This window comes from Pseudomonas sp. 05N433 (assembly GCF_056396925.1).
Genome location: NZ_JBFTML010000018.1, coordinates 1 through 57,671, shown reverse-complemented (window position 1 = coordinate 57,671; position 57,671 = coordinate 1). Strand labels below are relative to the sequence as shown.

The following is a 57,671-nucleotide window of genomic DNA, read 5'->3' as shown; positions in this document are numbered from 1 at the left end:
GTGGCTTGCCGGTGCCGCAGAGCTGGGCTGATCTGCTCAAGCCTGAGTACAAAGGCATGGTCGGCTACCTCGATCCATCCAGTGCATTCGTCGGTTACGTGTCCGCGGTCGCCATTAATCAGGCGATGGGCGGGACCCTGGATAACTTCGCGCCGGCCATTGATTACTTCCAGAAACTGGCGAAAAACGCGCCCATCGTGCCGAAACAAACCGCGTATGCGCGGGTGCTTTCCGGTGAGCTGCCGATTCTGGTCGACTACGACTTCAACGCTTACCGTGCGCGCTACAAAGACAAGGCGAACGTCGCTTTCGTGATCCCCAGGGAAGGCAGCATCAGCGTGCCTTACGTGATGAGCGTGGTCGACAATGCACCGCATCGCGCCAACGCCGAAAAGGTCCTGGATTTTGTGCTGTCCGACCAGGGGCAGGCGTTGTGGGCCAAGGCATATCTGCGTCCGGTTCGTGAGATGAAGATGCCGGCCGACGTCGCCGCGCAGTTCCTTCCGGACAGTGACTATGCCCGCGCCGGCGTGGTCGATTACGAAAAAATGGCGGCGGTGCAGGAAGCCTTTGCTGCGCGCTATCTGAGTGAGGTCAAGTAAGTGACGACTGTGCCGCTCAACGTGCAGGACGTCTCGTCCCGCCACGATGTTTTGCAGCGCTTGCGACCAACGGTTGCCTGGGCGCTGGCCCCGGCGGCAGCGGTTCTGCTCGCGTTCTGGCTGTTGCCGCTGGCGCATTTGATTGTGCTGGGTGGGCAGGGGCGCGAGGGCAGCGACAGTGGCTATTGGCAAGTGCTCAGTAGTGCGCAATACCTTGGCAGCCTGGTGCAGACCTGTCTCCTTGCGGCGTTGGTGACACTGGCGGCGTTGTTGGTCGGTGGCATCAGCGGGGTGTTTCTCGCTCGCCAGCAGTTCTTCGGTCGCTCGGCGTTAGTTGCGCTGCTGACGTTTCCGCTGGCGTTTCCCGGGGTGGTGGTCGGCTTTCTGGTGATTCTGCTGGCCGGTCGACAAGGCCTGTTCGCCTCGCTCGGTCTGGGGCTGGCGGGTGAGCGCTGGATTTTCGCTTACTCGCTGATGGGGCTGTTCATCGGTTATCTGTACTTCTCGATTCCGCGGGTGATTCTCACGGTGATGGCCGCGTGTGAAAGCCTGGATCGCAGCCTGGAAGAAGCCGCGCACTCACTCGGCGCCGGACATTGGCGGGTGGTGTGCGACGTGATCGTGCCGGGGTTGGCCCCCGCGCTGGTATCCTGCGGCGCCATTTGTTTCGCGACGTCGATGGGCGCTTTCGGCACTGCGTTCACCTTGGGCACGCGGCTGAACGTGACCCCCGTGGCCATCTATAACGTGTTCACCAACTACGCCAATTTCACCGTGGCCGCTGCGCTGTCGGTCATCCTCGGAGCAGTCACCTGGGCGGTGCTGTTGCTGGCACGGCGCGTGGCCAAACAGTCGGGGACGGTTTTGTGAAACGAACAACGCTGTTTATCGCACAGCTGGTTTTTACCCTGCTGGTCTGTGCCTTCATGTTGGTGCCGGTGCTGATGTCATTGCTGGCGGGGCTGACGCGCAATTACTTCGTCGGGGTGTCCAGTGGCCTGACGTTCGACTGGTTGATTCAGGTCTGGCAAAGCTACTCGCCGACGGTCTGGTTATCACTGCGGTTGGCGGTTGCCTGTGCCGTGAGTGTTTGCGTGATCGGCGTGCCGGCGGCTTATGCCCTGGTGCGGATGAACAACCGCTTCAGCCGTGCATTTGAAGAGCTGATGGTGTTGCCCGTGGCCATGCCGGGCTTGGCCAGTGCCTTGGCGTTGCTGCTGACCTACGGGCAATTCGGCGAGTTTCGCAGCAATTGGCTGTTTATCCTGGTGGGTCATGTGCTGTTTACCTTGCCATTTCTGGTGCGCCCAGTAATGGCGGTGATGCAGCGCCAGCAATTGCCGACGCTCGAAGAGGCGGCGGCGAGCCTCGGTGCCGGGCCGATCAAGCGTTTCTTCAGTGTGGTGGTGCCCAATTGTCGGGCCGGGATACTGGCCGGAGTGTTGATGGTCGTCACCCTGTCGCTGGGTGAGTTCAACCTGACCTGGATGCTCCACACACCGATGACCAAGACCTTGCCGGTGGGCCTGGCCGACAGCTATGCCTCGGCGCGGCTGGAAGTGGCCAGCGCCTACACCCTCATATTTCTGTTGATGATCGTGCCGCTGCTGATTGCGTTGCAAGCCATCAGCGCCCGTCTTTCTCGTGGAGAGCGTCGATGACTGGAACCACTATTCGCCTGCAGGGTTGCCGCAAGGCGTTCTCTGACGGCACCGTTGCTGTAGATGATTTGAACCTGACTATCGAGGCCGGGGAAACCTTGGCGATCCTTGGCCCGTCCGGTTGCGGTAAAACCACCACGTTGCGCATGATCGCCGGCCTTGAACGCCCGGATGTCGGGCAGATTTTCTTTGCCGACAGTGACGTCACACGCCTGCCGATCGAGCGCCGCGACGTGGGCATGGTGTTTCAGAATTACGCGTTGTTTCCGAACCTGGACGTGGCCGGCAATATTGTTTACGGCCTGAAGATAAGAGGCCTGTCGCCCGCCGAACGCAACAAGCGTTGCGCCGAGTTGCTGGAACTGGTCGGCCTGCAGGATCACGGCAAACGCCGCATTCACGAGTTGTCCGGCGGCCAGCGTCAGCGGGTGGCACTCGCCCGTGCGTTGGCCCCCCGGCCTCGGGTGTTGCTGCTTGATGAGCCGTTGGCAGCGCTGGATGCGCAGTTGCGCGAACGGCTGCGCAGCGAGCTGGATCAACTGCTGCGCAGCTTGCGCATTACCTCGGTGTTTGTGACGCACGACCAGGGCGAGGCCATGGCGCTGGGGGACCGGATCCTGGTCATGGAGCGCGGACGCATCGCACAACTGGCCACGCCACGAGACATCTATCAGCAACCCGCCAACGCGTTTGTCGCCAGTTTCGTCGGCAACCTCAATGCGTTCCCGGTGATCGAACCGACCGCCCATGGCTTGAAGGTCAGCGGTGGCGAGTTGCCCTGGAAGGGGATCCCTGTGCCGACGACGGTGTACTGCCGTCCTGAGCATTTGCGGGTGATGGACGGTGCCGGGCATGTGCGCGGTCGTCTGGTCGGGCAGTTTTTCCAGGGGGCGCAAAGTCGCCTGTTGGTGGACGTCGGGGCCGGGCAGCCATTGCTGGTCGACAGCGCTGACGGCGTCATTCATGCCACTGGCGCGCTGATTGCCCTGGCCATCGAGCCACACGTGTTGTTCACCCTGCATTCGTGATGTTTTTTGTTTAAGAGCACTTATTTTGAACAGTCCGTTTCTTATTGCGCAGATCAGCGATTTGCACCTTAAAGCCGATCAAAAGCTGACCTATGGCGTGGTCGATTGTCTGGGCGCGTTGCGGCGCGCGGTGGATCATTTGAATGCCAGCCAACCGCGCCCTGACATCGTGGTCATCAGCGGCGACCTGGTGGATTTCGGCCGTGCCGATGAATACGCGGTGCTCAAGCGCGAACTGGCGCGATTGCACATGCCTGTCTATCTGGTTCCCGGCAATCACGATCATCGCGAGCAGCTACTGGCGGGATTTACCCATCACACTTATTTGCCGACTAACGCCAACGCGCCGCTCGACTGGGTGGTCGAGGAGCATCCGGTACGCCTGATCGGCTTGGACTCGACCCGGCCGGGCGCCCATGGCGGTCAATTGCTGGACAGCCAGTTGCGCTGGCTCGATGAGCAATTGTCCCGTCGCCCCCATGTACCGACGCTGTTGATTCTCCATCATCCGCCCTTTATCACGGGCATCGGCCACATGGACCACGAGCCGTTTATCAATACCGCTGCTTTGGAAGCGCTCGTCGCTCGCCATCCGCAGGTAGAGCGCTTGCTTTGTGGGCATCTGCATCGGCCCATGCAGCGTCGCTTCGGCGGCTCGTTGAGTTGTGTGTGCCCCGGCACTTCCCACCAGATCGTGCTGGATCTGGAGGCATCCGCGCCCGCACATTTCAATCTGGAGCCGGCGGGGTACCTGGTACATCGCTGGCATCCGCAACAAGGTCTGGTGACCCACAACGCCGTGTTCGGTGAATACGCCGGGCCTTATCCGTTTTATGACGATCATGGATTGATCGACTGATAACGCCAGGACGATGACGATGCTGTGCTTATTTAGCTTGGGGAGGTTTTAACGACGGCCACTTAGTACGGTTACATGACGTTTATCTCAATGATGACTTAATGCGCGGGCTTATCCATTGGTGGGCCCGTTGCTTCCTGCTGTCTTTTTACTGCGCACAGAACATGGTTTCTGCGCTGGAGTTCGCCCTGATGAAAGCCTCGTTTCAAGTATTAAGTTTTTTAACCGGCGGTTTGGGCATGGCCCTGAGTCCCTTGGCGTCTGCTGATTTTATTAATGACAGCAAAGCCAACTTGAACTTGCGTAACTTCTATTTCAATAACGATAACCGCGACGGTGCCGCCGCGCCGTCGAAAACTGAAGAATGGGGCCAAGGCTTCATGCTCAACTATCAGTCGGGGTTCACCGACGGTACGGTGGGTTTCGGTCTGGATGCGATCGGTTTGCTTGGGATCAAGCTCGACAGCGGTGAAGGACGGCATGTCGGCAGTTCAATGATTCCCAGTGATGGCGATAAGGCCGCGGATCAATGGGCGCGTGCAGGCGCGACAGCAAAGATGCGGTTCTCCAAGACCGAGTTGCGCTACGGCACCTTGCAGCCAAAGTTGCCGATTCTGGTGGCGAACGATGGTCGACTGCTGCCGCAAACCTTTGAAGGCGGTCAGGTCACCAGCAACGAACTCGATAATCTGACCTTTACCGCCGGCCAACTTGAGCATGCCACTGGCCGCGGTTCCAGCGACAGTGCCGGCCTGGCGGTAGCGGGTGCCAACCAGGAAAGCAACAAGTTCACCTTCGCCGGCGCTGATTACAAACTGACTAAAGACCTGACTGCCCAGTATTACTACGCCAACCTTGAAGACTATTACCAACAGCACTTCGCCGGTGTATTGCATGTACTGCCGTTGGGTGAGTACGGCTCGCTGAAAACCGACTTGCGATATTTCAAGACCACTTCCGATGGCAAGAACAGCAGTGCCGCCGGGCGTGCCAGTGGTTACAAGTTAGGTGGTTATACCAAAGGCGGGACGGGTGAAATCGACAACGATACCTGGAGTGCGGCATTCATTTACTCGTTAGGCGGCCATGCCATTACAGCGGGTTATCAAAGCGTTTCCGATGACAGCAACTTTGCTCAACTCAATCAAGGCGGGCTGGTCGACAAAGGCGAGGGCGGCGCCAGTCTTTATCTGTACACCGACCGCACCATTCAAACCTTCATCCAGGCCGGCGAACGGACCGCATTCGCGCAATATGCCTACGACTTCGCGGCCGTGGGAGTTCCGGGTCTGAAGGCGTCGGTCATGTATCTCAAGGGCAACAACATCCAGACGACAAGCGGCCAGGACGCGAGCGAATGGGAGCGAGATATCTCCCTGGATTATGTGATTCAAAGTGGCGCGTTGAAGAACGTCGGTTTCGGCTGGCGCAACGCAATGTCACGCAGCGATATCGCCCGCAATCAGGATCAGAATCGCCTGATCGTGAGCTATTCCATTCCCCTGATGTAAGCCCGCCTTCAAGCCCATCGGCGAACAGGTTCACGATCATGTGGGTGAACCTGTTCCTGCCGACGATTGACCACTCTATCCCCCCGCCGCCGATCAGCTAAATACAAAGCATCCTAACTATTGCGTTGACATTGGCTGCCTAAGCAGTAATATCTCGACATACATTCACTGCCTAGGCAGCTAATTGGTGGTCCGATGAAACATTTCTCCTCATACGATTTCCATAATTGCCATCTCGGCCTCTTGCTCGGACGCGCCGCGCTGCTCAAGGACCGGATCATCGACACTCACATGGAACCCCACGGCATCACCGCCGCGCAGTTCAAAGTGTTGATCATCATGGCCCAGTTCGGCGTCGATACCCCGGCCGAGCTGTGCCGCCACCTGTCGCTGGACAGTGGTTCGATGACCCGCATGCTCGATCGTCTGGAACAGAAAGGTTTCCTCGCCCGCCAACGCTCCGAAGCAGACCGCCGTCAGGTGCAACTGGTGCTGACCGAACAAGGTCAACAGTTGACTGACCGTCTGCCGGAAATCGGCGCCGATGCCATGAATGAACTGGCCGGGGCCATCACCCCGGAAGAACTGAAAGCCCTGGAACACATCCTGAAGAAAATCCTGGTAGCGGCGGGTGACTCGATCACCTTGCTGCGGGTAGGTGGCAATGAACAGTAAACGCCTGCGTACCGGACTGAGCCTGGTGCTGTTGGCCATGAGCGTCGCCGGTTGCGCCAGTTACAGTGGCCTGAGCACCGAAGGCGTCAGCCTCGATGCGAAGAACCTCAAGGCCGGGCAGTCGCTCAATGGCGTGACCCTGACACCCGCCGCATGGCCGAAAAGCGACTGGTGGAAAAGCCTCGGCGACCCGCAGCTCGACGGCCTGATCCGCGAAGCCCTGCACGACAGCCCCGACATGCAAATCGCCGACGCCCGCGCTCACCAGGCCAGTGCTGCCGCCTACGCCGCCGATGCTGCACGGATGCCCACCCTCGATGCCAACGCCGGTGTCAGCCGTTCGCGTCTGGCCCGCGACAAAGACCCGAGCGGGCAGGGTGGCACTTACTCCACCGTGCGTAATCTCGGCGCCAGCTTCAATTACACCTTCGACCTCTGGGGCGGCCAGCGCGATGCCTGGGAAGCCGCGTTGGGCCAGGCCCGCGCCGCCGAAGTCGATCAGCAGGCCGCGCAACTGACCTTGTCCGCCGACGTCGCCCGTGCCTACAGCGATCTGGGGCAGGCGCACATCATCCATGACCTGGCCAGCGAAGACCTCAAGCGCACCAAACAAATGCTCGACCTCAGCCAGCGTCGCCTGAGCTCGGGGATCGACAGTCAGTACCAGTTCCAGCAAACCGAAAGCCTTGAAGCCAGCGCCGAAGCCAGCCTGATCGACGCCGAGAAACGCCTGCAAAGCGCGAAAATCGCCTTGGCGGTGCTGCTGGGCAAAGGCCCGGATCGCGGCAACGAAATCGCCCGGCCGAAAGTCCTTCAGGCCAGCGCCGTTGCATTGCCGTCGGTATTGCCGGCCGAACTGCTCGGTCGTCGTCCCGACCTCGTGGCCGCGCGCTGGCGGGTCGAGGCCGCGAGCAAGAACATCGCCGCTGGCAAAATACAGTTCTATCCCAACTTGAACTTGAGCGCGGCGGCGGGTGCCGAATCTTTACTGGGCGATGCGATGTTTGGATCGGCGAGCCGTTTCTTCAACATCGCTCCAACGATCTCGGTGCCGATTTTCGACGGCGGCCGCCTGCGTGCCGACCTCGATTCCCGCGACGCCGATTACGACCTCGCGGTGGCGCAGTACAACAAAAGCCTGGTGAAAGCCTTGGGCGATGTCAGCGACACCATCAACCAGTTGCACGATATCGGCCGGCAAATCGGTGCCCAGCAACACGCCACCGACATCGCCCGGGATTCTTACAACACCGTGGTCCAGCGCTACGGTTCCGGCATCGGCAACTACCTCGACGTGCTCAGCATCGAGCAGCAGTTGCTCCAGGCCCAGCGTCAGCTGGCCAACCTGAATGCCGAGCAGATCGACCTGTCGATTCAACTGATGCAAGCGCTGGGTGGCGGATTTCAGGGCGAAACCCTGACCGCCGCCAACGCAACCCCAGCCACGCAGCACAACTAATTCAAGGTACTTGTCATGGCCACTGCCGATACAACTCCAACCCCAACGCCTGACAACGGTCAAGACACGAGCAACCCGCGCAAGCGCAAGGTGATGCTGTTTGTCCTGACCATCATGGTGATCCTCTCCGGAGCCGGCGTCTGGGGTTATCACCAATTCTTCGGCCGCTGGAGCGAAAGCACCGACGACGCCTATGTGAACGGCAACGTGGTGGAAATCACGCCGCTGGTCACCGGCACCGTGGTCAGCATCGGCGCCGACGATGGCGATTTGGTCCATGAAGGCCAGGTGCTGATCAACTTCGATCCGAACGACGCCGAAGTCGGTCTGCAAAGCGCCCAGGCCAACCTGGCCCGCACTGTGCGCCAGGTGCGCGGTTTGTACAGTAACGTCGACGGCATGAAAGCCCAGGTCAATGCGCAGCAGGCCGAAGTGCAAAAGGCTCAGGAGAACTTCAATCGGCGGAAAAACCTCGCTGCCGGCGGGGCGATTTCCCAGGAAGAGCTGTCCCACGCCCGTGATGACCTGACCTCGGCGCAGAACGCCCTGGCCAACGCCCAACAACAGCTCAAGACCACCAGCGCGCTGGTCGATGACACAGTGGTGTCGTCGCACCCGGACGTGATGGCCGCCGCTGCGCAAGTGCGTCAGGCGTACCTGAACAATGCCCGCAGCACCTTGATCGCGCCGGTCACCGGTTATGTCGCCAAACGTACCGTGCAACTCGGTCAGCGTGTCCAGCCGGGCACCGCGCTGATGGCGGTGATTCCGCTGGATCAGCTGTGGATCGACGCGAATTTCAAGGAAACCCAACTGCGTGACATGCGCATCGGTCAGCCGGTGGACATTGAAGCCGATCTCTACGGTAGCAACGTCAAATACAGCGGCACCATCGACAGCCTCGGTGCCGGGACCGGCAGTGCGTTTGCCTTGCTGCCGGCGCAGAACGCCACCGGTAACTGGATCAAGATCGTGCAGCGGGTGCCGGTGCGGATTCACATCAATGCCGAAGAACTGGCCAAGCACCCGTTGCGGGTCGGCCTGTCGACTCAGGTCGAGGTGAACCTGCGTGACCAGAGCGGTCCGGTGTTGGCGCAACAGCCACCGCAAAAGGCTTCGTTCAGTACCAATGTGTATGACCGTCAGTTGGTCGAGGCCGACGCGATGATCACCCAATTGATCCACGATAACAGCGCCGCGGTCAGCAAAACCGCGCACCGCTGATTCGCCATCACACCGACCCTGTGGGAGTGAGCTCCCTCTCCACACTCACTCCCACAAGGTCAGCTGCGTCAGTAACAGGCGCTGTGCCAATCCCGCTCCAAAAAATTCAGCTCCAAAGGATTCGCGATGAGCCATAACGCCTCTTTCTCGCCGCCCAGCCTGGTGCTCAGCACCATCGGCCTGTCGCTGGCGACGTTCATGCAAGTGCTCGACACCACCATCGCCAACGTGGCTTTGCCGACGATTTCCGGCAACCTGGGCGTGAGTTCGGAGCAGGGCACCTGGGTGATCACCTCGTTTGCCGTGAGCAACGCCATCGCGCTGCCGCTGACGGGTTGGCTCAGCCGGCGCTTTGGTGAGGTGAAACTGTTTCTCTGGGCGACGATGCTGTTCGTGCTGGCGTCGTTTCTGTGCGGTATCTCGACTTCGATGCCGGAGCTGATCGGCTTTCGGGTACTGCAAGGCCTGGTGGCCGGGCCGTTGTACCCCATGACCCAGACGCTGTTGATCGCGGTCTATCCGCCCGCGAGGCGCGGCATGGCCCTGGCGTTGCTGGCGATGGTCACGGTGGTGGCGCCGATTGCAGGTCCCATCCTCGGTGGCTGGATCACCGACAGCTACAGCTGGCCGTGGATCTTCTTCATCAACGTGCCGATCGGGGTTTTCGCCGTGATGGTGGTGCGCCAGCAACTCAAGGCGCGCCCGGTGGAGACCAGTTACCAGCCGATGGATTACGTGGGTCTGATCACCTTGATCATTGGCGTTGGCGCGTTGCAGGTGATTCTCGACAAGGGCAATGACCTGGACTGGTTCGAGTCGAACTTCATCATCATCGGCGCGGCTATTTCGGTGATTGCGCTGGCAGTGTTCGTGATCTGGGAAATGACCGACAAACACCCGGTGGTCAACCTGCGGCTGTTCGCCTACCGCAACTTCCGCATCGGCACCATCGTGCTGGTGGGCGGATACGCCGGGTTCTTCGGCATCAACCTGATCCTGCCGCAATGGCTGCAAACCCAGATGGGCTACACCGCCACCTGGGCTGGCCTGGCGGTGGCACCGATCGGCATTCTGCCGGTGGTGTTGTCGCCGTTTGTCGGTAGGTACGCGCACAAATTCGACCTGCGATTGCTGGCCGGTGGCGCGTTCCTGTGCATCGGTTTGAGTTGTTTCATGCGCGCCGGGTTTACCAACGAAGTGGACTTCCAGCACATCGCCCTGGTGCAGCTGTTCATGGGCATTGGCGTGGCGCTGTTCTTCATGCCGACCTTGAGCATTTTGATGTCGGACCTGCCGCCGAGCCAGATTGCCGACGGCGCGGGGCTGGCGACCTTCCTGCGTACCCTGGGCGGTAGTTTTGCGGCGTCGTTGACCACCTGGATCTGGATTCGCCGGGCCGATCAGCACCATGCGTATCTGAGTGAAAGCATCACCACCTATGAGCCGGCAACCCGGGAGGCGTTGAACACGCTGGGCGGGGCGGGCAACCCGGCCTACGCGCAACTAGATCATGTACTGACCAGCCAGGCGTACATGCTCTCCACCGTGGATTACTTCACGTTGCTGGGGTGGGCGTTCATGGGCTTGATTCTGCTGGTATGGCTGGCGAAACCGCCGTTTGCGGCGAAGGCGGGGCCGGCTGCTTCCGGCCACTGAGTGACCTCTTGTAGGAGCGAGGCTTGCCCGCGAAGGCGGCGTGTCAGTCTACGTAAATATCCGCCTTCGCGGGCAAGCCTCGCTCCTACAGGAGGATTGGGTTACCAAAATCAAACGGCGCCAACGCAAACCCTTGCTCATCCACCTGCAACGCCCAGCCTTGACGGTCCCAATCCCCCAGCACAATGCGCTTGGCCGCCTGCTCGCCAATCTGCAACTTGTGGATGGCGGGGCGATGGGTGTGGCCGTGGATCAAGGTTTTCACACCATAGGCCTGCATGACCCGCGGCACTTCTTCCGGCGTGACATCGACAATGTCATTGGCCTTCATCCGCGTTTGCGCACGGCTTTCACTGCGCAGCTTGCGCGCCAGTTTATGCCGGGTGCCCAAAGGCAGATGGCGCAGGATGAACAGGGTGATCGGGTTACGCAGGTAGCGCCGCAGCTTCATATAACCTACGTCGCGGGTGCAGAGGCTGTCGCCGTGCATCAACAGCACCGGCTCGCCGTAAAACTGCACGACACTCGGATCTTTGAGCAAGGTACAGCCGGCCGCTTTGCAGAAGGCCTTGCCGAGCATGAAGTCGCGATTGCCGTGCATCAGGAAAATGGCCGTGCCGCTGTCGCTCAAATTACGCAGGGCCTGGCAGATGGAACGCTGGAAGGCTGTCATGGCATCGTCGCCAATCCACGCCTCGAAAAAGTCGCCCAGAATGTACAACGCACTCGCCGAGCGGGCGCGTCCAGCGAGCAAATCCAGAAACGCCCGGGTAATGTCCGGGCGCTCCTCTTCCAGATGCAAGTCTGAAATCAGCAGTATCACTCAATGATCTCGGCTTTCTCGATGATCACGTCGTCTGCAGGTACGTCCTGGTGACCGGCCTTGGAGGTGGTGGCCACGCCTTTGATCTTGTCGACGACGTCGGTGCCTTCAACCACTTCGCCGAATACCGCGTAGCCCCAGCCCTGAACGGTCTTGGCGCTGTGGTTCAGGAAGCTGTTGTCAGCCACGTTGATGAAGAATTGCGCGGAAGCCGAATGCGGCTCCATGGTGCGGGCCATGGCAACGCTGTACTTCTTGTTCGGCAGGCCGTTGTCGGCTTCGTTCTGGATGCTTGGGCGCTTGTCTTTCTTTTCTTTCATGCCAGGCTCGAAACCGCCGCCCTGGATCATGAAGTTACCGATGACGCGGTGGAAAACAGTGTTTTCGTAGTGACCGGCCTTGACGTATTCGATGAAATTGGCAACGGTCAGCGGTGCCTTTTCAGCGTTCAGTTTCAGGACGATGTCGCCGAAGTTGGTAGACAGTTTGACTTGAGTCATGATCAGTACTCTTTATAGAAATTCGTGGGTTAGGGGCGCTTTGGCCCTCAACCGGTCCGGCCAGTGTCGGCCAAGGTGCGCAGTTTAGCGTGCCGGACGCGAATTTCGAGGCTGTTTTTCATCGCCGGCCGATTAAATGCAACCGATTGCCGGCCTGCTCTGTCAGCCACTTGACAGCATCGGCTATGATAAGCCCCTTTGATTTATAACAGCCGCTTTGATTTGGCCAACTGGCCGCGCACTTGTACGTTCAAGGATCCTATGAGCAAGCCCACTGTCGACCCTACCTCGAATTCCAAGACCGGCCCTGCCGTGCCGGTCAATTTCCTGCGCCCGATCATCCGGGCGGACCTGGACTCGGGTAAGCACACGCAGATCGTTACCCGTTTTCCGCCTGAGCCCAACGGTTACCTGCACATCGGTCACGCCAAGTCGATCTGTGTGAACTTCGGCCTGGCCCAGGAATTCGGCGGCGTCACGCACCTGCGTTTCGACGACACCAACCCGGCCAAGGAAGACCAGGAATACATCGACGCGATCGAAAGCGACGTCAAATGGCTGGGCTTCGAATGGTCCGGTGAAGTGCGCTACGCCTCGCAGTATTTCGACCAGTTGCATGACTGGGCGGTAGAGCTGATCAAGGCCGGCAAGGCCTATGTCGACGACCTGACCCCCGAACAGGCCAAGGAATACCGTGGCACCCTGACCGAGCCGGGCAAGAACAGCCCGTTCCGCGACCGCTCGGTTGAGGAAAACCTCGACCTGTTCGCTCGCATGAAGGCCGGCGAATTCAAGGACGGCGCACGTGTGCTGCGGGCCAAGATCGACATGGCCTCGCCGAACATGAACCTGCGCGACCCGATCATGTATCGCATCCGTCATGCCCATCACCACCAGACCGGCGACAAGTGGTGCATCTACCCGAACTACGACTTCACCCACGGTCAGTCGGACGCCATTGAAGGCATCACCCACTCGATCTGCACCCTGGAGTTCGAAAGCCATCGTCCACTGTATGACTGGTTCCTCGACAACCTGGCAGTACCGGCGCACCCGCGTCAGTACGAATTCAGCCGTCTGAACCTGAACTACACCATCACCAGCAAGCGCAAGCTCAAGCAGCTTGTGGACGAGAAACATGTCAATGGCTGGGACGATCCGCGCATGTCCACGCTGTCGGGCTTCCGCCGCCGTGGCTACACCCCGACGTCGATCCGCAACTTCTGCGACATGATCGGCACCAACCGTTCCGATGGCGTGGTCGACTTCGGCATGCTCGAGTTCAGCATCCGTCAGGACCTGGACGCGAATGCCCCGCGCGCCATGTGCGTGCTGCGTCCGTTGAAAGTCGTGATCACCAACTACCCGGAAGACCAAGTCGAGAATCTCGAACTGCCACGTCATCCGCAGAAAGAAGAACTCGGCGTGCGCAAGCTGCCGTTCGCCCGTGAAATCTACATCGACCGCGATGACTTCATGGAAGAGCCGCCAAAAGGCTACAAGCGCCTGGAGCCGAACGGCGAAGTGCGTCTGCGCGGCAGCTACGTGATCCGTGCCGACGAAGCAATCAAGGATGCCGACGGCAACATCGTCGAACTGCGTTGCTCGTACGATCCGGACACCCTGGGCAAGAACCCCGAAGGCCGCAAGGTCAAAGGCGTGGTGCACTGGGTGCCAGCTGCGGCCAGCGTCGAGTGCGAAGTGCGTCTGTACGATCGTCTGTTCCGTTCTCCGAACCCGGAGAAGGCCGAAGACAGCGCCAGTTTCCTGGACAACATCAACCCTGACTCACTGCAAGTCCTCACCGGTTGTCGTGCTGAACCCTCGTTGGGCAACGCACAGCCGGAAGACCGTTTCCAGTTCGAGCGCGAAGGTTACTTCGTCGCGGATATCAAGGACTCGAAACCGGGCGCTCCGGTATTCAACCGTACCGTGACCCTGCGTGATTCGTGGGGCCAGTGATCAAGTCTTAAGGAACCGTCGTGCTTACGATCTACAACACGCTCACCAAGAGCAAAGAAGTCTTCAAGCCGCTGGATGGCAACAAGGTGCGCATGTACGTCTGCGGGATGACCGTGTACGACTACTGCCACCTGGGCCATGGCCGCAGCATGGTCGCGTTCGACCTGGTGACCCGCTGGTTGCGGTTCAGCGGTTACGACCTGACCTACGTGCGCAACATCACCGATATCGACGACAAGATCATCAATCGGGCCAACGAGAACGGCGAGTCGTTCGAGGCCTTGACCGAGCGCATGATCGCAGCGATGCACGAAGATGAAGCGCGCCTGAACATCAAAAAACCGGACATGGAGCCGCGTGCCACGGATCACATCCCGGGCATGCACGCGATGATCCAGACCCTGATCGACAAGGGTTACGCCTACGCACCGGGCAATGGCGACGTGTACTACCGCGTCGCCAAGTTCATGGGCTACGGCAAGCTGTCGCGCAAGAAGATCGAAGACCTGCGCATCGGCGCACGAATCGAAGTCGACGAGTCGAAACAGGACCCGCTGGACTTCGTGCTGTGGAAAGGCGCCAAGCCAGGCGAGCCGAGCTGGCCATCGCCGTGGGGCGACGGTCGTCCGGGCTGGCACATCGAGTGCTCGGTGATGTCCACCTGCTGCCTGGGCGAGACCTTCGATATTCATGGCGGCGGCAGCGACCTCGAGTTCCCGCACCACGAAAACGAAATCGCCCAGAGCGAAGCGGCCACCGGCAAGACCTACGCCAACGCGTGGATGCATTGCGGCATGATTCGCATCAATGGCGAGAAGATGTCCAAGTCCTTGAACAACTTCTTCACCATTCGCGACGTGCTCGAAAAGTACCACCCGGAAGTCGTGCGTTACCTGCTGGTGTCGAGCCACTACCGCAGCGCGATCAACTATTCGGAAGACAACCTCAAGGACGCCAAGGGCGCCCTCGAGCGTTTCTACCATGCGTTGAAAGGCCTGCCGAAAGTGGCACCTGCTGGCGGCGAAGCCTTCGTCGAGCGTTTCACCCAGGTGATGAACGACGACTTCGGCACGCCGGAAGCCTGTGCGGTGCTGTTCGAGATGGTCCGCGAGATCAACCGTCTGCGCGAGAGCGATCTGGATGCGGCGGCCGGTCTGGCGGCACGCTTGAAGGAACTGGCCAGCGTGCTGGGTGTATTGCAGCTTGAAGCCGATGACTTCCTGCAGGCCGGTGCCGAAGGGCGGGTCGACGCGGCTGAAGTCGATGCACTGATCCAGGCGCGCCTGACTGCCCGTGCCAACAAAGACTGGGCCGAATCCGACCGCATCCGCGACCAGCTCACCGCCATGGGCGTGGTGCTGGAAGACGGCAAGGGCGGCACGACCTGGCGTCTGGCTGACTGATCGCTGCGTTTGCTACAAACAAAACCCGACTTGTGCGGGTTTTTGTTTGTTTGGTTGAAGATCAAAAGATCGCAGCCTTCAATCCCCCAATTGGCGCAACCGCTTGTAAAGGGTATTGCGACTAACCCCTAACCGCCGCGCCAAGTGCGAAATATTTCCCCCAGCCGCCTGCAATTGCCGATTCAATGCCTCGGCATCATTCAAATCAACGGCTATCGGCTCCGGCGTATCCACCGGCTCCATCTCCAGATCGACAAAAAAATCATCCGGCAAATGTTCCGGCCGTACGGGTTGCTCTTCGGCCATGGCCAACGCCACCTGCATCACGCTGCTGACCTGACGCAAATTCCCCGGCCACGGATGGCGGCTGAACAGTTCCAGCACCTCGGGGCTCAACCCGGCCCACTGCGACGGTTCACGGTGTTGCTCCCACAAGCGCTTGAACAACGCCTGCTTGTCGCTGCGCTCCCTGATCGGTGGCAGTTCCAGGGTCAAACCGCCGATGCGGTAATACAAATCCTCACGAAACCGCCCCAACTGCACCTGCTCGCGCAACAAGCGGTTGGTCGCCGAGATGATCCGGATGTCCACCGGGAACAACTCGCTGCTGCCCACCGGTTGTACGCAACGTTCCTGCAATACCCGCAGCAGCCGGGCCTGGGTCGGTAGCGGCATGTCGCCGATTTCATCGAGGAACAGGGTGCCTTTGTCGGCCTTGCGGATCAGCCCGATGCTGCCTTTCTGGTTGGCGCCGGTGAACGCGCCTTTCTCGTAGCCAAACAGCTCGGACTCCACCAGTTCGGCGGGGATCGCTGCACAGTTGACGGCAATGAACGGTTGTTTGCTGCGTGAGCTGGCGTGGTGCAGGGCTTTGACGAAGACTTCCTTGCCGACCCCGGTTTCCCCGTGGATCAACAATGGAATGTCCTTCTCCAGCAAACGTTCGGCCTGGCGCACGGCTTTTTCCACGCGGCTGTCGCCAAAGTGCAGGGTGTTGAGGCTGATCGCGGCGGGCGCTGCCAGGGTGGGCTCAGTGCACTTTATTTCAGGGCTTTTCGTTTCAGTGCTCTTTTTTTCTGCAAACAGCCGCGCCTGAATCGACGCCTGTTTCGGTCGTTTCAGCACGCACTGGAAACGGTTGTTTCCTGAGGCTTGCAGGGAAAACGGCAGGCCGTCCGGCTGATTCAGCAGTTCCATCAACGAGACTTTGAACAGGCTTTCGACGCTGACCCGCGACAGGCTGATGCCCAGCAGATTGTCGGCCCGGCGGTTGGCCGACAGTACCTGACCGGTTTCATCGAAGATCAGCATCCCGGCCCATTGGCTGTCGAGGTTGTTCAACCCGGTGTTGAAGGTCAGTTGGAAATGCTGGCCGTGGAACAGGTTGAGGATCAGCCGGTTCTCCACGGTCTGGCTCATCATCTTGACCATGCCCAGGGTGTGGGAGGGCGGCAGGTAGCTGTCGCTGGACACATCCAGCACCGCGATCACCTTGCGCTCGGCATCGAAAATCGGCGCGGCGGAACCGGTCATGAAGCGGTTGGCCTTGAGGAAATGTTCATCGTGCTCGATGTGCACGGCCTGCTCGCAGGCCAGCGCGGTGCCGATCGCATTGGTCCCGCTGCAATGCTCCATCCAGCTGGCGCCGACGCTGAAACCGCGGGTCAGGCTCGGCTCGATGAAACGCTGGGTACCCCACGACGTCAGCACCTGGCCGTGATTGTCGGCGAGCATGATCAGGCAATTGGAGTTGCTGAGGATGTTTTCGTAATACGGCAGGACTTCCTGATGGGTGGTTTGCACCAGCGAATGCTGACTTTCCAGCAAGTGGGCGATGCCGTCTGCCGGTAGCTGATCGAACGCTGGCGCGCTCTGATGATCGAGCCCGAACGCGCGGCAGCGGGACCAGGAGTCCTGGATGATGGCGTCGTGGGAGCGCTTTGAGACAGGTACGGCCATGGCGGTCGATCTCTGGGCAAGCTTTTATTGTTTTTATGGGTTTTGCATCACGTGAGGGCCACGCAAAAAACATCCGTAGAGTGTTGTTCACATTTGTTCATTGTCAATCGTTGAATTGTTCAGTTGTTCATTCGTGGTTGTTCATTTCTGTTCATCAACGAATCCGATTTTTATCTTGTTTGATGGGATTTCCAGCCAAATCAAACGCTTGAGATTTTTGGCACGGATGTCGCTATGTAGCTCCGGTCGCTTGACTCAAAAAATAAAAAAAGGCCGAGCCATGTCACTAATCCTGGAACATGTCAGCCGCACCATCGAAGGCCAGACCTGGATCGACGATGCGTGCCTTAATTTCGAACCCGGATCGTTCAACGTTTTGCTCGGTCGCACGCTGTCCGGCAAAACCAGCCTCATGCGCCTGATGGCCGGTCTGGACAAGCCCGACAGCGGCCGCATCCTGATGAACGGCGTCGACGTCACCCAGCGCCCGGTGCGTTTGCGCAATGTGTCGATGGTCTATCAGCAGTTCATCAATTACCCGACCATGACGGTGTTCGAGAACATCGCCTCGCCGCTGCGTCAGGGTGGCGTTGCCAATGAGTTGATCCAGAGCAAGGTGCTGGAAACCGCGAAGATGCTGCGCATCGAGAAGTTTCTCCAGCGCCATCCACTGGAGCTCTCCGGCGGCCAGCAACAGCGCACGGCCATGGCCCGGGCGCTGGTCAAGGACGCTGAGCTGATTCTGTTCGACGAGCCGCTGGTCAACCTCGACTACAAGCTGCGCGAAGAGCTGCGCCAGGAAATGCGCGAGCTGTTCAAGGCGCGCAATACCATCGCGATTTACGCCACCACCGAACCCAACGAAGCCCTGGCGCTGGGCGGCACCACGACGATTCTTCACGAAGGCCGGGTGATTCAGAGCGGCAAGTCCTCCGAGGTCTATCACCAGCCGCAAACCGTGCTGGCGGCGGAGTTGTTCTCCGAGCCACCGATCAACCTGATGCCGGGGCGCATTGCCGGCAACGAAGTGAGTTTCGCCAATTTCGTGCACTTCCCGTTGAACGTCGATCTGCGTCCGGTGGGCGAGGGCGAGTTCCGTTTCGGCGTGCGTCCCAGCCATATCTCGCTGGTGCCGAGCAACGACGACGATCTGGAACTGGCGGTGACCGTCGAGGTGGCCGAGATCAGCGGTTCGGAAACCTTCCTGCACGTGCGCAACGAGTATTTCCTGTTGGTGCTGCACTTGCCGGGGGTGCACGAATACGACGTCGATGCGCCGATTCGCATCTATATCCCGACTCATAAACTGTTTGTGTTCGATATGCAGGGGCGGCTGGTCCAGGCGCCCGGTCGCCGTATTGCGAGGGTTGCCTGATGGCCGAAATCCGTTTGCAGAGCCTTGCCCACAGCTACACCCGCACACCAGCCGGCCCTGAGGATTACGCGATCCGCGAGATGGACCACGTCTGGGAGCAGGGCGGCGCCTATGCGCTGCTCGGGCCATCGGGGTGCGGCAAGTCGACCTTGCTCAACATCATTTCCGGGTTGCTCAGCCCGTCCCAGGGCCAGGTGATGTTCGACAGCAAAGTGGTCAACGAACTGACCCCGGAAAAGCGCAACATCGCCCAGGTTTTCCAGTTTCCGGTGGTCTACGACACCATGACGGTGTTCGACAACCTGGCTTTCCCGCTGCGCAATCAGGGCATGGTCGAAGCGAAGATTTTCAGCAAGGTGCATGAAATCGCCGAAGTCCTCGACCTTCAGGCGTTGCTGCACAAGAAGGCGCGTAACCTCACCGCCGATGAAAAGCAGAAAGTCTCCATGGGCCGTGGGCTGGTGCGCGATGACGTGTCGGCGATCCTCTTCGATGAACCGCTGACGGTGATCGACCCGCACCTGAAGTGGAAGCTGCGGCGCAAGCTCAAGCAGATCCACGAGCAGTTCAACATCACCATGGTCTACGTCACCCACGATCAGCTCGAAGCCTCGACCTTCGCCGACAAGATCGCGGTGATGTACGGCGGGCAGATCGTGCAGTTCGGTACGCCACGGGAATTGTTCGAACGGCCGAGCCACACCTTTGTCGGCTATTTCATCGGCAGCCCGGGGATGAACCTGATCGACGTCCAGCCGCAGGCCGGCGGTGTCGGTTTTGCCGGGACTCACTTGCCGTTGTCCCACGCGATGCAGCAACGGATCGCCGACAGCGAATGGAAAACCCTGAAGGTCGGCATCCGTCCGGAGTTCGTCCATGTGTGGGAGGAAGCCTTTGATGACGCGTTGCGGGCTAAGGTCGTACACGTCGAGGACCTGGGCACCTACAAAATCATGACCCTGAACCTCGACGGCGTGCTGCTGAAAGTACGCCTGGCCGAAGACAAACCGGTGCCCGAGGGCACGGCGTACATCAGTTTCCCGGGGCAATGGCTGATGGTCTACGCCGATGATTACTTGCTGGAGGTGCTGCCATGAACAAGGTGCAGAACAACAAGGCCTGGTGGCTGGTGCTGCCGGTGTTCCTGCTGGTGGCGTTCAGTGCGGTGATCCCGATGRTGACCGTGGTCAACTATTCGGTGCAGGACATCTTCGACCAGTCCAGCCGCTATTTCGTCGGCGCCGATTGGTACAAGCAGGTGTTGCTCGACCCAAGGCTGCATGACTCGCTGCTGCGCCAGTTCATCTATTCCGCCTGCGTGTTGTTGATTGAAATTCCGTTGGGCATCGCCATCGCCCTGACCATGCCGATCAAGGGCCGCTGGTCGTCGCTGGTGCTGATTATCCTGGCGATTCCGCTGCTGATCCCGTGGAACGTGGTCGGCACCATCTGGCAGATTTTCGGCCGGGCCGACATCGGCTTGCTTGGGTCCAGCCTCAACGGCATGGGCATCAGCTACAACTATGCGGCCAACACCATGGACGCCTGGGTCACGGTGTTGGTGATGGACGTGTGGCACTGGACGTCGCTGGTGGCGTTGTTGTGTTTCTCCGGTCTGCGGGCGATTCCGGATGTGTATTACCAGGCGGCGCGGATCGATCGGGCGTCGGCCTGGGCGGTGTTCCGGCACATCCAGTTGCCCAAGCTCAAGAGCGTGCTGCTGATCGCGGTGATGCTGCGGTTCATGGACAGTTTCATGATCTACACCGAACCGTTCGTGCTGACCGGTGGTGGTCCGGGCAATGCCACGACCTTCCTGAGTCAGACCTTGACCCAGATGGCCGTAGGGCAATTCGACCTCGGCCCGGCGGCGGCTTTCTCGCTGGTGTACTTCCTGATCATCCTGTTGGTGTCGTGGCTGTTCTACACCGCCATGACTCACTCTGACGCCAATCGGTGAGGCCTGCCATGAGCAAGAGAAAGCTGATTCCGCTGCTGGTCTACATCCTGTTCCTGCTGGTGCCGATCTACTGGCTGCTGAACATGTCCTTCAAGAGCAACACCGAAATCCTCGGCGGCCTGACGCTGTTTCCCCAGGATTTCACTTTCGCCAACTACAAGGTGATCTTCACCGACCCGAGCTGGTACACCGGCTACCTCAACTCGGCGTACTACGTCAGCATGAATACGATTATTTCCCTGACCGTGGCGTTGCCGGCGGCGTATGCGTTTTCGCGTTATCGCTTCCTCGGTGACAAGCACCTGTTCTTCTGGCTGCTGACCAACCGCATGGCACCGCCGGCGGTGTTCCTGTTGCCGTTCTTCCAGCTGTATTCCTCGATCGGCTTGTTCGACACGCACATCGCGGTGGCGTTGGCTCACTGTCTGTTTAACGTGCCGCTGGCGGTGTGGATTCTTGAGGGCTTCATGTCTGGCGTTCCCAAGGAAATCGACGAAACCGCCTACATCGATGGCTACAGCTTTCCCAAGTTCTTCGTGAAGATTTTCGTTCCGCTGATCGGCTCCGGGATCGGTGTCACGGCGTTTTTCTGCTTCATGTTTTCCTGGGTCGAATTGTTGCTGGCGCGAACCCTGACGTCGGTGAACGCCAAACCCATCGCCGCGGTGATGACCCGCACGGTCTCGGCGTCCGGCATCGACTGGGGCGTGCTGGCAGCGGCGGGGGTGTTGACCATCCTGCCGGGCATGCTGGTGATCTGGTTTGTTCGCAACCACGTGGCCAAGGGCTTTGCCCTGGGCCGGGTATGAGGAACTGATGATGGAATGGATGAGTTGGACCAGCCCGACGGCGGCGTTCTTCGGCGTCATAGCCTTGATCCTGGTGGGCATGACGACTTGGGAGTTGCGTTCGCCAAGCATTCTTCGAAAAGGTTTTCTGCCGATTACCACCACCCGTGGCGATCGGCTGTTTATCGGTCTTCTCGGCAGCGCCTACCTGCATTTGCTGGTAATCGGCGTCACCGACTGGAGCATCTGGATAGCGTTCGCGTTGTCCCTGGTGTGGCTGTTGGCTGTGATGCGTTGGGGCTAGTCGAATCGCTCGGCAATGTTGCTCCGAAACCCATAAAGGAGGTCTCTATGTTCGACAAAAACAATAAGCTGCGACATAGCATTTCACTGGCAGCCATGCTGGCACTCAGCGGATTGAGCGCATCGGCCTGGGCTGATGCCTACGAAGACGCTGCGAAAAAGTGGATCGGCGGCGAATTCAAACCGTCCACCTTGACGGCCGATCAGCAACTCGCGGAATTGAAGTGGTTCATCAAGGCGGCCGAGCCGTTTCGCGGGATGGACATCAAGGTTGTCTCGGAAACCCTGACCACCCATGAATACGAGTCCAAGGTGCTGGCCAAGGCCTTCACCGAGATCACCGGGATCAAAGTCACCCACGACTTGCTGCAAGAAGGCGATGTGGTGGAAAAGCTGCAGACCGTGATGCAGTCGGACAAGAGCATCTATGACGGCTGGGTCAACGACTCCGACCTGATCGGTACGCACTTTCGCTATGGCAAGACCGAGTCGATCACCGACCTGATGGCCAACGAAGGCAAGAACTTCACCTCGCCGACCCTCGACATCAAGGACTTCATCGGCATTTCCTTCACCACCGCGCCGGACGGCAAGATCTATCAGCTGCCCGACCAGCAGTTCGCCAACYTGTATTGGTTCCGCGCCGACTGGTTTGATCGGGCGGACCTGAAAGCAAAATTCAAGGAAAAGTACGGCTACGAATTGGGCGTGCCAGTGAACTGGTCGGCCTATGAAGACATCGCCAAATTCTTCAGCGAAGACGTCAAGGAAATCGACGGCAAACGCATCTACGGGCACATGGACTACGGCAAGAAGGATCCATCCCTGGGCTGGCGCTTCACCGATGCCTGGTTCTCCATGGCCGGCGGCGGCGACAAGGGGCTGCCCAACGGCTTGCCGGTGGACGAGTGGGGCATCCGTGTCGAGGACTGCCATCCGGTCGGTTCCAGCGTGACCCGTGGCGGCGATACCAACGGCCCGGCGGCGGTGTTCGCGACGCAGAAATATGTCGACTGGATGAAGGCCTATGCGCCGCCGGAAGCAGCGGGCATGACCTTTTCCGAGTCTGGCCCGGTACCGTCTCAGGGCAACATTGCCCAACAGATCTTCTGGTACTCCGCCTTTACCGCCGACATGACCAAACCGGGCCTGCCGGTGGTGAACGCCGACGGTACGCCGAAGTGGCGCATGGCGCCGTCGCCGAGAGGGCCGTACTGGGAAGAGGGCATGAAGCTTGGGTATCAGGACGTGGGTTCCTGGACATTCATGAAGTCCACGCCTGAGAAACAGAAACTCGCGGCCTGGCTGTACGCGCAGTTCGTGACCTCGAAAACCGTGTCGCTGAAGAAAACCATCGTCGGCCTGACACCGATCCGCGAGTCGGACATCAACTCTCAAGCCATGACCGACCTGGCGCCGAAGCTCGGTGGCCTGGTCGAGTTCTATCGTAGCCCGGCGCGGGTGCAATGGACCCCGACCGGCACCAACGTGCCGGACTATCCGCGTCTGGCACAGTTGTGGTGGAGCCACATCGCCGAAGCCGCCAGCGGCGAGAAAACCCCGCAACAGGCGCTCGATGGTCTGGCCAAGGATCAGGACGCGATCATGACCCGTCTGGAACGCTCCAAGGCCCAGGCCACTTGCGCGCCGAAAATGAACCCGGAACGCGACGCGCAATACTGGTTCGACCAACCGGGCGCACCGAAGCCGAAACTGGCTAACGAGAAGCCCAAGGGTGAAACCGTGAGCTATGCCGAACTGCTGAAATCGTGGGAGGTGGCGCGTAAGTAACAGATCGGCCTGCGACGTCGAACGGCACCTTCGGGTGCCGTTTCTATTTATGCCCACTTTCTCGTTTCAGCGACTGGCGTACGGTTCTCATTACCGCGAGGTCGAAGGCGTTGTGCCCGGCGTGGAGCAGACGACAACGGATGTTCTGGCGCTGGCGAAGCCAACGTACGCTGGACATGCCGAAGGTGTCTTTGATGCCTTGTATCACCAGGGTATCGGCATCGACCCGGAGACGCTCGTCCGCCCGTGTGAAGAAATAGTGATTAACGTGGTAATGCAACTCCAGGCAGATGGCGCGCACCGCTTCTTCATCAACGAAGTCTTCGAGTGCGTGCGGGCACATCGATTGCCCGTTCAATTGCAAAATAGCCTGCAGCCAGTGGATGGCAGCCTGACGCTTTTGCACCTCGCAACCATTGCTCAGTAGCTGGTAGATACCCCGCGCACTGGCGTCGTGGGAGCCAATGGCGAATTGAGATAAACCTTCGCTCAAGGTTTTATCGTAGGCGCTTACGTTCGCAACAAATGGTATGAACACCGAGACCAACGTGGTTTTCAGAATGGCGTCGGGATAGCGCTGCTGGTATTGGATGGCCAACCAGCTTCCCCATGAAATGCCCAGCAAACTGATTTTTTCGAAACCAAAATGCCGACGCAGGGCATCGATGTCTTCAACGGACAGCCCAGTGCTGTTGTGCTGGAGCTCGCCGAGGGGAAGGGAGCGCCCGCAGCCTCGCTGGTCGAACAAAATGATATCGAAACATCGCAGATCGAAGAACTCAAGATGATGGAGGGCGCTACGACCACCCGGCCCGCCATGCAGGAAAAATATCGGTTCGCTGCCGGGGGTGCCGTGCCGCTCCCAATAGAGATGGTGGCCGTCACGAGTCGGGTAGTAGCCATTGATCGGGGAGACCACCATCAGATGGGAACCTTCAGCCTGTAGAACTGGAACAGCTCCGTGTGCCCGGGGCGGGCCGCTACACTGGAAATCACCTGCAGTTTCAGGATCTGGGCCATGTAGGGAACGGAAATCAGTACCGGCGTATGGCCGAAAACGATAATCGTGCCTCCCGGATTCACGCACGGTGCCATATCGTGCAATGTCTGCTGCGCATCGGCGCGAGTCATGACTTCGGCATTGAGGAAACGCAGTATCAGCACATCACATTTGATGCCGGCAGAGGCAATGTTTCGGGCATCGGCCAGATAAAATTCGGCAGATGAGGTGCCATGACGATTTTTTGCATGTTCGATCATCGACGCCGAACGATCGGAGCCCAGGCAATGTCGGTCGGGGAGTTCGCGGGCCAGGTGCGCAATGAATTCCCCAGTCGAGCACGCCGGATCATGGATCACCGCGCCGGGACTCGATATCGTCTTGAGTAACGTTGCGCAATGCTGGCGAAAGTGGCTTTCGTCGGCATCCAGTTGCTTGGCGAGCGATTCATTGCACTGCCAGTATTCGGGCGGGCAAACAAACTCCAGGCCCGTGTCATCAGTGACAGGAAGCGGGAAACACACCTCGCTGTCCGGTTTAGTCTGCGCAACGTGGAAAGCCGTTTCCTTTTCTTGTCGGGTAACTCCTCGAAAATAGATCTCTGCACCTTCATTGCCCCAATGCCACTCAGCGAGCGGTCCGAGCAACATCCAGGGCCTGAGCAGGCTGTTGATATGCCAGCCGTCAGTGTCAGTGTGTTGCAGGACTTTTCGGCCCACCCAGTCGCAGCCATTCACGCGCAGAACGAAGAGCTGATGGAGCCCCGGCCCCAAGGGCTCGATGTAACGATCGAGTTTGCCAGGGGATGCCACATGACGGACGAAGGATTGAGCCAAGCGCTGTTCTCGATGGAGGGCAGTCGTTGCCGATCGAGCGTTCATGCCGGCGCTCCATGTCGCCTTTCCAAGCGCCGTCCCCGCGCCTGCGGGATAACCACGTTGCCGCTGGAGACTACGAAAAATCGCTCCAGCCCCGGAATGACGACATTGACCAGCGTGGTGCCGAGGGCGGTCTGGTGAAGCGGTGCAATGCCCAGCGTGCGCCCATACCGATGCAGGTCTTCGGCCAGCAAGCTGATTTGCTCGGCCAATGGTCGTTCATCACGAGCATCGGGCAAGACTACCGTTTGTTGCTCGCACAGGTTCAACAGCGGATGCAGATCGAATCGCAGGCAGCGCAACAGGCGAGGAAAGGCCGTCAGATGCCGCTGAGCGTTGCTCAGATAGTCTCTCAGTTCAGGCTCCGAGGACCAAAGATGTAACTGAACCAGTTCGGTAAGTGCTCGCCATGCGCCATGCCTGGCATCGATCGAGCAACCGGTGCCGAAGACTCGCGGGTGAGTGCATGGCGCGGCTGAAAAGGCCAGAAAGGTTCGCGGCAGGAATTCGGTGCTGATGTCGACAAGGACGATCTCGGCACCGATCTCCGCTTCGGCGTCCAGCCACAGCCGACCCAGCTCGTCGTGATCGGACATGCGTGCGACGCGGCGCAGGGGCGCGTGGTTTTCGTAGTAAAAATGCTCCAGCAAGAACAACGAAACCGCATCGCGCTCAATACATTCATTGGCAGCATGCAAAACCGCCTCGTTGTAAGTTGCGCCAATAGCGGTTCCGCTATTACTGGCATAACGTTGCAGTGCGCCATAGTTGGTTGTGTCTTGTATCGGTGTTCGTCGTGAATAACCGGGTGTGCATAAAGCGACCGGGTATGTAAATGAAGTGTGCTTTAGAACATTCGTATACTGTCGGCAGGCTGTTATGGCATTGGGTTGTTCGGCGATAAGTGCCAGGGCAGTGTCGTCAGTAAATAGTGATGTGTCGGAAAAATAGCGCGGGGCTACATAGTGAATGTCGGATGTATCCAAGTGGTCACTTAAATAGTGTTCCAGCATTTCGTAAAGTGCACCGACACGGGCGTGGCGCGGGTAGCCTTTACCTGATCCCCTGGCGGTGTGGTGCTGATCGCTGGAGCTGGCAGAGGCATGGACCGCGACAATCTGCTGACCCAGTGTGCGGGTGTCGACACGCAGGCCCAAGCCATCAAGTTCAGCGTGAATCCGCTGTTCAGCTTGCTCCAGGGTGAGTTCTCGTTCGGCTAGTGTGAAACCCATTGTTCGCTCCCTCGAGAAACGGGGGGCGCCGGCCCCCCGTTTTTTATACGGCTTCCAGTTCGGACTGTTCAGCCTCAGTCAGTTGCAGTTCTTCAACCTGCTCTGGCGTAGGCGCTTCCTGTTGTTCAAGGTCGATCACTTTGTTGGCGTTCCAGTTACCCATATAACCCATGATTAAACTCTCTTTTTGTTAGACATTGGATGTGCTGTATCGAGCACGGAGCAAATGTATAAGGCAGGTATTGGCTCGGTCAAAAATGACAGGAAGTTTCAAAAACCATATTCAAGGGGTGTTGAAATACGTACACATCAATTGTCGGCTTGACGATTTTTTTCGTGACGCATCGGCGGGTGTTGAATGGGACGGTATTGCGGGACATACCCGCCCCAACGATTTCGACGCATGCACTTGTCGGAAATTTCAGCTGCATGGAGGTGCGAAATCGTGATGACTGACTTTTGTGGCTCTTCAGGGTTCTTCGCGCGACGATTTTTCCTATCGCGTATGAAGGCGTTTCAGAAAAAATGCAGGTTGAATGACTGGGCATCTATTCATCGGGGGTGGGAAATCCCAATCGAAACACCGTCAACGTCCCAGGCGAGCTTTTAACCTGTGCCACCCCCTGATGCAGGCTCATGATCGAGCGCACGATGGCCAGGCCCAGTCCGGTGCTGCCTTGTGAGCGGGAGCGGCTGCTGTCGACCCGGTAAAAGCGGTCGAACAGGTGCGGCAGATGCTGCGCTTCGATGCCCGCGCCGGGGTTGCTGACTTCCAGTGCAACCTGTGTCGCCTCTTGCTCAATGTGCAGCGAAACCGTTTGCCCGGCCGGACAGTGGCGCAGGGCGTTGGACAGCAGGTTCGAGATCGCCCGTTGAATCATCAGCCGGTCGCCCAGCACGCGCGCGCTGCCGGTCACGCTCAGGCTGATGCGCTTGTCTTGCGCCGACAAGGAAAACAGGTCGGCCACTTTTTCGACTTCTTCTTCCAGGGCGACCGACTCGAAAGATGTGAGCGCTGCGGGGTTACTGGCCTGCGCCAGAAACAGCATGTCCGAGACAATCCGCGCAACACGCTCCAGCTCTTCGGTGCAGGACACCAAGACGTTTTTGTACGCCTCGGCCGTGCGTTCCCGGGACAGCGTCACCTGTGCCTTGCCCATCAGATTGTTGATCGGCGTGCGCAGTTCATGGGCCAGGTCATCGGAGAACTGCGACAACTGCTGCACACCATTGTCGAGGCGATCCAGCATGACGTTGATCCCCTGGGCCAGCTCACTGAGTTCCTGGGGCATGTCGAGCACCGACAGCCGATGGCCGAGGTCTTGCGTCGAGACCATCGCCGCCACTTTGCGAAACTCGCGCAACGGCATCAGCCCCCGCTGTACGGCGGCCCAGGCACTGAGGCCGATGAAGATCAGCAGCAACGGCAAAGCAATCAGCGTCGAGCGCAGATAGGCGCTGAGCAACGCCTGATTGTGGGCATCGTCCATCGACAGCAGCACCGGGACGCGGGTGCCGTCCTTGATGCGGACCAACCGAGAAGCGGTCAGGTAGCGCTTGCCTTGATCGTCGGTGCCGTCGGAGAACGCCAGTGGTTCGTCGGCAGCCAGTACTGCCTTGCGTTCAAGGCGCGGGTCGGCCATGCCGGAGCCGGATTTCAACAGCGGCGTGCGCAAGTTACTGCGGTCATAAATCGTCAGGGTGAGGTTGTCATGGCCCATGACCTGATCGAGCAGAATGTGCGGCGCCGAACGAATTTCTGCGGCATCGGCGTACAGCGACAGGCTGTGTTCCACCTGTTCCACCTTCTGGGCCAGGCTGTTTCTGGATAACGCGTTCAACTCATGGGTCAGGGCAAAGTAGGCAAGGATCGCCAGGAACACCACCAGTAGCGCGCCGAGAATACTCACCGTCAGGCCCAGGCGCATCGACAGGCTGGCCGGCTTCATTCCCGCGCCTCCAGCACATAGCCGACACCGCGCAGGGTGTGGATCAGTTTGCTGTCGAACGGGTCGTCGATCTTCGCCCGCAAACGCCGGATCGACACTTCGACCACGTTGGTGTCGCAGTCGAAATTCATGTCCCACACCAGCGAAATGATCTGGGTGCGGGTCAGTACTTCCCCGGACTGGCGCATCAGCAGATGCAGCAGGGCGAACTCCTTGGTGGTCAGGTCGATGCGCTGCTCGCCGCGAAAGGCGCGATGACGGCCCGGATCAAGTTCCAGGTCGGCGACTTTGAGCACCTGCGGCACCGGGATGTTTTCGCTGCGGCGCATCAGCGTGCGCACCCGCGCCAGCAATTCCGGAAACTCGAATGGCTTGACCAGATAATCGTCGGCACCCAGATCCAGACCACGAATCTTGTCGGCCAGACGCCCGCGCGCGGTGAGCATCATCACCCGGGTGGAATGGGTGCGACGCAATTGCTCCAGCACGCCCCAGCCATCGAGTTCCGGCAGGTTCACATCCAGGATCACCAGGTCATATGCCTGCTGTTGCGCCAGATGCAGTCCATCGGCGCCAGTGGCCGCGTGGTCAACGATATAACCACTTTCCGTCAGTCCCTGATGCAAGTATTCGGCAGCTTTAAGCTCGTCCTCGACGACAAGGATTCGCATGATCTATCACCACTTTTATTTAATGGATATTTAATTAAGGTGGCCAGGAAAGTTGTTGTTTTTGTAGGGGCTTCCGGACGGATTTGAATAACGACTAGAGATTGTGAGTTGCTGGTTTCCTACGGCGGTTTCCCTGTGTGATGGCGTGCAAGGTAAAGGCTGTAGTGGCTACAGGGTCAACTGAAATGCTGGGTCTTGAGCCCTTAATAGGGTCGTCTGCGACAGCCTGTCGCAGCAGGCAAGCCCGAATGCCCATGCGCCACATTCAGGCAAGTGCTGTTTGGCAGATAACTACCGTGTATTTGTTTCCATGTATTGCTATGTCGCCTTTCGCACTTCGCATCCTAGATCAAAACAACTTCCATAAACCGTGGATGACGGATTTGTAATGTTCCAGTCACCTTGCCGATAAGTTCAAAACCCTACCGTGGCGGCATCAAAGATTCTTGAATAAAGGAAGTCTTCCATTGCCCGGTTTAAAAGAACGGACGGCGCGAGCACGCCTGAAAAAAACAGCGAGGACAGTGACGGCCAGCGTTGTGTGGCTGGCCGGCACGGGGCTTGTGCATGCATCCACCCTGACCCTCGATCAAGCCCTGCAAACGGCATTTGCCGGTAACCCGGATCTGGCGGCTGCGCAGTGGGAAATCGGCATCGCCGAGGGTGAGCGCAAACAGGCCGGTCTGATCCCCAACCCCGAAGTGTCGTGGGAGGCCGAAGACACCCGGCGCGATTCGCGAACCACCACGGTGATGCTCAGCCAACCGATCGAACTGGGCGGCAAACGTAGTGCACGGATCGACGTCGCCAGCCGCGCGCAGGACGCCGCCGGGATCGAGTGGGAGCGCAAGCGCAATGCCTTGCGCGCCGATGTGATTCAGGCGTTCAACAGCGCCCGGACCGCGCAACAACGCTTGCAGTTGTCCCGCCAGTCGCTGCAACTGGCCGAACACGGTTTGCGCATCGCCCAAGGACGCATCGAGGCCGGCAAATCATCGCCAGTCGAAGGCACCCGGGCGCACGTGCAACTCTCCGAAGTGCGCCTGGAACTGAGCCGCGCCGAACGCGATCGGGCCAACGCCTACCAGCAATTGGCGCAGGTCATGGGCGCACCGTGGCCAACCTCGACCACCGTGCAAGCGGCCGCGCAAAGCATGCCCACCGTGCCATCGGCAAGTCGATTGCTGGAGCGCCTGAACGAGACCGCCGAGCTGCGTCTGGCCAAATTGCAGATCGATCAGCGCGAAGCCTCATTGGGTCTGGAAAAGTCGCAACGCATTCCCGATCTGACCGTGAGCATTGGCAGTCAATACAGCGCAACCGAGCGCGAGCGGGTCAACGTGGTCGGGCTGTCGCTGCCGATTCCGCTGTTCAACCGCAATCAGGGCAACGTGCTGGCGGCAGCCCGGCGCAGCGATCAGGCGCGGGACCTGCGCAACGCCACCGAGCTGCGTTTGCGCACGGAAATCCAGACCACCCTTGAGCAATGGCAGACCGCCAATGGCGAAGTCGAAGCGTTCAACCAGACCATCCTGCCCGCCGCGCAAAGTGCGGTCGACAGCGCCACACGCGGTTTCGAAATGGGCAAGTTCGGCTTCCTCGATGTGCTCGACGCCCAGCGCACCCTGATCAGCGCACGCAGCCAATACATCCAGGCCGTCAGCGAGGCGACGGACGCGCGAGTACGCATCGAACGCATCTTCGGCGACCTCACCGTCAGCCCTTGAATTTCATCTTTCAAATCACTGCGCGATGGTATGGCGCAGAGGAGTTTCCATGGAAAAAAAACTGATCGTGGTGGCTGCGGCGACGTTGGCGCTGGGCATTGGTATTGGCTCGATGTGGCCGGGAAATGCGTCCATCGACGCTCACGCCGATGAAGCGGCGGAACACGCCGGTCACGCTGAAGAAGGCACAGCAGCCAACGGTGAACATACAGAAGAAGGGCACCTGGAGCTGAGCACCGAACAGATCGCAGCGGCGGGCATTCAACTGGCCGAAGCGCGGGCGCAGAACATCAGCCTCGGCTTGCCGTTCCCCGGCGAAGTGCGCTTTGACGAGGACCGTACCGCGCACGTGGTGCCTCGGGTGCCCGGGGTGGTCGAGTCGGTATCGGTCAATCTTGGGCAGCCGGTGAAGAAGGGCCAGTTGCTGGCGGTGATCGCCAGTCAGCAGATCTCTGATCAGCGCAGCGAACAGGCTGCCGCGCAGCGGCGCCTGACCTTGGCGCGCACCACCTACGAACGCGAGAAAAAACTGTGGCAGGACAAGATCTCCGCCGAGCAGGATTTCCTTCAGGCACGCCAGGCATTGGAAGAAGCCGAAATTGCCCTGACCAATGCCCGGCAAAAAATCAGCGTGCTCAGCGGCAGCGTGGTCGCCACCGGCGGCAATCGCTATGAACTGCGTGCGCCGTTCGACGGTGTGGTGGTGGAAAAACACCTGACGCCGGGGGAGGTGGTCGATGAAACCTCGGCGGCTTTTACCCTCTCCGACCTGTCGCGGGTGTGGGTGACGTTCGGCGTTTCGCCCAAGGAGCTGACCAAGGTACAAGTGGGCAAACCGGTCACCGTCAGCGCCCCGGAACTCAACGCTGAAGTCGCCGGCACCGTGGCCTACGTCGGCAGTTTGCTCGGTGAACAGACCCGCACTGCAACGGTCCGCGTGGCCCTGGAAAATCCGCAAGGCTCGTGGCGCCCCGGCCTGTTCGTCACCGCGCTGGTGGCGACCGACAGTCGCCAAGCCAGGGTCGCCGTACCTGAAACCGCGATCCAGACCGTCGAGGACAAACCCACGGTGTTCGTGCGCACCGATGACGGCTTCAAGGCGCAAGCGGTGGAGCTGGGCAGTCGCGCGGCCGGTCTGGTGGAAGTCACCCAAGGTCTGGAACCGGGCGTGCAAGTCGCCAGTGCCGGCAGCTTCGTCCTCAAATCGGAATTGGGCAAAGCCTCGGCCGAGCACTCTCATTGAAGGCTCCCACTGATCCGTCAACCTCGACCGGAAGGTTCTCATGTTCGAACGCCTGATCCAGTTTGCCATCGAGCAGCGCATCATCGTGCTGCTCGCCGTTCTCCTCATGGCCGGCCTCGGCATCGCCAGTTACCAAAAACTGCCGATCGACGCCGTGCCCGACATCACCAACGTCCAGGTGCAAATCAACACCGGCGCGGCCGGGTTCTCGCCGCTGGAAACCGAGCAGCGCATCACCTTCCCGATTGAAACCGCCATGGCCGGTTTGCCGGCGCTGGAGCAGACCCGTTCGCTGTCGCGTTCGGGGCTGTCGCAGGTCACGGTGATCTTCAAGGACGGCACCGATCTGTTCTTTGCCCGGCAATTGGTCAACGAGCGCTTGCAGATCGCCAGGGAGCAATTGCCCGAGGGCGCGGAAGCGCTGATGGGGCCGATTTCCACCGGGCTCGGGGAGATTTTCCTGTGGACGGTGGAGGCGCAGGACGGTGCGCTGAAGGACGACGGCACCGCCTACACGCCAACCGATTTGCGGGTGATTCAGGACTGGATCATCAAGCCGCAATTGCGCAACGTGCCCGGTGTGGCCGAGATCAACACCATCGGCGGATTCGCCAAGGAATACCAGATCGCCCCCGACCCGAAGCGGCTGGCGGCTTACAAATTGACCCTCACCGATCTGGTCACGGCGCTGGAGCGCAACAACGCCAACGTCGGCGCCGGTTACATCGAGCGCAGCGGCGAGCAGCTGCTGATTCGCGCGCCCGGGCAAGTGGCGAGCACTGACGACATCGCCAATATCGTGATGGCCAATGTCGACGGGACGCCGATCCGGATCAAGAATGTCGCGACCGTGGACATCGGCCGCGAACTGCGCACCGGTGCCGCCACCGAAAACGGTCGCGAAGTGGTGCTGGGCACGGTGTTCATGCTGATCGGCGAAAACAGCCGAACGGTCTCCCAGGCAGTGGCGACCAGGCTTGAACAGATCAATCGTTCCCTGCCCAAAGGCGTGATCGCGGTGCCGGTGTATGACCGCACGCACCTGGTGGACAAGGCCATCGCCACGGTGAAAAAGAACCTGGTGGAAGGGGCGATTCTGGTCATCGCGATTCTGTTCCTGTTCCTGGGCAACATCCGCGCGGCGTTGATCACCGCGATGGTCATTCCGCTGTCGATGCTGTTCACCTTCACCGGCATGTTCACCAACAAAGTCAGTGCCAACCTGATGAGCCTCGGCGCCCTCGACTTCGGCATCATCGTCGACGGCGCGGTGGTGATCGTCGAAAACACCCTGCGACGGCTGGCCCATGCGCAGCAGCATCACGGGCGTTTGCTGAGCCGTTCCGAGCGTTTCCACGAAGTATTCGCGGCGGCCAAAGAAGCGCGGCGGCCGCTGATTTTCGGCCAGTTGATCATCATGGTCGTGTACCTGCCGATCTTCGCCCTGAGCGGTGTCGAAGGGAAAATGTTCCACCCGATGGCCTTCACCGTGGTCATCGCGCTGTTGGGCGCCATGCTGTTGTCGGTGACCTTTGTGCCGGCGGCCATCGCGTTGTTTGTCACCGGCAAGGTCAAGGAAGAAGAGGGCGTGGTCATGCGCGGCGCGCGTCGCGTTTATGCGCCGGCGCTGGCGTGGGTGATGTCCCATCGCGCCATGGCGGTTGGGGCGGCGCTGGCTGTGATTGTGCTCAGCGGCGTGCTCACCAGCCGCATGGGCAGCGAGTTTGTGCCGAGCCTCAGTGAGGGCGATTTTGCCCTGCAAGCCTTGCGCGTGCCGGGCACCAGCCTCACGCAATCGGTGGATATGCAGCAGCGTCTGGAGACCTTGATTCTCAACAAGGTGCCCGAAGTCGAGCGTGTGTTCGCCCGTACCGGCACCGCCGAAATCGCCTCCGACCCGATGCCGCCGAACATCTCCGACAGCTACGTGATGCTCAAGCCGAAGGCGCAGTGGCCGGATCCGGGCAAGTCCCGCGAGACCCTGATGGCCGAACTGCAACAAGCCGCCGCGACGCTGCCGGGCAGCAACTATGAACTGTCGCAGCCGATCCAGTTGCGCTTCAACGAACTGATCTCCGGCGTGCGCAGCGATGTGGCGGTCAAGGTGTTCGGGGATGACATGGACGTGCTCAACGCTACGGCGGCGAAGGTCGCTGCCGCCATGCAGAAGGTCAACGGCGCGTCCGAGGTCAAGGTCGAGCAAACCACTGGCCTGCCGGTGCTGACCATCAACATCGACCGCGACAAGGCGGCGCGTTACGGGCTCAACGTCGGTGACGTGCAAGACACCATTGCGGTGGCGGTCGGCGGGCGTCAGGCCGGGACACTGTATGAAGGCGATCGGCGTTTCGACATGGTGGTGCGCCTTTCCGATGCCATGCGCAAGGACATCGAAGGTTTGTCGGCGCTGCTGATTCCGGTGCCGGCGCCTTTGAATGGCGCGGCCGATCAGATTGGCTTCATCGCCCTCAAGGACGTCGCCAGCCTTGATCTGGTGCTCGGGCCGAATCAGGTCAGCCGCGAAAACGGCAAGCGGCTGGTGATCGTCAGCGCCAACGTGCGTGGGCGCGATATTGGCTCCTTCGTTAAAGAGACCGGTGAGGTGATTGAGCGCGATGTGCAGGTTCCGGCGGGTTACTGGACCGGCTGGGGCGGGCAGTTCGAGCAGTTGCAGTCGGCGGCCAAACGCTTGCAGATCGTGGTGCCGGTGGCCTTGCTGTTGGTGTTCGGGCTGCTGTTCATGATGTTCAACAACCTCAAGGATGGCTTGCTGGTGTTCACCGGGATTCCGTTTGCGTTGACCGGGGGCGTCATGGCCTTGTGGGTGCGGGATATTCCGCTGTCGATCTCGGCGGGCGTTGGTTTCATTGCGCTATCGGGGGTGGCGGTGCTCAACGGTCTGGTGATGATCGCGTTTATCCGCAATTTGCGGGAGGAGGGGCGTTCGCTCGCTGATGCAATCAATGAGGGTGYGCTCACGCGTCTGCGCCCGGTGTTGATGACGGCGCTGGTGGCGTCCCTGGGCTTCATTCCCATGGCTTTGGCGACCGGCACGGGTGCGGAGGTGCAGCGACCGTTGGCGACGGTGGTGATCGGCGGGATTCTGTCTTCGACCATCCTGACGCTGCTGATTTTGCCGGCGCTGTATCAGCTCGCGCACCGAGGTGAAGAGGAGAGGAGTCCCACCTCATAAGCCAATGTTTCAGGCATACCACTATCTGTGGCGAGGGAGCTTGCTCCCGCTGGACTGCGTAGCAGGCCCCTTCTTTTTTTGTGAAGGAGGGGCCGCTTCGCGACCCAGCGGGAGCAAGCTCCCTCGCCACAGGTGCCTTTCAGGTTACATAACGGATATGTAATTTGCGCGCCACCGTCACGAAAGGTTCGGATTGTTACCTTGATCCCGTTAGTTAATTAAACGAGGAATCAAGCATGAAACTTGTACAACTGAGTGCGTTCGCAGCGGCGTTGGTGATGTCTTCTGTTGTTTTGGCTGAAGGTGGCGGCGACAGAGTCTTTGAGAAAATGATGGCGGCCAATGACCGTTCGGTGGAGGCGTTTGTCGCCAAGGAACAGGCGCGTAACCCCGTCGTGTTGAATGAAAAAAAGGACGACAAGACCAAAGACTTGTAAGCGTGTCGCACCTGAACTAGCCCGTCATCGAAGGCCGATGGTGGGCTTTTTTTTGAGCCTGGATTTGAAGGTACTGGATATGAAAGTTTTTAAGTTGATGGCGTTCGTCGGTGTGATGGCGATGTCGTTGAATGCGCTGGCAGAAGGCGGCGGTGACAGGACGTTTGAGAGGGCGTTCAGTGCCAACGCCCAAGCCATGCAGCAATACGCGGCCAACCAGGGCAAACCTGCGCCGGTGGTGAAAGATTACGAATACGGGATGAAGTTGGATGTGGTCAAAGTGGTGAGCGTTGTGCGACCGCAAGTTGCCTGCTCCGTGGTGCCGACTGCCATGACCTATGAAGATTCAAAGGGCCAACTCAATACCATCAAATACACCGTGGCAGGCGATTGCCGCCGACAGGGCGGGTGAGGGCACAGAGGGCCTCCAACCTACGTTGAGTATTTCAATTCGGGATGTTTAACAGATATGGCGAAGGTAGGGAGGCTTCCCACAATGTTTTCAGGTTGTCCGTCGGACGTCCGCTCTCTAGCCTGTGTTTGTCGCTGCCAATTCAGTGATCGGAATTGGAACCCCGCGGCTCCACTGAAAGCAAAAGCGCCTTTCATGACGTGCGCACCTTGATGTGTGCACTCCGTTATGGCGGCTGTGCGCGGGAGACTTCGAGTCTGTCGGGTTTTGCTCAGTGGCCCGGGTTCCAACCTGCGTACAGCTGCCTCCTTTTCGCGTGGAACCGAATGGGTCAGTTCTAACCATCACGCTGAATGCCGAAATCATGAAAAAGCCAACACCAAACCCTCCCGAAACAGAAGCCGACCCTGTAGGCGTCGCCGAAGGCTGCTTCTGCAGTGCTCAATTCACGGGCATAAAAAAGGCGCCCCGAAGGACGCCAAAAGATTCACCTCTTACCAAAGGAGCAAGGAGCTTCTAAAGGTGAATTTGCATTAGCCGTGAAGTCAGAGAATCGCCAGCGGATACTCGACAATCACCCGCACTTCATCCAGATCCGACTCAAACGCCGTGGCGCGGGTGGTGGCCTGGCGCAAACGAAGAGACATGTCTTTCAGCGAGCCGCTCTGCACCACGTATTTGACTTCGATGTCGCGCTCCCAGCGCTTCTGGTCAGTCAGTGGGTTGCCGTCGGCATCGCGGCGCATGTAAACGGCGTTGGCGTTGGAGTAATCGGCGTCGGTGCCGCGGGCGTAACGAGTCATGAACGACAAACCCGACACGCCATAGCTGCTCATATCGAGGTCGTAACGCACCATCCAGGAACGTTCCTTGGGCGAGTTGAAGTCGCTGTACTGGATGGAGTTGTCGAGGAAGATCGAGTCGGACTGGCGCAGGTAATCGAAGTCGTCGTTGCCATTGTTGCGCTGGTGCGACAAGGCAACGGAGTGGGCGCCGAGTTTCACCCCGACACGGCCGCTCCAGATGTTGTTGTCGAACTCGCCGAGCAGTTGTTTGCCTTCGTCGACCGCCTTGTAATAGTTCAAGCCACCGAACAGCGACAGGTCATCCGACAGCGGATAAGTCCATGCGGTGCCGGCGTAATACTGATTCCAGGCATCCTTGAGGCGACTGGAATACAGGCTGAAACTGAGGTTTTTGTTCAGTGCATAGTCGCCACCGAAATAGCCGATCCACGGTGAGTTGACTGGACCGGCGTAGAAGGTCGCGAAGTTTTCGCGCATGTCGCTGGACACCGGCTGGCTCATCGCATGCAGGCGACCACCCTGTACCGACAGACCTTCGATACTGGTGTTGGTGGCCGTGACACCCCGGAAGCTTTCCGGCAACAGTCGGGAGTCACCCGCCGCAACCACCGGGTTGGCGGGGAACACATCGCCGACCTTCACCACCGTATCGAAGGCGCGCACTTTGGCGGCGCCACCGACCTTGGTGTATTCATCCCGCGCCTGACCATCGCTGTCGACCGGCAACACGTCGAAAGAACTACGGCCACCGTTGCGCCCGTCACCGGTATCGAGTTTCAAGCCGATCATCGCAAACGCATCGACCCCGAATCCAACGGTGCCTTGGGTAAAGCCGGATTCGAACTTGCTGATGACCGCGTGAGCCCAGGCCTCGGAATAGCCATTGCCGGTGGGACTCGACTGGCCGTCACGGTGATCACGATTGAAGTATAAGTTGCGGTTGAGCACCGTCAGGCTGCTGCCCTCGATAAACCCCTCGGGTTTTTCTTCCGCCAACACCATGGACGGCCCGGAGCCGACAACCACCGCTAAAGCGGCTATCGACATTTTTGTATTGTTAACCATCAATCACTCCTTGGGTTCGGCAGAACGGGAACGTGCTTCGGCGTGGGTTTTATTGTTCGGCGGGCAAGGGCCCGCCGGCATGGTCGCCGGGTGACATCGTTGCAAGCTGCGGATAACGCTAAGGTGATGGGGGAATTACAATTTCGTCATGTGCGTGGAATGACAACCTTGCACGTTCAGGTCAGCGCTGCGAGTTGTTCGATTGTTTGCGGAAAGCGTTCAACCAAGCGGATCAGTGTCGTGGCTTGGGCATTTGGTGTTGCCCGTCCTTGTTCCCAGTTTTCGAGGGTTCGGGTGTTGGTGCGCAGATACATGGCGAACACCGACCGGGAAAGATTGAGCTGTTGACGGATGGCTACCACTTCCTCGGCAGTGATGGGTACCAGTTTCGGCAGCTTGACCTTGTGGGTCCGCAGCGTGACCTTGCCTTGGCGCTCGTCGGCCAAGGCTTCGAGGCCTTCCATCAGTTCGGAAAAAATGTCACGTTTCATAGTGGGTTCTCGTGTTGATTTCTCTATCCAGCGTTTGTCTGAAAAGTTTTTTCTGGGAAGGCGACAGGTCGTCTTGCTCGTTTTTGCTATACACGGTGAACAGCCAGAATTGATCGAAACCTGACCACCAGTAATAAATCACCCTAAGCCCGCTACGCTTGCCTTTACCGCGACGTTGATCGGAAAAGCGGATTTTTCGCAGCCCGCCCGTGCCTTCAATGAGATCGCCCGCTTCGGGGTTTTTCAGCAGCTCCAACTGGAAACTGTGAAACAGATCGTCATCCAGGTAATCGTCTCGGTGTTTCTGAAACGCAGGTAATTCGATAAATAGAGCATCCATGTTCTGTACGTCACCTGCGTATAGTGTTGTCTTGATAATCGAATAGGTCAAGGCTTCGATGCCATCCTTTTCGTCCCCCGTTTTCAAGGTAAACCCYGGCCGTAAAAACGCCTGTAGGACAAAGCGACCAGTCCGGTGAGACTGTTCGGGTAATGCCGGGGGGAAGGGGCGTTCGCGATTGACTCATCGGATCATCCACAGCACTATCTGCCGATGAATGATCGACGCCGAATGAACATGATGTGTTCCTTTATGACCGCTTCCGGCGGGCCATAAGGTCATACGTGCTTGGTATTTGACGTCTTACCCAAAGCCCCGCCAGAGATGGACGGGGCTTTTTGATTCTCCGTCTGCACATGGCTGATGGAGAGTGAAATGTTCGAAATTAGAAAAGCTACCCAAAGCGATGCCCAGACTGCATTCGACATACGGCGGCTAGCCATCCGACATCAATGCATCGGTGCCTATACCGAGAAGCAAATGCTGACCTGGACATCGGGGGCAGCAGAGGACGGTTACTGTGTGCTCATGGAAAAATATTTCTATCTGGGGTGCGTTCAGGGTGAGCCTGTGGCGACAGGCATGCTGGATCCGGAGAACCGCGAAATCGGCGCAATCTTTATACATCCTGACTTTATGGAACGAGGCCTGGGTAAGCGTATCGTGGGCTTTCTCGAAGATCTGGCGCGGGATCTTGGCCTGGTGGAAGTCCGTCTGGATGCGACTTTGAATGCCGCCGACTTTTATCGACGCTGTGGTTACATTGGGGAGGAGCCCGCGGTTTACCATTCCCCCTCCGGTCTTCAACTGGCCTGCGTTCCTATGGTGAAGAAACTGTGATGGCTTCGGGGCCGACCTGAGTAGCACTGCATAATTTGGCGCCTGAAAGCTCCAATCTCAAAACGCAAAAACGGCACTCGAAACGTGGGGCAAGGGCCACCAATGTCCAGGTTTTCGAGACGCCTCATTCTTGAGCGCCTTCAAAAGCATCGAGCATGTCGTCAGGCAGTGAGGTGTCAAAGTCTTCCGGAAGCACCAGTTTGCCTTTCATCGCTCCGATCCGCTGACCTCTGGGTTTGCCTACAGGAACCAGACGCGCAAGAGCCCGACCATGTTTGGCAATTGTGATGATCTGTCCGGCTGCTGCATCATCGACGAGTTTGGGCAGATTGTTTTTTGCTTCGGCCAACGGAACGACAATGTCACGGTTCATTGTTCTTTCTCGCGTTGATTTATCGATCCAGCCAGTCATTCAAGATAGAGCCAAGTGCGCAGTGCTGGATGTAGGACGAAACGGACATTCCTGCGCGAGGTTTCGGGGATTGCAGAAGGAGGGGAGGGCAGCGGTAACAAATCCCACAAACGCAAAAACGGCACCCGAAGGTGCCGTTTCTGTTTTCTACCGAGTATCGCTTAAGCGATCAACCCGCCAACCCCGACTGTTGAACCAGGTTCAGCAGCGGTTGTGGGTACAGGCCGAGGAAGAACGCCAGTACGGCGATCGCCAGCAGCATCACGCCGCCTGCACGTTGTTCCCAGTGCAGTTGCGCATCGTGGCGACGCAGGTTCGGTTCCATCAGGTACAGGGTGACCATCACACGCAGGTAGTAGAAGACGCCGATGGCGCTGCCCAGTACCAGGGAGCCGACCAGCCACCATTGGTGCGACTCGACGCCGGTGGCGATGATGTAGAACTTGCCGATGAAGCCCGCGGTCAGCGGGATACCAGCCAGGGACAGCATCATCACGGTCAGGACGGCGGTCAGGTACGGACGGCGCCAGAACAGGCCACGGTATTCGTACAGGGCATCCGCGTCACGGCCGCTGTACGGCGAGGACATCAGGGTGATCACACCGAACGCGCCGAGGCTGGTGATCACGTAGGTGACCAGGTACACGCCGATGGCTTCCACGGCCAGGCCCTTGCTCGCCACCAGGGCGATCAGCAGGTAACCGAAGTGTGCGATGGACGAGTAACCCAGCAGACGCTTGAGGTTGCTCTGGGTCAGTGCCAGCAGGTTACCGAACAGGATCGACGCGATGGCGATGACGGTCAGCACGTTGCTCAGCACGCCACTGCTCGCCGCTGGCGAGATCTGGAACAGACGCACCATCACCGCGAACACAGCCACTTTGGAGGCCGTGGCCAGGAACGCTGCCACCGGTGCCGGAGCCCCTTCGTAAACGTCCGGGGTCCAGAGGTGGAACGGTACCAGCGACAGTTTGAACGCCAGGCCGATCAGCATCATGCCCAGGCCCAGTTGCGCGATCGGGCTAGGCAGGCCGGTGGCCGCCAGGGCCTGACCGATGCCGTTGAAGCTCAGGCTGCCGGCTTCGGCGTAGAGCAGGGCCATGCCGAACAACAGGAACGCGGAACCGGCGGCCGACAGCACCATGTACTTGATGCCGGCTTCCAGCGAACGCTTGTTGAAGAAGGCGTAAGCCACCAGACCGTAGACCGGTACCGAGAGCAGTTCCAGACCGACGAACAAACCGGCCAGGTGCTGCGCGCTGACCAACACCAGGCCACCGGCGGCGGACATCAGGATCAGCAGGTAAAGTTCTTCACGGTTGCCCGGGTAGCCCGTACCGCCATCGCCCAGGTAGGCGTGGGCGAGGGTCACACAGGCGAGGGTGGCGACCAGGATCAGCGCCATGTACAGGCAGGCGAAGGTGTCGATCTGCAGCAACGGGGTCACGGCCAATGGCGCGACTTTCAGGGCTGGCAGGATCGACAGCAAGGCCAGGTTAAGACCTGCCACCGACAGCAGGAAGGTTTGCGAGTGGTTGCGGCGCCACGCGATAGCCAGCATCACCACGATGATCGTGGCGCTGGTGATCAACAACGGCGCAAGCGCGATAAAGTGTTGAGTCGTGAATTCCATAGCGCTCTTACCGGGCCGAAGCGAGTTGAGTGAAGGCGGAGCCGAGCCACTGCTGCACGCCATGCATCGTCGCGGCAGAGGTATCGAGGAACGGTTGCGGGTACACGCCGATGTAAAGCAGCAGTGCCGCAAGCCCAACCACCATGATCAGTTCGCGACCGTCCATGCCATGCAGCACCGCGTCGGATTTCGACGGGCCGAAGTAGGCACGGTGGATCATGATCAGCGAGTAGACCGAACCGAATACCAGGCCGGACGTGGCGATCACGGTGACCCATGGCGCGCTGGCGAAGGTGCCGATGAGGATCAGGAACTCACCGACGAAGTTACCGGTCGCCGGCAGGCCCAGCGACGCCGCTGCGAAGAACAGGCTTAGGGCTGGCAGGTAGGCAATCTTCGACCACAGGCCACCCATCTCGCGCATATCGCGGGTGTGGGTGCGCTCGTACAGCTGACCGGAGAGGATAAAGAGTGCCGCGGCCGACAGACCGTGAGCCAGCATCTGCATGACCGCGCCCTGCAGTGCCAGTTGGCTGCCGGAGTAGATGCCGATCAACACGAAGCCCATGTGGGAAACGGACGAGAAGGCAATCAGACGCTTGATGTCGGTTTGCGCAAAGGCCAGGAACGCACCGTAGAAGATCCCGATCAGACCCAGGGTCATGGCGAACGGCGCGAACTCGGCCGAGGCATTCGGGAACAGTGGCAGGGCGAAACGCAGCAGGCCGTACGCAGCAGTCTTCAGCAAGATGCCGGCCAGGTCCACGGAGCCCGCGGTCGGTGCCTGGGCGTGAGCGTCAGGCAACCAGGAGTGGAACGGTACGACTGGCAGCTTGACCGCGAAGGCGATGAAGAAACCGAGCATCAGGATGTACTCGGTGGTCTGCGACATCTTGGTTTTCAACAGATCGGCGTAGTTGAAGGTAATCACGCCGGTGTCGTTGAAGTTGACCAGTACCAGGCCCAGGATCGCCACCAACATGATCAGGCCGGAAGCCTGAGTGAAGATGAAGAACTTGGTCGCCGCGTAGATCCGGGTTTTCTTGCCGTCCGAAGAACTGTGACCCCAGAGCGCGATGAGGAAGTACATCGGCACCAGCATCATTTCCCAGAAGAAGAAGAACATGAACAGGTCGAGGGCGAGGAACACGCCAACGACACCGCCCAGGATCCACATCAGGTTCAGGTGGAAGAAGCCCACGTKACGCTGAATCTCTTTCCAGGAGCAGAGTACCGAGAGGACACCCAGCAGGCCGGTCAGCAGGATCATCAACAGCGACAGGCCGTCGAGGGCCAGGTGCACGTTGATGCCGAAGCGCTGGATCCAGACGTGTTTGAACTCAAGCGCCCAGGTCGGATCGGCGCCAGGTTTTGGTGCAAATGAATAGTCACCGTTGGCCCACAGCCAGAGGCCGAGGGAGAGCAGCAGGGACATGGTGATCAGCGCAATCCAGCGGGGGAGGGTGGCGCCGAAGCGCTCACCCATCCAGCACAGCAGGCCGCCGATGAAGGGGATCAGGATTAGCCATGGCAGAATCATGACGGGCTCGTTTCCTTTCGCAAGTTCGCAAGGTTCATAGTCAGACCGCTACCAGCACGACGGCGCCGATTACCAGCACGGCACCAGCAGCCATCGAGGCGGCATACCAACGCAATTGACCGGTCTCGGTGCGGCTCAGGGCGGTGTGACCGCCTTTGGCCATACGCGGGATCAGACCGATGGTCTGGTCGAGCGGGTCTTTGCGCAGAATGTGGCTGATCGCAAGGTATGGCTTGACGAACAGTTTGTCGTAGATCCAGTCGAAGCCCCAGGCAGCGAACCACCAGGCCGAAAGGAAGCGGCCGATGCCGCTGTTGGCGATGGCCGTGACGAAGCGACGCTTGCCGAGGAACAGCAGCGCGGCCAGCAGGATACCGGACAGGGCGATGGCGCCCGAAGCGATTTCCAGGCTGTGCTTGGCTTCGCCGCCGGCATGGCCGACGCTTTCCGGCAACACACCGTGCAGCGGTGGAACGATCATCGCGCCGACGAACGTCGACAGTACGATCAGCACCGACAGCGGCAGCCAGTGAGCAATGCCGTGACCGGCATGGGCTTCGGTCTTCGCTTCACCGTGGAACGTGATGAAGATCAGGCGGAAGGTGTACAGCGAGGTCATGAAGGCACCGACCAGACCGGCATACAGCAGGCCTTCGTTACCGCTGGCGAACGCTTCCCAGAGGATTTCATCCTTGGAGTAGAAGCCCGCGGTCACCAGAGGCAAGGCCGCCAGGGCCGCGCCGCCGACGATGAAGCTGGCGTAGGCCAGTGGCAGTTTCTTCCACAGGCCGCCCATCTTGAAGATGTTCTGCTCGTGGTGGCAGGCAACGATCACCGCACCGGATGCAAGGAAAAGCAGCGCCTTGAAGAAGGCGTGGGTCATCAGGTGGAAGATCGCGCCATCCCATGCACCGACGCCCAGGGCCAGGAACATGTAGCCGATCTGGCTCATGGTCGAGTAGGCGAGGATACGTTTGATGTCGGTCTGAACCAGTGCGGCAAAACCTGCCAGCACCAGCGTTACGCCACCCACGACACCTACCAGGTGCAGGATATCCGGCGCCAGTGCGAACAGGCCGTGGGTACGGGCGATCAGGTAGACACCGGCGGTTACCATGGTCGCGGCGTGGATCAGTGCCGAAACCGGAGTAGGGCCGGCCATCGCATCCGCCAGCCAGGTTTGCAGCGGCAGTTGCGCGGATTTACCGACAGCGCCACCCAGCAGCATCAGGGTCGCCAGAACGATCCAGAAGTCACCGGCCTTGAAGTGCTCAGGCGCCTTGACCAGCAGTTCCTGGATATTCAGCGTGCCCAGTTGCTGGAACAGGATGAACAGGCCGATGGCCATGAACACGTCGCCGACGCGGGTCACGATGAAGGCTTTGAGTGCCGCGTTACCGTTGTTGCGGTTGCTGTAGTAGAAACCGATCAACAGGTACGAGCACAGGCCCACGCCTTCCCAGCCGAAGTACACGAACAGCAGGTTATCGGCCAGGACCAGGAACAGCATGCTGGCGATAAACAGGTTGGTGTAGGCGAAGAAGCGCGAGTAACCGGCTTCACCGCGCATATACCAGGACGCGAACAGGTGGATCAGGAAGCCCACGCCCACCACCACACCGAGCATGGTCACGGACAGACCATCCAGGTACAGGGCGAAGTTCGGCGTGAAGCCTTCCACCGCCATCCATTGCCACAGCACCAGGGTGTAGTGGCCACCCTCGGGCGGTGCAACGTTGAATTGCCAGATCACATAAGCCGCGACGATCGCCGACAAGCCGATGGAGCCGACGCCGATCAGCGCCGAGAGGTTTTCCGAGAGGCGTCCCCGGGAGAACGCCAGCAGCACAAAACCGATCAGGGGGAACAGGAAAGTCAGATAGAGAAGGTTCATCCGCGCATCTCGCTGGCAGCGTCGATATCGAGAGTGTGGAAGCGGCGATACAGCTGCAACAGAATCGCCAGGCCGATACTGGCCTCGGCGGCTGCCAGGCTGATCACCAGGATGAACATGATCTGTCCATCCGGCTGCGCCCAGCGGCTACCGGCAACGATGAACGCCAGTGCGGAGGCATTCATCATGACCTCCAGGCTCATCAGCACGAAGAGAATGTTGCGCCGGACCATCAGGCCGACCAGACCGAGGCAGAACAGGATGCCGGCGACCGCCAGACCATGCTCCAAAGGGATAGCAGGCATCGTCATTGCTCCTTGGCTTCGTTGCGGCCCAAGTGGAACGCCGTGACGGCTGCGGCGAGCAGCAGCATCGAGGCGAGTTCGACCACCAGCAGGTAAGGACCGAACAGGCTGATGCCCACGGCCTTGGCGTCTACGGTGGTGTGGCCGAGGGCCTGGCCGCTGGAGTGGCTGAACAGCACATACAGCAGTTCAGCCAGCAGCAGGCCGCCGAGTACGACCGGGCCCAGCCAGATACCGGGCTTGAGCCAGACGCGCTCTTGCTGAACCGAGGCCGGGCCCAGGTTCAGCATCATCACCACGAACACGAACAGCACCATGATGGCGCCGGCGTAGGCGATCACTTCCAGTACACCGGCAAACGGTGCGCCAAGGGCGAAGAACGTCATGGCCACGGCGATCAGCGAAATGATCAGGTAGAGCAGGGCGTGCACGGGATTGGTGTTGGTGATCACGCGAAGCGTGGACACAACAGCGATACCCGATGCGAAATAGAAAGCGAATTCCATCGTTCTTCCTTAAGGCAGCAAGCTCTTCACGTTGATCGGCTCGGCTTCATTCTGCGCGGCGCCTTTTGGCTTACCGGCAATCGCCATACCTGCAACACGATAGAAGTTGTAGTCAGGGTTTTTACCGGGACCGGAGATCAGCAGATCTTCTTTCTCGTAAACCAGGTCCTGCCGCTTGAACTCGGCCATTTCGAAATCCGGTGTCAGCTGGATCGCGGTGGTCGGGCAGGCTTCCTCGCAGAGGCCACAGAAAATGYAGCGCGAGAAGTTGATGCGGAAGAAGTCCGGGTACCAGCGACCGTCTTCGGTTTCAGCTTTCTGCAGCGAGATGCAACCCACCGGGCACGCCACGGCGCACAGGTTGCAGGCTACACAACGCTCTTCGCCGTCGGGGTCGCGGGTCAGGACGATACGGCCACGGAAACGCGGCGGCAGGTACACGGGTTCTTCCGGGTACTGCAGCGTGTCGCGCTTGCGGAAGGCGTGGCCGAAGATCATCACCAGGCTGCGAAGCTGGGTGAAGAAGCCATGCACGATGTCAAAAATGTACTTCATGATTCTCTATCCTCACTGAGCCGCGACGGCGGGCGTGTTGAGCAACACGATCGCAGCGGTCACCAGCATGTTGACGAGGGTCAGCGGCAGGCAGAACTTCCAGCTGAAGTCCATCACTTGGTCATACCGTGGGCGCGGAATCGAGGCGCGCAGCAGGATGAAGAACATGATGAAGAACGCGGTTTTCAGTGCGAACCAGATGAACGGGATCTGCGGCAGCAGGCCGAACGGGCCGTGCCAGCCACCGAAGAACAGCGTGACCAGCAGCGCCGAGATCAACACGATGCCGATGTACTCACCTACGAAGAACATGCCCCATTTCATGCCGGCGTATTCAATGTGGTAACCATCGGCCAGTTCCTGTTCCGCTTCCGGCTGGTCGAACGGGTGACGGTGAGTCACGGCGACGCCAGCGATGAAGAAGGTCAGGAAACCGAAGATCTGCGGAATGATGAACCACATGTTCTGCGCTTGGTATTCAACGATGTCGCGCATGTTGAACGAGCCAACCTGGATCACGATGCCCATCAGCGACAGGCCCATGAACACTTCGTACGACACGGTTTGTGCCGAGGCCCGCAAGCTGCCCAACAGGGCGAACTTGTTGTTGCTCGACCAGCCGGCGAACAGCACCGCGTAGACCGAAAGACCCGCCATGGCGAAGAAGAACAGGATGCCGATGTTGATATCCGCCACGCCCCAGGTCGGGGTGATCGGGATGATCGCGAAGGCAATCAGCAAGGCGCTCATGGCCACGACCGGTGCCAGGGTGAAGATCACTTTGTCGGCGAACGGCGGGGTCCAGTCTTCCTTGAAGAACATCTTGATCATGTCGGCCGCAATCTGGAACGCGCCGAACGGGCCGACGCGGTTCGGACCGTAACGGTCCTGCCAGAGGGCGAGCAAACGACGCTCGACCCAGCTCAGCAGCGCGCCGCAAACCACTACGGCGAGCAGAATCACGATGGCCTTGAGGACCGCGATGATTACGTCGATCACTTCAGGAGTGAACCAGGTCATAGCGCTGCCTCCTGCAGACCGTCAACGGATTTGCCAAAGATGGCTGGTGGAATGCCGGCGATACCTGCAGGCAATGCGACCAGACCGGCACCCAGCTCTTCGTTGATGCGCAGCGGCAGACGCAAAGTCTGGCCGGCAACGTTCAAGCTCAGCAGGGCACCGTCATTGACACCCAGGCGATCGGCTTCGGACTTGGCCAGCGACACGTAGGCGGCCGGAATGCGTTCCTGCACCGGTGCGGCTTTGGAAGAGTTTTCTTCGCTGCCGAACAGGTGGAAGAACGGTACGACCTGCCAGGTGCCTGGCGCCGGGTTGAACGCACGCGGAACACTGGCGAACCAGTTCAGCGAATCACCGGTGCTTTCGATCAGGCGAGTGCCCGGGTCGCCAGCGCGCAGGTGACCACCGACTTCGTCCTGGAACTTGTTCCAGGCTTGCGGCGAGTTCCAGCCCGGAGACCAGGCGAAAGGTACTTGCTGGCGCGGTTCGGCGGAGCCCGAGTAACCTTCCATGGAGAACGAGAACGCGGTGTCGTTATCCTGGGAAGTACGCGGTTCGTGCACGCTGATGTCGGCGCGCATGGCGGTACGACCGGAGTAACGCAGCGGTTCGCGCGCCAGTTTCAGGCCTTTGATCCGGAATGCGGCGGACGGTGCGGCATCGACGATACGCGCCAGTTGCGGCGTGCTTGCAGCAACGGCAGCGGTGACGTGGTCCAGTTGGGTCCAGTCGATCGGCTGGTTCAGCAGGGTCGAACGCAGGGCGTGCAGCCAGCGCCAGCCTTCGTGAACCAGAATGCTCGCGTCGAGGTAAGTCGGGTCGAAGACCTGGAAGAAGCGCTGGGCGCGGCCTTCCTGGCTGACCAGCGTACCGTCGCCTTCAGCGAAGCTGGCCGCTGGCAGTACCAGGTGCGCGCGATCGCTGGTGGCGGTCTTCTGATGGTCCGCCACGATCACCACTTTCGCGGCGTTCAGGGCAGCATCGACCTTGGATTTGTCGGTGCGGGTGTACAGGTCGTTTTCCAGCACGACGATGGCGTCGGCACGGCCGTCGATTACCGCTTGCAGCGCTTCGTCGACCGAGTTGCCGCCGAGCATGGCCAGGCCGAGGCTGTTGGCCTCCGGCACGATCAGGCTGATGGAACCGTTCTTCTCGCGCAGCTTCAGGGCTTTGGCGATGTTTGCCGCCGCTTCGATCAGCGCCTTGGAACCCAGCGAGGTACCGGCAATGATCAGCGGACGCTTGGCGGCGAGCAGGGCGTCGGCAATGCGCTTGGCCAGCGCCAGAGCTTCGGCGTCCAGACCTTCAACGGCCGGTGCGCTGGCGTCGAGGGCGTGAGCCACGGCGAAACCGATGCGGGCCAGGTCGTCTGGTGCGGCGTGAACGCATTCTTCAGCGATGTCGTCGAGCTTGGTTTCAGCCAGGCTGGCGATGAACAGCGGGTTCAGCTCGTGCTGGCCGATGTTCTTCACCGCGGCGTCGAGCCATGGCTGAACGCGCATGGCGTCGGCCATGTCTTCGGCCTTGCCCTTGACCGATTGACGCAGGGCCAGGGCCATGCGCGCAGCGGTCTGGGTCAGGTCTTCGCCGAGGACGAAAATCGCATCGTGGTCTTCGACGTCGCGCATGTTCGGGATCGGCAGCGGGCTGTCTTTGAGCACCTGCATGACCAGACGAATGCGTTCCAGCTCTGAGGCTTCGATACCGGAGTAGAAGTGCTCGGCGCCGACCAGTTCGAGCAGCGCGTAGTTGCTTTCGAGGCTGGCGCGTGGCGAACCGATACCGACGATGTTGCGACCGCGCAGCAGGTCGGCGGCTTTATCCAGTGCTTCGTCCAGGCTCAGTTTCGCGCCGTTGGCCAGCAGTGGCTGACGTGGGCGATCCTTGCGGTTGACATAGCCATAGCCGAAACGGCCACGGTCGCACAGGAAGTACTGGTTCACCGAACCGTTGAAGCGGTTTTCGATGCGGCGCAGTTCGCCGTAACGCTCGCCCGGGGAGATGTTGCAACCGCTGGAGCAGCCATGGCAGATGCTCGGCGAGAACTGCATGTCCCATTTGCGGTTATAGCGCTCGGAGTGAGTCTTGTCGGTGAACACACCGGTCGGGCAGACCTCGGTGAGGTTGCCGGAGAACTCGCTTTCCAGGGTGCCGTCTTCAACGCGACCGAAGTACACGTTGTCGTGGGCGCCAAACACACCGAGATCGGTGCCACCGGCGTAGTCCTTATAGAAGCGCACGCAGCGATAGCAGGCGATGCAGCGGTTCATTTCGTGGGAAATGAACGGGCCCAGTTGCTGGTTCTGGTGGGTACGCTTGGTGAAGCGATAACGGCGCTCGTTGTGGCCGGTCATCACCGTCATGTCTTGCAGGTGGCAGTGACCGCCTTCCTCACAGACCGGGCAGTCGTGAGGGTGGTTGGTCATCAGCCATTCAACGACGCTGGCGCGAAACACTTTCGCTTCTTCGTCGTCGATGGAGATCCAGCTGCCGTCGGTGGCGGGGGTCATGCAGGACATGACGATCCGACCACGCTTGTCGTTCTCGTCGGTGTACTGCTTGACCGCGCACTGGCGGCAAGCGCCAACGCTGCCAAGGGCTGGGTGCCAGCAGAAATAAGGGATATCGAGGCCTAGCGACAGACATGCCTGTAACAGGTTGTCTGCCCCATCGACTTCGAGCTCTTTGCCGTCTACGTGGATAGTGGCCATGGTTCAAAGTTCTTCGTTGRCCCGGTGTCAGCGGGCGTGGCTAATGGAATCTTGTTATCCGTCCAAATCCAAACAGCCTCGAAAGGCGTCATCGGACGAAAGGCGAACGGCACGGACCGTTCGCCTTTTTTAAAGCGTTAAGCGCCGACTACGATCGGCTTTGCCAGAGGCGGGACGACGGCGCGGGTAGGCGCGATGCCGGCTTCGAACTCYGGACGGAAGTATTTGATGGCACTGCCCAACGGCTCCACGGCACCCGGTGCGTGAGCACAGAAGGTCTTGCCTGGGCCGAGGAAACCGACCAGACCCAGCAGGGTCTCGATATCGCCGGCTTGCCCTTCACCGTTCTCGATCGCGCGCAGCAGCTTGACGCTCCACGGCAGACCGTCACGGCACGGGGTGCAGAAACCACACGATTCACGGGCGAAGAACTCTTCCATGTTGCGCAGCAGGGACACCATGTTGACGCTGTCGTCCACCGCCATGGCCAGGCCGGTACCCATACGGGTGCCCACTTTGGCGATGCCGCCGGCGTACATTTGTGCGTCCAGGTGTTCCGGCAACAGGAAACCGGTACCGGCGCCGCCTGGCTGCCAGCACTTGAGCTTGTAACCGTCGCGCATGCCACCGGCGTAGTCTTCGAACAGCTCGCGACCGGTAACGCCGAACGGCAATTCCCACAGGCCCGGGTTCTTGACCTTGCCGGAGAAGCCCATGAGCTTGGTGCCCATGTCTTCACTGCCTTCGCGAGCCAACGATTTGTACCAGTCCACGCCGTCGGCGATGATCGCCGGCACGTTGCACAGGGTTTCGACGTTGTTCACGCAAGTCGGCTTGCCCCACACGCCGACGGCGGCAGGGAAGGGCGGCTTGGAGCGCGGGTTGGCGCGGCGGCCTTCGAGGGAGTTGATCAGTGCGGTTTCTTCACCGCAGATGTAACGCCCGGCGCCGGTGTGGACGAACAGCTCGAAATCGAAGCCGCTGCCCAAAATGTTTTTACCCAACAGCCCCGCTGCCTTGGCTTCTTCCACGGCACGGTTGAGGTGCTTGGCAGCGGTGGTGTACTCGCCACGCAGGAAGATGTAGCCACGGTAGGTTTTCAGCGCGCGAGCACTGATCAGCATGCCTTCGATCAGCAGATGGGGCAGTTGCTCCATCAGCATGCGGTCTTTCCAGGTGTTCGGCTCCATTTCATCCGCGTTGCACAGCAGGTAGCGGATGTTGATGGATTCGTCCTTGGGCATCAGGCCCCACTTCACGCCAGTGGGGAAGCCTGCACCGCCGCGACCCTTGAGGCCGGAGTCTTTCACGGTCTGGACGATGTCGTCCTGGGCCATGTCGGCGAAGGCCTTGCGTGCAGCGGCGTAACCGTTCTTGGCCTGGTACTCGTCGAGCCATACGGCTTCGCCGTCGTCACGCAGGCGCCAGGTGAGCGGGTGAGTCTCGGCCGAACGCTTGATGCGGTTGGCTGGACCGAAGGAAGTCAGGGTCATACGTAGCCCTCGAGCAATTTGGCAACGCCGGCAGGCTGCACATCACCGAATGTGTCGTCGTCGATCATCAACGCCGGCGCCTTGTCACAGTTGCCGAGGCAGCAGACCGGCAGCAGGGTGAAGCGACCGTCGGCGGTGGTCTGGCCCAGGCCGATGCCCAGCTTGCTCTGGATTTCGCTGACCACCGACTCATGGCCGCCGATGTAGCAGACCATGCTGTCGCAGACGCGGATGATGTGACGGCCGACTGGCTGACGGAAGATCTGGCTGTAGAAAGTAGCCACCCCTTCAACGTCGCTGGCCGGGATGCCGAGGATTTCGCCGATGGCGTAGAGCGCGCCGTCAGGCACCCAACCACGTTCCTTCTGGACGATCTTCAGGGCTTCGATCGACGCCGCGCGCGGGTCTTCGTAGTGATGCAGCTCGTGCTCGATGGCCGAGCGCTCGGTTTCGCTGAGGGCGAAACGGTCTGTCAGGATAAGCGTGCTGTTCATGCTTAACGGTCCACGTCGGCCATAACGAAATCGATACTACCCAGGTACGCGATCAAGTCCGCGACCATGCTGCCTTTGATCACCGAAGGGATCTGCTGCAAGTGCGGGAAGCTTGGGGTACGAATCCGGGTGCGGTAGCTCATGGTGCCGCCATCGCTCGTCAGGTAATAACTGTTGATGCCCTTGGTCGCTTCGATCATCTGGAAGGATTCGTTGGCCGGCATGACCGGGCCCCACGAAACTTGCAGGAAGTGCGTGATCAGGGTCTCGATGTGCTGCAGCGTGCGCTCTTTAGGCGGCGGCGTGGTCAGCGGGTGATCCGCCTTGTACGGGCCTTCCGGCATGTTGCGCAGGCACTGCTCGATGATCTTGATGCTCTGGCGCATTTCTTCGACGCGAACGATGCAACGGTCGTAGGCATCGCCATTGGCCGCCAGCGGGACTTCGAATTCGAAGTTTTCGTAGCCGGAGTAGGGGCGAGCTTTACGCAGGTCGAAATTGCAACCGGTCGAGCGCAGGCCGGCACCGGTGACGCCCCATTCCAGGGCTTCCTTGGTGTTGTAGGCGGCGACGCCGATGGTCCGGCCACGCAGGATGCTGTTGTCCAGTGCGGCTTTCTGGTATTCGTCCAGACGCTTTGGCATCCACTCGACGAAATCCTTGACCAGTTTTTCCCAGCCGCGTGGCAGGTCGTGGGCGACGCCACCGATGCGGTACCAGGCCGGGTGCAGGCGGAAACCGGTAATGGCTTCGATCACCGTGTACGCCTTCTGGCGGTCGGTGAAGGTGAAGAACACCGGAGTCATGGCGCCGACGTCCTGGATGTAAGTCCCCAGGAACAGCAGGTGGCTGGTGATCCGGAAGAACTCGGCCATCATGATGCGGATGACGTCGACCTTCTCGGGCACCTTGATGCCGGCCAGCTTCTCGACCGAGAGCACGTACGGCAGGTTGTTCATTACGCCGCCGAGGTAGTCGATACGGTCGGTGTACGGAATGAAACTGTGCCAGGACTGGCGCTCGGCCATCTTCTCGGCACCACGGTGGTGGTAGCCGACGTCTGGCACGCAGTCGACGATCTCTTCACCGTCCAGCTGCAGGATGATACGGAACGCACCGTGGGCCGAAGGGTGGTTCGGACCCAGGTTGAGGAACATGTAGTCCTCGTTCGGGCCGGAACGCTTCATGCCCCAGTCTTCAGGCTTGAAGCGCGCGGCTTCTTCCTCAAGCTGTTGCTTGGCCAGGGTCAGGCTGAACGGATCGAACTCGGTGGCACGGGCCGGGAAGTCCTTGCGCAGCGGGTGACCTTCCCAGGTCGGCGGCATCATGATGCGGCTCAGGTGCGGGTGGCCGGCAAAGTGAATGCCGTACATGTCCCACACTTCACGCTCATACCAGTTGGCGTTCGGCCAGATGCTGGTGACGCTCGGCAGGTTGAGGTCGCTCTCGGACAAGGCAACCTTGATCATTACGTCACTATTACGTTCGATCGACATCAAGTGATAGAACACAGTGAAGTCGACGCCGTTTGGCAGCCCTTGACGCTTGGTACGCAGACGCTCGTCCACGCCGTGCAGGTCATAGAGCATGACGTACGGCTTGGGCAGGTTGCGCAGGAAAGTCAGGACTTCGACGAGTTTGGCACGGGCAACCCAAAGCACCGGCATGCCGGTGCGGGTAGGCTGGGCGGTGAACGCCTCTGGGCCAAAACGGTTGTTCAGTTCGACGACCACATCCTGGTCGTCTGCCTTATAAGGCGGGATGTACAGAGCACTGCCTGCAGTCATGGTTATTTATCGCTTTCGGTCAACGTAAAGAATGAAGCCAGTTTCTCGTTCTATAAAAGAAGCAGATCTGGATCAGACTTCGTCGGGGCTGCGCAGGTTGGTTACCTGAATACGCTGTTCGCGGCGCTGTTCCTTTTGCGAAGGCATCTCGGCGCGGTAAACGCCTTGATCGCCAACGACCCAGGAAAGTGGGCGACGCTCCTGGCCAATCGACTCYTGCAACAGCATCAAGCCTTGCAGAAAAGCTTCAGGGCGGGGTGGGCAGCCAGGCACGTAGACGTCCACGGGCAGGAACTTGTCCACCCCTTGAACGACGGAGTAGATGTCGTACATGCCACCGGAGTTGGCGCACGAACCCATGGAAATGACCCATTTAGGTTCGAGCATCTGCTCGTAGAGACGCTGAATGATCGGCGCCATCTTGATGAAACAGGTACCGGCGATAACCATGAAATCCGCCTGACGCGGCGATGCCCGGATTACCTCGGCGCCAAAGCGCGCGATGTCGTGGGGCGCCGTGAAGGCGGTGGTCATTTCCACGTAGCAGCACGAAAGACCGAAGTTATACGGCCACAGGGAGTTCTTGCGCCCCCAGTTGATCGTGCCGTTGAGCACGTCTTCGAGCTTGCCCATGAAAATGTTTTTGTGAACTTGATCTTCTAACGGATCGGARACGGTTTCCCGTKSGCCAATCGGRTACTGCTCGTTAGGAGCATCGGGGTCGATCCTGGTGAGATTGTATTGCATTGCCAAAGCCTCATTGTTTCAGCTTCGCTTGCCGCTTAAGACGAGCTGCCGGAGCCCAGTCAAGGGCGCCCACTCGAAATAGGTAGACAAGACCTGCCAACAGAATTGCTATGAAAACGAGAGCTTCGACGAATCCGGTCCAGCCGCTTTCGCGGACGGACACAGACCAGGCAAAGAGAAAGAGGGCTTCGATATCGAAGATCACGAAGAGCATCGCGACCAGATAGAATTTGGCTGAGAGCCGCAAGCGGGCGCCACCTGTAGGTAGCATGCCGGACTCGAACGGTTCGTTTTTGCTGCGGCCCCAGGCTTTTGACCCGAGGAGGCTGGAGACGCCGAGCATGAAGGCGCAAAGGCCGCCGACACCCAGAAGGAAAATGGCAAAGCCCCAGTTGTGGGCCATGAGTCCGGTCGCTTCGGGCATGCTGGTAATCCTTAACAGAGAGCAAAGGTCTCTGAGCTTGATAAAGAAATAAGGCAGTGACGATATGTCGCAGCAATCAATCCCGCTGATTTTATGGCTAAACACCCTGCAAGTAAAATTCCTATAGCGAAATTATTTATTGGAATAAGGACATGACGCATCTCCAAAGCCCTGTAGCCCATACGGTTCGGGCATTAGCGGGGGTTTTGTCAAATATGTTTTGTAGGGAATGTAACGAACATAGTTGTCGCTAAATGATAATCAATGTTATTTGGTGTGGTTTTCAAACTGTTTAGCGAGCAGCGGTACGGGAAGTTGTCTTATATGCGCGTTACTGCAAGTAGCGCGCGGGGTGGTTTTACCTTGTTTTCCTGATCGTGAAACTGCTCTGGATCAAGGTTTTTCCCTGCGCTCGATCCTGTAGGAGCGAGAGGAGGGGAATCCCAGGCAAAAAAACGCCCCGAACCAGTCGGGGCGTCAGATGAGCGGCTTTGCGGTTAGCTTTTTATTCGGTCCGCAAGGGCCGTTTGTTTAAGCGAAGCAGATCAGTGGAACTGTTCTTCTTCGGTCGAACCGGTCAGTGCGGTTACCGAAGACGTGCCACCCTGGATCACGGTGGTCATGTCGTCGAAGTAGCCGGTGCCCACTTCCTGCTGGTGAGCCACGAAGGTGTAGCCCTTGGCGGCGTCAGCGAACTCTTGCTCTTGCAGCTTCACGTAGGCGGTCATGTCGTTGCGGGCGTAGTCGTGTGCCAGGTTGAACATGCTGTGCCACATGTTGTGAATGCCGGCCAGGGTGATGAACTGGTGCTTGTAACCCATGGCGGACAGTTCGCGCTGGAACTTGGCGATGGTCGCGTCGTCCAGGTTTTTCTTCCAGTTGAAGGAAGGCGAGCAGTTGTACGACAGCAGTTGGTCCGGGTATTCCTTTTTGATCGCTTCGGCGAAGCGACGGGCTTCGTCCAGATCCGGCTTGGCGGTTTCGCACCAGATCAGGTCGGCGTACGGCGCGTAGGCCAGGCCGCGAGCGATGGCCTGGTCGAGACCGGCGCGAACCTTGTAGAAGCCTTCCTGGGTACGGGTGCCGGTCACGAATGGCTGGTCGTACGGGTCGCAGTCGGACGTCAGCAGGTCAGCAGCGTTGGCGTCGGTACGGGCCAGGATAATGGTCGGTACGCCGGCGACGTCGGCTGCCAGGCGAGCAGCGGTCAGCTTCTGCACGGCTTCCTGGGTCGGAACCAGYACCTTGCCGCCCATGTGGCCGCAYTTYTTCACGSWGGCCAGYTGGTCYTCGAARTGMACGCCGGMKGCGCCKGCTTCGATCATGCYYTTCATCAGCTCGWAMGCGTTSAGCACGCCGCCGAAACCGGCTTCAGCGTCAGCCACGATCGGGGCGAAGTAGTCGATGTAGCCTTCATCGCCCGGGTTCTTGCCGGCTTTCCACTGGATCTGGTCAGCGCGACGGAACGAGTTGTTGATGCGCTTGACCACGGTTGGAACCGAATCCACCGGGTACAGCGACTGGTCCGGGTACATCGATTCGGCGGAGTTGTTATCCGCAGCCACTTGCCAGCCCGACAGGTAGATCGCCTGGATGCCAGCCTTGACTTGCTGTACCGCCTGGCCACCGGTCAGGGCACCCATGCAGTTAACGAAATCTTTCTCGGGACGGAAGGATGGCTTGGCGCCCTGGGTCACCAGGTTCCAGAGCTTCTCGGCGCCCATTTTTGCAAAGGTGTGCTCAGGTTGAACCGAGCCACGCAGACGGACGACGTCAGCAGCGGAGTAATTGCGCTTCACGCCTTTCCAGCGTGGGTTTTCAGCCCAGTCTTTTTCGAGGGCTGCAATTTGCTGTTCGCGTGTCAGTGCCATGGAGATAAACCTCGTCGCGTCTTTAATCGAAAATGGTTCTGGGTGAACAATTCCTGCGTGCCAAATACGCTCATTCAGTTGGGGGCGTACATGGCTGCTCGCTGACCAGAAGCTTAGGCGGTCAAGTCGGGTTCGGCGGGGATGGCGACGGGATGAACGATGGGCTCGAGGGGGAGGTGAGCAGGTAAGGGCGAACTGGCGAGCGCATTCGGGCGTCGTGGGCCTTGGTGCGAACTTCAGTGTGGAGCCGGGTTACCTAATTACGCTTCCGTCCCTCGGGACAACTTCGTTCCAGTCGGCAACCTCGTCAAACACGCCTTGTGGGCGGTACAGACACGAATCGGCTCGCGGGGTAGGGTGCGAACAGCGACTCGAAAGCCCTTGCCAGGGCCTCTGATTAGCGGGAGCGAGGCCATCATGCCTTTGCTTTTTTGGCTCGTCAAACGTTTTGTAGTG

General features: G+C 59.5%; 51 protein-coding genes (1 of these 51 running past the window's edge). 24 read left to right on the top strand and 27 right to left on the bottom strand.

The annotated features are described in order from the left end of the window. From AC1DIS_RS12280 to AC1DIS_RS12235, 10 genes are all read left to right on the top strand, one after another. Nucleotides 1-602 carry the 3' portion of an ABC transporter substrate-binding protein gene (locus AC1DIS_RS12280; protein WP_018925471.1) on the top strand. Its footprint begins 403 nt before the window's first position, so 602 of the gene's 1,005 nt are visible here — the last part of the coding sequence; its start codon lies off the left edge, out of view; its stop codon occupies nt 600-602. Next, nucleotides 603-1,472 carry an ABC transporter permease gene (locus tag AC1DIS_RS12275; protein ID WP_477743714.1) on the top strand — a complete coding sequence of 290 codons (870 nt, stop codon included), beginning with the start codon at nt 603-605 and terminating at the stop codon, nt 1,470-1,472. Beyond that, the gene (locus AC1DIS_RS12270) at nt 1,469-2,263 is read left to right on the top strand and encodes an ABC transporter permease (RefSeq protein ID WP_477743713.1); all 795 of its coding nucleotides are present in this window, start codon (nt 1,469-1,471) and stop codon (nt 2,261-2,263) included. The genes AC1DIS_RS12275 and AC1DIS_RS12270 overlap by 4 nt, the downstream gene beginning before the upstream one ends. After that, on the top strand, nt 2,260-3,291 hold the full coding sequence (locus tag AC1DIS_RS12265; RefSeq protein WP_018925474.1) for an ABC transporter ATP-binding protein: 1,032 nt from the start codon (nt 2,260-2,262) through the stop codon (nt 3,289-3,291). The genes AC1DIS_RS12270 and AC1DIS_RS12265 overlap by 4 nt, the downstream gene beginning before the upstream one ends. A 25-nt stretch (nt 3,292-3,316) precedes the next feature. After that, entirely contained in the window at nt 3,317-4,150 is an 834-nt protein-coding gene (locus AC1DIS_RS12260; protein WP_064618825.1) for a phosphodiesterase, read from the top strand. Nucleotides 4,151-4,341: 191 nt separating this feature from the next. Beyond that, nucleotides 4,342-5,661, top strand: coding sequence for an OprD family porin (locus AC1DIS_RS12255; RefSeq protein WP_026286361.1), 1,320 nt, complete (start codon nt 4,342-4,344; stop codon nt 5,659-5,661). Between the two features lie 195 nt (nt 5,662-5,856). Continuing rightward, a complete protein-coding gene (locus tag AC1DIS_RS12250) occupies nt 5,857-6,336 on the top strand; it encodes a MarR family winged helix-turn-helix transcriptional regulator (protein WP_018925477.1) in 480 nt (159 codons plus the stop codon). After that, entirely contained in the window at nt 6,326-7,795 is a 1,470-nt protein-coding gene (locus tag AC1DIS_RS12245) for an efflux transporter outer membrane subunit (protein ID WP_477743712.1), read from the top strand. Before AC1DIS_RS12250 ends, AC1DIS_RS12245 begins: the two co-directional genes overlap by 11 nt. Nucleotides 7,796-7,810: 15 nt before the next feature. Then, nucleotides 7,811-9,019, top strand: a complete 1,209-nt coding sequence (locus AC1DIS_RS12240) for an HlyD/EmrA/EmrK family protein (protein ID WP_018925479.1) — start codon at nt 7,811-7,813, stop codon at nt 9,017-9,019. 126 nt (nt 9,020-9,145) lie between these two features. Further along, nucleotides 9,146-10,675 (top strand): DHA2 family efflux MFS transporter permease subunit, encoded by a 1,530-nt coding sequence (locus AC1DIS_RS12235; RefSeq protein WP_018925480.1) that lies wholly within the window; start codon nt 9,146-9,148, stop codon nt 10,673-10,675. A gap of 85 nt (nt 10,676-10,760) precedes the next feature. Here AC1DIS_RS12235 and lpxH read toward each other — a convergent pair whose 3' ends face one another. Then, entirely contained in the window at nt 10,761-11,498 is a 738-nt protein-coding gene (gene lpxH, locus AC1DIS_RS12230) for a UDP-2,3-diacylglucosamine diphosphatase (protein WP_477743711.1), read from the bottom strand. After that, nucleotides 11,495-11,998: a peptidylprolyl isomerase gene (locus AC1DIS_RS12225; RefSeq protein ID WP_018925482.1), complete on the bottom strand. Its 504-nt coding sequence runs from the start codon at nt 11,996-11,998 to the stop codon at nt 11,495-11,497. Before AC1DIS_RS12225 ends, lpxH begins: the two co-directional genes overlap by 4 nt. A 261-nt stretch (nt 11,999-12,259) precedes the next feature. Between AC1DIS_RS12225 and AC1DIS_RS12220 the strand changes: the two genes are divergently transcribed. Together AC1DIS_RS12220 and cysS are read left to right on the top strand one after the other, a co-directional pair. Beyond that, nucleotides 12,260-13,960 carry a glutamine--tRNA ligase/YqeY domain fusion protein gene (locus AC1DIS_RS12220; protein ID WP_477748842.1) on the top strand — a complete coding sequence of 567 codons (1,701 nt, stop codon included), beginning with the start codon at nt 12,260-12,262 and terminating at the stop codon, nt 13,958-13,960. Nucleotides 13,961-13,980: 20 nt separating this feature from the next. Next, nucleotides 13,981-15,363, top strand: a complete 1,383-nt coding sequence (gene cysS, locus AC1DIS_RS12215; protein ID WP_111454075.1) for a cysteine--tRNA ligase — start codon at nt 13,981-13,983, stop codon at nt 15,361-15,363. Nucleotides 15,364-15,441: 78 nt separating this feature from the next. Here cysS and AC1DIS_RS12210 read toward each other — a convergent pair whose 3' ends face one another. Further along, nucleotides 15,442-17,322 carry a sigma-54-dependent Fis family transcriptional regulator gene (locus AC1DIS_RS12210; protein WP_086944997.1) on the bottom strand — a complete coding sequence of 627 codons (1,881 nt, stop codon included), beginning with the start codon at nt 17,320-17,322 and terminating at the stop codon, nt 15,442-15,444. A 280-nt stretch (nt 17,323-17,602) separates the two neighbouring features. Between AC1DIS_RS12210 and AC1DIS_RS12205 the strand changes: the two genes are divergently transcribed. From AC1DIS_RS12205 to AC1DIS_RS12180, 6 genes are read left to right on the top strand one after another with little or no spacing between them, the layout of a single operon-like run. Next, the gene (locus tag AC1DIS_RS12205; protein ID WP_018925486.1) at nt 17,603-18,697 is read left to right on the top strand and encodes an ABC transporter ATP-binding protein; all 1,095 of its coding nucleotides are present in this window, start codon (nt 17,603-17,605) and stop codon (nt 18,695-18,697) included. Beyond that, nucleotides 18,697-19,794, top strand: a complete 1,098-nt coding sequence (locus AC1DIS_RS12200) for an ABC transporter ATP-binding protein (protein ID WP_111454073.1) — start codon at nt 18,697-18,699, stop codon at nt 19,792-19,794. Before AC1DIS_RS12205 ends, AC1DIS_RS12200 begins: the two co-directional genes overlap by 1 nt. Next, complete coding sequence (locus AC1DIS_RS12195) at nt 19,791-20,657, top strand: carbohydrate ABC transporter permease (protein ID WP_477780895.1); 867 nt, start codon at nt 19,791-19,793, stop codon at nt 20,655-20,657. Before AC1DIS_RS12200 ends, AC1DIS_RS12195 begins: the two co-directional genes overlap by 4 nt. 8 nt (nt 20,658-20,665) lie before the next feature. Continuing rightward, nucleotides 20,666-21,466, top strand: a complete 801-nt coding sequence (locus tag AC1DIS_RS12190) for a carbohydrate ABC transporter permease (RefSeq protein WP_018925489.1) — start codon at nt 20,666-20,668, stop codon at nt 21,464-21,466. A 10-nt stretch (nt 21,467-21,476) separates the two neighbouring features. Continuing rightward, nucleotides 21,477-21,749 carry a DUF2160 domain-containing protein gene (locus AC1DIS_RS12185; protein ID WP_026345728.1) on the top strand — a complete coding sequence of 91 codons (273 nt, stop codon included), beginning with the start codon at nt 21,477-21,479 and terminating at the stop codon, nt 21,747-21,749. A gap of 47 nt (nt 21,750-21,796) precedes the next feature. After that, entirely contained in the window at nt 21,797-23,539 is a 1,743-nt protein-coding gene (locus tag AC1DIS_RS12180) for an ABC transporter substrate-binding protein (RefSeq protein WP_064618814.1), read from the top strand. Nucleotides 23,540-23,582: 43 nt separating this feature from the next. On the opposite strand, the gene AC1DIS_RS12175 is transcribed toward AC1DIS_RS12180, so the two are convergent. From AC1DIS_RS12175 to AC1DIS_RS12150, 6 genes are all read right to left on the bottom strand, one after another. Continuing rightward, entirely contained in the window at nt 23,583-24,461 is an 879-nt protein-coding gene (locus tag AC1DIS_RS12175; protein WP_477743710.1) for an alpha/beta fold hydrolase, read from the bottom strand. Continuing rightward, entirely contained in the window at nt 24,461-25,420 is a 960-nt protein-coding gene (locus AC1DIS_RS12170) for a class I SAM-dependent methyltransferase (RefSeq protein ID WP_111454070.1), read from the bottom strand. The genes AC1DIS_RS12175 and AC1DIS_RS12170 overlap by 1 nt, the downstream gene beginning before the upstream one ends. Beyond that, a complete protein-coding gene (locus AC1DIS_RS12165; RefSeq protein ID WP_477743709.1) occupies nt 25,417-26,649 on the bottom strand; it encodes a YcaO-like family protein in 1,233 nt (410 codons plus the stop codon). The genes AC1DIS_RS12170 and AC1DIS_RS12165 overlap by 4 nt, the downstream gene beginning before the upstream one ends. A 43-nt stretch (nt 26,650-26,692) precedes the next feature. Beyond that, entirely contained in the window at nt 26,693-26,821 is a 129-nt protein-coding gene (locus AC1DIS_RS12160) for a hypothetical protein (RefSeq protein ID WP_256597110.1), read from the bottom strand. 376 nt (nt 26,822-27,197) lie between these two features. Continuing rightward, nucleotides 27,198-28,598, bottom strand: coding sequence for a heavy metal sensor histidine kinase (locus tag AC1DIS_RS12155; protein WP_086944992.1), 1,401 nt, complete (start codon nt 28,596-28,598; stop codon nt 27,198-27,200). Beyond that, on the bottom strand, nt 28,595-29,269 hold the full coding sequence (locus tag AC1DIS_RS12150) for a heavy metal response regulator transcription factor (protein WP_007940896.1): 675 nt from the start codon (nt 29,267-29,269) through the stop codon (nt 28,595-28,597). The genes AC1DIS_RS12155 and AC1DIS_RS12150 overlap by 4 nt, the downstream gene beginning before the upstream one ends. Nucleotides 29,270-29,736: 467 nt before the next feature. Here AC1DIS_RS12150 and AC1DIS_RS12145 point away from each other — a divergent pair, with 467 nt between their 5' ends. From AC1DIS_RS12145 to AC1DIS_RS12125, 5 genes are all read left to right on the top strand, one after another. Continuing rightward, nucleotides 29,737-30,996, top strand: coding sequence for a TolC family protein (locus tag AC1DIS_RS12145; protein WP_477743708.1), 1,260 nt, complete (start codon nt 29,737-29,739; stop codon nt 30,994-30,996). A 49-nt stretch (nt 30,997-31,045) separates the two neighbouring features. Continuing rightward, entirely contained in the window at nt 31,046-32,239 is a 1,194-nt protein-coding gene (locus tag AC1DIS_RS12140) for an efflux RND transporter periplasmic adaptor subunit (protein ID WP_477743707.1), read from the top strand. 40 nt (nt 32,240-32,279) lie between these two features. Continuing rightward, nucleotides 32,280-35,432 carry a CusA/CzcA family heavy metal efflux RND transporter gene (locus AC1DIS_RS12135; RefSeq protein WP_477780894.1) on the top strand — a complete coding sequence of 1,051 codons (3,153 nt, stop codon included), beginning with the start codon at nt 32,280-32,282 and terminating at the stop codon, nt 35,430-35,432. 236 nt (nt 35,433-35,668) lie between these two features. After that, nucleotides 35,669-35,869, top strand: coding sequence for a co-regulatory protein PtrA N-terminal domain-containing protein (locus tag AC1DIS_RS12130; RefSeq protein WP_413695366.1), 201 nt, complete (start codon nt 35,669-35,671; stop codon nt 35,867-35,869). A gap of 79 nt (nt 35,870-35,948) precedes the next feature. After that, nucleotides 35,949-36,281, top strand: coding sequence for a DUF2790 domain-containing protein (locus AC1DIS_RS12125; RefSeq protein ID WP_086945151.1), 333 nt, complete (start codon nt 35,949-35,951; stop codon nt 36,279-36,281). Between the two features lie 545 nt (nt 36,282-36,826). On the opposite strand, the gene AC1DIS_RS12120 is transcribed toward AC1DIS_RS12125, so the two are convergent. The 3 genes from AC1DIS_RS12120 to AC1DIS_RS12110 all read right to left on the bottom strand — a co-directional run bounded on the left by AC1DIS_RS12120 (nt 36,827) and on the right by AC1DIS_RS12110 (nt 38,983). Further along, nucleotides 36,827-38,152, bottom strand: coding sequence for an OprD family porin (locus tag AC1DIS_RS12120; protein ID WP_138867905.1), 1,326 nt, complete (start codon nt 38,150-38,152; stop codon nt 36,827-36,829). 176 nt (nt 38,153-38,328) lie between these two features. Further along, a complete protein-coding gene (locus AC1DIS_RS12115; RefSeq protein ID WP_007940887.1) occupies nt 38,329-38,643 on the bottom strand; it encodes a helix-turn-helix domain-containing protein in 315 nt (104 codons plus the stop codon). Further along, the gene (locus AC1DIS_RS12110; RefSeq protein WP_064621318.1) at nt 38,633-38,983 is read right to left on the bottom strand and encodes a type II toxin-antitoxin system RelE/ParE family toxin; all 351 of its coding nucleotides are present in this window, start codon (nt 38,981-38,983) and stop codon (nt 38,633-38,635) included. Before AC1DIS_RS12110 ends, AC1DIS_RS12115 begins: the two co-directional genes overlap by 11 nt. 375 nt (nt 38,984-39,358) lie before the next feature. On the opposite strand from AC1DIS_RS12110, the gene AC1DIS_RS12105 reads away from it, so the two are divergent. Continuing rightward, entirely contained in the window at nt 39,359-39,823 is a 465-nt protein-coding gene (locus tag AC1DIS_RS12105; protein WP_258612365.1) for a GNAT family N-acetyltransferase, read from the top strand. Nucleotides 39,824-39,947: 124 nt separating this feature from the next. Here the strand turns inward: AC1DIS_RS12105 and AC1DIS_RS12100 are convergent, their stop codons facing one another. The 15 genes from AC1DIS_RS12100 to aceA form a co-directional block, all read right to left on the bottom strand. Then, entirely contained in the window at nt 39,948-40,196 is a 249-nt protein-coding gene (locus AC1DIS_RS12100) for a type II toxin-antitoxin system Phd/YefM family antitoxin (RefSeq protein ID WP_064618793.1), read from the bottom strand. A 208-nt stretch (nt 40,197-40,404) separates the two neighbouring features. Beyond that, complete coding sequence (gene nuoN / locus AC1DIS_RS12095; RefSeq protein WP_018925505.1) at nt 40,405-41,868, bottom strand: NADH-quinone oxidoreductase subunit NuoN; 1,464 nt, start codon at nt 41,866-41,868, stop codon at nt 40,405-40,407. 7 nt (nt 41,869-41,875) lie between these two features. Then, nucleotides 41,876-43,408, bottom strand: a complete 1,533-nt coding sequence (gene nuoM, locus AC1DIS_RS12090; RefSeq protein ID WP_477780893.1) for an NADH-quinone oxidoreductase subunit M — start codon at nt 43,406-43,408, stop codon at nt 41,876-41,878. 40 nt (nt 43,409-43,448) lie between these two features. Next, a complete protein-coding gene (nuoL, locus tag AC1DIS_RS12085) occupies nt 43,449-45,302 on the bottom strand; it encodes an NADH-quinone oxidoreductase subunit L (protein WP_018925507.1) in 1,854 nt (617 codons plus the stop codon). Continuing rightward, a complete protein-coding gene (gene nuoK / locus AC1DIS_RS12080) occupies nt 45,299-45,607 on the bottom strand; it encodes an NADH-quinone oxidoreductase subunit NuoK (protein ID WP_007940879.1) in 309 nt (102 codons plus the stop codon). The genes nuoL and nuoK overlap by 4 nt, the downstream gene beginning before the upstream one ends. Before the next feature lie 2 nt (nt 45,608-45,609). Beyond that, the gene (nuoJ, locus tag AC1DIS_RS12075) at nt 45,610-46,113 is read right to left on the bottom strand and encodes an NADH-quinone oxidoreductase subunit J (protein ID WP_018925508.1); all 504 of its coding nucleotides are present in this window, start codon (nt 46,111-46,113) and stop codon (nt 45,610-45,612) included. Nucleotides 46,114-46,122: 9 nt separating this feature from the next. Beyond that, on the bottom strand, nt 46,123-46,668 hold the full coding sequence (gene nuoI / locus AC1DIS_RS12070; protein ID WP_477780892.1) for an NADH-quinone oxidoreductase subunit NuoI: 546 nt from the start codon (nt 46,666-46,668) through the stop codon (nt 46,123-46,125). 12 nt (nt 46,669-46,680) lie between these two features. Continuing rightward, nucleotides 46,681-47,688 carry an NADH-quinone oxidoreductase subunit NuoH gene (gene nuoH / locus AC1DIS_RS12065; protein WP_018925509.1) on the bottom strand — a complete coding sequence of 336 codons (1,008 nt, stop codon included), beginning with the start codon at nt 47,686-47,688 and terminating at the stop codon, nt 46,681-46,683. Continuing rightward, nucleotides 47,685-50,399, bottom strand: coding sequence for an NADH-quinone oxidoreductase subunit NuoG (gene nuoG / locus AC1DIS_RS12060; protein ID WP_018925510.1), 2,715 nt, complete (start codon nt 50,397-50,399; stop codon nt 47,685-47,687). Before nuoG ends, nuoH begins: the two co-directional genes overlap by 4 nt. A 137-nt stretch (nt 50,400-50,536) precedes the next feature. Beyond that, entirely contained in the window at nt 50,537-51,892 is a 1,356-nt protein-coding gene (gene nuoF, locus AC1DIS_RS12055; RefSeq protein ID WP_018925511.1) for an NADH-quinone oxidoreductase subunit NuoF, read from the bottom strand. Further along, nucleotides 51,889-52,386, bottom strand: coding sequence for an NADH-quinone oxidoreductase subunit NuoE (gene nuoE / locus AC1DIS_RS12050; protein ID WP_007905058.1), 498 nt, complete (start codon nt 52,384-52,386; stop codon nt 51,889-51,891). The genes nuoF and nuoE overlap by 4 nt, the downstream gene beginning before the upstream one ends. A gap of 2 nt (nt 52,387-52,388) precedes the next feature. Then, nucleotides 52,389-54,173 (bottom strand): NADH-quinone oxidoreductase subunit C/D, encoded by a 1,785-nt coding sequence (gene nuoC, locus AC1DIS_RS12045; protein ID WP_018925512.1) that lies wholly within the window; start codon nt 54,171-54,173, stop codon nt 52,389-52,391. 72 nt (nt 54,174-54,245) lie between these two features. Further along, a complete protein-coding gene (locus AC1DIS_RS12040; RefSeq protein WP_477780891.1) occupies nt 54,246-54,920 on the bottom strand; it encodes a NuoB/complex I 20 kDa subunit family protein in 675 nt (224 codons plus the stop codon). A gap of 10 nt (nt 54,921-54,930) precedes the next feature. Beyond that, nucleotides 54,931-55,344: an NADH-quinone oxidoreductase subunit A gene (locus AC1DIS_RS12035; protein ID WP_007940868.1), complete on the bottom strand. Its 414-nt coding sequence runs from the start codon at nt 55,342-55,344 to the stop codon at nt 54,931-54,933. Between the two features lie 545 nt (nt 55,345-55,889). Beyond that, on the bottom strand, nt 55,890-57,215 hold the full coding sequence (aceA, locus tag AC1DIS_RS12030; RefSeq protein ID WP_477780890.1) for an isocitrate lyase: 1,326 nt from the start codon (nt 57,213-57,215) through the stop codon (nt 55,890-55,892). Nucleotides 57,216-57,671: the final 456 nt, after the last annotated feature.

Excerpts from the sequence above, each read along its gene's own strand:
- AC1DIS_RS12265 (WP_018925474.1), top strand. The coding sequence starts at position 2,260 with ATGACTGGAACCACTATTCGCCTGCAGGGTTGCCGCAAGGCGTTCTCT.
- AC1DIS_RS12255 (WP_026286361.1), top strand. The coding sequence starts at position 4,342 with ATGAAAGCCTCGTTTCAAGTATTAAGTTTTTTAACCGGCGGTTTGGGC.
- AC1DIS_RS12250 (WP_018925477.1), top strand. The coding sequence starts at position 5,857 with ATGAAACATTTCTCCTCATACGATTTCCATAATTGCCATCTCGGCCTC.
- AC1DIS_RS12245 (WP_477743712.1), top strand. The coding sequence starts at position 6,326 with ATGAACAGTAAACGCCTGCGTACCGGACTGAGCCTGGTGCTGTTGGCC.
- AC1DIS_RS12240 (WP_018925479.1), top strand. The coding sequence starts at position 7,811 with ATGGCCACTGCCGATACAACTCCAACCCCAACGCCTGACAACGGTCAA.
- AC1DIS_RS12235 (WP_018925480.1), top strand. The coding sequence starts at position 9,146 with ATGAGCCATAACGCCTCTTTCTCGCCGCCCAGCCTGGTGCTCAGCACC.
- AC1DIS_RS12225 (WP_018925482.1), bottom strand. The coding sequence starts at position 11,998 with ATGACTCAAGTCAAACTGTCTACCAACTTCGGCGACATCGTCCTGAAA.
- AC1DIS_RS12220 (WP_477748842.1), top strand. The coding sequence starts at position 12,260 with ATGAGCAAGCCCACTGTCGACCCTACCTCGAATTCCAAGACCGGCCCT.
- AC1DIS_RS12210 (WP_086944997.1), bottom strand. The coding sequence starts at position 17,322 with ATGGCCGTACCTGTCTCAAAGCGCTCCCACGACGCCATCATCCAGGAC.
- AC1DIS_RS12205 (WP_018925486.1), top strand. The coding sequence starts at position 17,603 with ATGTCACTAATCCTGGAACATGTCAGCCGCACCATCGAAGGCCAGACC.
- AC1DIS_RS12200 (WP_111454073.1), top strand. The coding sequence starts at position 18,697 with ATGGCCGAAATCCGTTTGCAGAGCCTTGCCCACAGCTACACCCGCACA.
- AC1DIS_RS12190 (WP_018925489.1), top strand. The coding sequence starts at position 20,666 with ATGAGCAAGAGAAAGCTGATTCCGCTGCTGGTCTACATCCTGTTCCTG.
- AC1DIS_RS12185 (WP_026345728.1), top strand. The coding sequence starts at position 21,477 with ATGGAATGGATGAGTTGGACCAGCCCGACGGCGGCGTTCTTCGGCGTC.
- AC1DIS_RS12175 (WP_477743710.1), bottom strand. The coding sequence starts at position 24,461 with ATGGTGGTCTCCCCGATCAATGGCTACTACCCGACTCGTGACGGCCAC.
- AC1DIS_RS12170 (WP_111454070.1), bottom strand. The coding sequence starts at position 25,420 with ATGAACGCTCGATCGGCAACGACTGCCCTCCATCGAGAACAGCGCTTG.
- AC1DIS_RS12165 (WP_477743709.1), bottom strand. The coding sequence starts at position 26,649 with ATGGGTTTCACACTAGCCGAACGAGAACTCACCCTGGAGCAAGCTGAA.
- AC1DIS_RS12160 (WP_256597110.1), bottom strand. The coding sequence starts at position 26,821 with ATGGGTTATATGGGTAACTGGAACGCCAACAAAGTGATCGACCTTGAA.
- AC1DIS_RS12155 (WP_086944992.1), bottom strand. The coding sequence starts at position 28,598 with ATGAAGCCGGCCAGCCTGTCGATGCGCCTGGGCCTGACGGTGAGTATT.
- AC1DIS_RS12150 (WP_007940896.1), bottom strand. The coding sequence starts at position 29,269 with ATGCGAATCCTTGTCGTCGAGGACGAGCTTAAAGCTGCCGAATACTTG.
- AC1DIS_RS12140 (WP_477743707.1), top strand. The coding sequence starts at position 31,046 with ATGGAAAAAAAACTGATCGTGGTGGCTGCGGCGACGTTGGCGCTGGGC.
- AC1DIS_RS12130 (WP_413695366.1), top strand. The coding sequence starts at position 35,669 with ATGAAACTTGTACAACTGAGTGCGTTCGCAGCGGCGTTGGTGATGTCT.
- AC1DIS_RS12125 (WP_086945151.1), top strand. The coding sequence starts at position 35,949 with ATGAAAGTTTTTAAGTTGATGGCGTTCGTCGGTGTGATGGCGATGTCG.
- AC1DIS_RS12120 (WP_138867905.1), bottom strand. The coding sequence starts at position 38,152 with ATGGTTAACAATACAAAAATGTCGATAGCCGCTTTAGCGGTGGTTGTC.
- AC1DIS_RS12115 (WP_007940887.1), bottom strand. The coding sequence starts at position 38,643 with ATGAAACGTGACATTTTTTCCGAACTGATGGAAGGCCTCGAAGCCTTG.
- AC1DIS_RS12110 (WP_064621318.1), bottom strand. The coding sequence starts at position 38,983 with ATGGATGCTCTATTTATCGAATTACCTGCGTTTCAGAAACACCGAGAC.
- AC1DIS_RS12105 (WP_258612365.1), top strand. The coding sequence starts at position 39,359 with ATGTTCGAAATTAGAAAAGCTACCCAAAGCGATGCCCAGACTGCATTC.
- AC1DIS_RS12100 (WP_064618793.1), bottom strand. The coding sequence starts at position 40,196 with ATGAACCGTGACATTGTCGTTCCGTTGGCCGAAGCAAAAAACAATCTG.
- nuoN (WP_018925505.1), bottom strand. The coding sequence starts at position 41,868 with ATGGAATTCACGACTCAACACTTTATCGCGCTTGCGCCGTTGTTGATC.
- nuoL (WP_018925507.1), bottom strand. The coding sequence starts at position 45,302 with ATGAACCTTCTCTATCTGACTTTCCTGTTCCCCCTGATCGGTTTTGTG.
- nuoK (WP_007940879.1), bottom strand. The coding sequence starts at position 45,607 with ATGCCTGCTATCCCTTTGGAGCATGGTCTGGCGGTCGCCGGCATCCTG.
- nuoJ (WP_018925508.1), bottom strand. The coding sequence starts at position 46,113 with ATGGAATTCGCTTTCTATTTCGCATCGGGTATCGCTGTTGTGTCCACG.
- nuoH (WP_018925509.1), bottom strand. The coding sequence starts at position 47,688 with ATGACCTGGTTCACTCCTGAAGTGATCGACGTAATCATCGCGGTCCTC.
- nuoG (WP_018925510.1), bottom strand. The coding sequence starts at position 50,399 with ATGGCCACTATCCACGTAGACGGCAAAGAGCTCGAAGTCGATGGGGCA.
- nuoE (WP_007905058.1), bottom strand. The coding sequence starts at position 52,386 with ATGAACAGCACGCTTATCCTGACAGACCGTTTCGCCCTCAGCGAAACC.
- nuoC (WP_018925512.1), bottom strand. The coding sequence starts at position 54,173 with ATGACTGCAGGCAGTGCTCTGTACATCCCGCCTTATAAGGCAGACGAC.
- AC1DIS_RS12035 (WP_007940868.1), bottom strand. The coding sequence starts at position 55,344 with ATGCCCGAAGCGACCGGACTCATGGCCCACAACTGGGGCTTTGCCATT.